The 40,904-nt window shown below is 63.4% G+C and carries 36 protein-coding genes, 1 pseudogene and 1 riboswitch (1 of these 38 cut by a window edge); of the genes and pseudogenes, 16 read left to right on the top strand and 21 right to left on the bottom strand.

The genetic code is table 11. The features are described from left to right. A protein-coding gene (locus NKI15_RS15135; RefSeq protein ID WP_023681576.1) for a GNAT family N-acetyltransferase crosses the window boundary here: on the bottom strand, window positions 1-211 show its 5' portion. The gene continues 365 nt to the left of window position 1, outside the view; the window shows 211 of its 576 coding nt (coding positions 1-211); the start codon lies at window positions 209-211; the stop codon falls past the left edge of the window. Window positions 212-278: 67 nt separating this feature from the next. Here NKI15_RS15135 and NKI15_RS15140 point away from each other — a divergent pair, with 67 nt between their 5' ends. After that, complete coding sequence (locus tag NKI15_RS15140) at window positions 279-1,607, top strand: DNA polymerase IV (protein WP_023681577.1); 1,329 nt, start codon at window positions 279-281, stop codon at window positions 1,605-1,607. Window positions 1,608-1,613: 6 nt separating this feature from the next. Here the strand turns inward: NKI15_RS15140 and NKI15_RS15145 are convergent, their stop codons facing one another. Next, window positions 1,614-2,120: a hypothetical protein gene (locus NKI15_RS15145; protein ID WP_023688308.1), complete on the bottom strand. Its 507-nt coding sequence runs from the start codon at window positions 2,118-2,120 to the stop codon at window positions 1,614-1,616. Between the two features lie 178 nt (window positions 2,121-2,298). On the opposite strand from NKI15_RS15145, the gene NKI15_RS15150 reads away from it, so the two are divergent. Beyond that, on the top strand, window positions 2,299-3,180 hold the full coding sequence (locus tag NKI15_RS15150; protein WP_352514839.1) for a DMT family transporter: 882 nt from the start codon (window positions 2,299-2,301) through the stop codon (window positions 3,178-3,180). A gap of 7 nt (window positions 3,181-3,187) precedes the next feature. Here the strand turns inward: NKI15_RS15150 and NKI15_RS15155 are convergent, their stop codons facing one another. From NKI15_RS15155 to NKI15_RS15170, 4 genes are all read right to left on the bottom strand, one after another. Next, complete coding sequence (locus NKI15_RS15155; protein WP_023725720.1) at window positions 3,188-3,991, bottom strand: potassium channel family protein; 804 nt, start codon at window positions 3,989-3,991, stop codon at window positions 3,188-3,190. A 153-nt stretch (window positions 3,992-4,144) separates the two neighbouring features. Then, on the bottom strand, window positions 4,145-4,543 hold the full coding sequence (locus NKI15_RS15160) for a nuclear transport factor 2 family protein (protein ID WP_023735317.1): 399 nt from the start codon (window positions 4,541-4,543) through the stop codon (window positions 4,145-4,147). Between the two features lie 169 nt (window positions 4,544-4,712). Beyond that, window positions 4,713-8,240: a DNA polymerase III subunit alpha gene (gene dnaE / locus NKI15_RS15165; RefSeq protein ID WP_023744813.1), complete on the bottom strand. Its 3,528-nt coding sequence runs from the start codon at window positions 8,238-8,240 to the stop codon at window positions 4,713-4,715. A gap of 262 nt (window positions 8,241-8,502) precedes the next feature. Continuing rightward, window positions 8,503-10,515 (bottom strand): acetyl-CoA carboxylase biotin carboxylase subunit, encoded by a 2,013-nt coding sequence (locus NKI15_RS15170; protein WP_352514838.1) that lies wholly within the window; start codon window positions 10,513-10,515, stop codon window positions 8,503-8,505. A gap of 238 nt (window positions 10,516-10,753) precedes the next feature. Here NKI15_RS15170 and NKI15_RS15175 point away from each other — a divergent pair, with 238 nt between their 5' ends. The 6 genes from NKI15_RS15175 to NKI15_RS15200 all read left to right on the top strand — a co-directional run bounded on the left by NKI15_RS15175 (window position 10,754) and on the right by NKI15_RS15200 (window position 15,631). Then, window positions 10,754-11,881 (top strand): S-(hydroxymethyl)glutathione dehydrogenase/class III alcohol dehydrogenase, encoded by a 1,128-nt coding sequence (locus tag NKI15_RS15175; protein WP_023681583.1) that lies wholly within the window; start codon window positions 10,754-10,756, stop codon window positions 11,879-11,881. 122 nt (window positions 11,882-12,003) lie between these two features. After that, on the top strand, window positions 12,004-12,573 hold the full coding sequence (gfa, locus tag NKI15_RS15180; protein ID WP_023714246.1) for an S-(hydroxymethyl)glutathione synthase: 570 nt from the start codon (window positions 12,004-12,006) through the stop codon (window positions 12,571-12,573). 64 nt (window positions 12,574-12,637) lie between these two features. Further along, window positions 12,638-13,111: a YaiI/YqxD family protein gene (locus NKI15_RS15185; protein ID WP_023695438.1), complete on the top strand. Its 474-nt coding sequence runs from the start codon at window positions 12,638-12,640 to the stop codon at window positions 13,109-13,111. Window positions 13,112-13,132: 21 nt separating this feature from the next. After that, window positions 13,133-13,825 (top strand): DUF1345 domain-containing protein, encoded by a 693-nt coding sequence (locus NKI15_RS15190; protein ID WP_352514837.1) that lies wholly within the window; start codon window positions 13,133-13,135, stop codon window positions 13,823-13,825. A 152-nt stretch (window positions 13,826-13,977) separates the two neighbouring features. Then, a complete protein-coding gene (locus tag NKI15_RS15195) occupies window positions 13,978-14,838 on the top strand; it encodes a cytochrome b/b6 domain-containing protein (protein WP_352514836.1) in 861 nt (286 codons plus the stop codon). A gap of 1 nt (window position 14,839) precedes the next feature. Further along, complete coding sequence (locus NKI15_RS15200; RefSeq protein WP_352514835.1) at window positions 14,840-15,631, top strand: molybdopterin-binding protein; 792 nt, start codon at window positions 14,840-14,842, stop codon at window positions 15,629-15,631. Between the two features lie 152 nt (window positions 15,632-15,783). Here NKI15_RS15200 and NKI15_RS15205 read toward each other — a convergent pair whose 3' ends face one another. Continuing rightward, window positions 15,784-16,785, bottom strand: coding sequence for a hypothetical protein (locus NKI15_RS15205; protein ID WP_352886283.1), 1,002 nt, complete (start codon window positions 16,783-16,785; stop codon window positions 15,784-15,786). Between the two features lie 198 nt (window positions 16,786-16,983). Next, window positions 16,984-17,070, top strand: a riboswitch (glycine riboswitch). Window positions 17,071-17,219: 149 nt separating this feature from the next. Between NKI15_RS15205 and gcvT the strand changes: the two genes are divergently transcribed. The 3 genes from gcvT to gcvP are packed head-to-tail and all read left to right on the top strand — an operon-like array spanning window position 17,220 to window position 21,523. Continuing rightward, window positions 17,220-18,320 (top strand): glycine cleavage system aminomethyltransferase GcvT, encoded by a 1,101-nt coding sequence (gene gcvT, locus NKI15_RS15210; RefSeq protein ID WP_352886285.1) that lies wholly within the window; start codon window positions 17,220-17,222, stop codon window positions 18,318-18,320. Between the two features lie 6 nt (window positions 18,321-18,326). After that, the gene (gene gcvH, locus NKI15_RS15215) at window positions 18,327-18,695 is read left to right on the top strand and encodes a glycine cleavage system protein GcvH (protein WP_023688297.1); all 369 of its coding nucleotides are present in this window, start codon (window positions 18,327-18,329) and stop codon (window positions 18,693-18,695) included. 17 nt (window positions 18,696-18,712) lie between these two features. Beyond that, a complete protein-coding gene (gene gcvP, locus NKI15_RS15220) occupies window positions 18,713-21,523 on the top strand; it encodes an aminomethyl-transferring glycine dehydrogenase (protein ID WP_352886288.1) in 2,811 nt (936 codons plus the stop codon). A gap of 12 nt (window positions 21,524-21,535) precedes the next feature. On the opposite strand, the gene NKI15_RS15225 is transcribed toward gcvP, so the two are convergent. The 11 genes from NKI15_RS15225 to cpaB form a co-directional block, all read right to left on the bottom strand. Then, window positions 21,536-22,024 carry a GGDEF domain-containing protein gene (locus NKI15_RS15225; RefSeq protein WP_352886290.1) on the bottom strand — a complete coding sequence of 163 codons (489 nt, stop codon included), beginning with the start codon at window positions 22,022-22,024 and terminating at the stop codon, window positions 21,536-21,538. Window positions 22,025-22,032: 8 nt separating this feature from the next. After that, window positions 22,033-22,704 (bottom strand): hypothetical protein, encoded by a 672-nt coding sequence (locus NKI15_RS15230; RefSeq protein WP_352886292.1) that lies wholly within the window; start codon window positions 22,702-22,704, stop codon window positions 22,033-22,035. Window positions 22,705-22,846: 142 nt separating this feature from the next. Beyond that, window positions 22,847-23,317: a hypothetical protein gene (locus NKI15_RS15235; RefSeq protein ID WP_023681594.1), complete on the bottom strand. Its 471-nt coding sequence runs from the start codon at window positions 23,315-23,317 to the stop codon at window positions 22,847-22,849. A 132-nt stretch (window positions 23,318-23,449) separates the two neighbouring features. After that, window positions 23,450-24,280 (bottom strand): PA3715 family protein, encoded by an 831-nt coding sequence (locus NKI15_RS15240; protein WP_031193122.1) that lies wholly within the window; start codon window positions 24,278-24,280, stop codon window positions 23,450-23,452. A gap of 131 nt (window positions 24,281-24,411) precedes the next feature. Next, window positions 24,412-25,377 carry a type II secretion system F family protein gene (locus NKI15_RS15245; protein ID WP_023681595.1) on the bottom strand — a complete coding sequence of 322 codons (966 nt, stop codon included), beginning with the start codon at window positions 25,375-25,377 and terminating at the stop codon, window positions 24,412-24,414. A gap of 1 nt (window position 25,378) precedes the next feature. Beyond that, the gene (locus NKI15_RS15250; protein ID WP_352886296.1) at window positions 25,379-26,344 is read right to left on the bottom strand and encodes a type II secretion system F family protein; all 966 of its coding nucleotides are present in this window, start codon (window positions 26,342-26,344) and stop codon (window positions 25,379-25,381) included. Window positions 26,345-26,348: 4 nt separating this feature from the next. Beyond that, the gene (locus NKI15_RS15255) at window positions 26,349-27,770 is read right to left on the bottom strand and encodes a TadA family conjugal transfer-associated ATPase (RefSeq protein WP_023667600.1); all 1,422 of its coding nucleotides are present in this window, start codon (window positions 27,768-27,770) and stop codon (window positions 26,349-26,351) included. Further along, the gene (locus NKI15_RS15260) at window positions 27,767-28,981 is read right to left on the bottom strand and encodes a CpaE/TadZ family protein (RefSeq protein WP_023667601.1); all 1,215 of its coding nucleotides are present in this window, start codon (window positions 28,979-28,981) and stop codon (window positions 27,767-27,769) included. The genes NKI15_RS15255 and NKI15_RS15260 overlap by 4 nt, the downstream gene beginning before the upstream one ends. 44 nt (window positions 28,982-29,025) lie before the next feature. Next, window positions 29,026-29,292 (bottom strand): hypothetical protein, encoded by a 267-nt coding sequence (locus NKI15_RS15265; RefSeq protein WP_023667602.1) that lies wholly within the window; start codon window positions 29,290-29,292, stop codon window positions 29,026-29,028. Between the two features lie 4 nt (window positions 29,293-29,296). Beyond that, a complete protein-coding gene (locus NKI15_RS15270; protein ID WP_502898702.1) occupies window positions 29,297-30,742 on the bottom strand; it encodes a type II and III secretion system protein family protein in 1,446 nt (481 codons plus the stop codon). A gap of 33 nt (window positions 30,743-30,775) precedes the next feature. Then, window positions 30,776-31,681, bottom strand: a complete 906-nt coding sequence (cpaB, locus tag NKI15_RS15275; protein WP_352886298.1) for a Flp pilus assembly protein CpaB — start codon at window positions 31,679-31,681, stop codon at window positions 30,776-30,778. A gap of 256 nt (window positions 31,682-31,937) precedes the next feature. Between cpaB and parE the strand changes: the two genes are divergently transcribed. Further along, window positions 31,938-33,992 carry a DNA topoisomerase IV subunit B gene (gene parE, locus NKI15_RS15280; protein WP_023691142.1) on the top strand — a complete coding sequence of 685 codons (2,055 nt, stop codon included), beginning with the start codon at window positions 31,938-31,940 and terminating at the stop codon, window positions 33,990-33,992. Between the two features lie 102 nt (window positions 33,993-34,094). Further along, complete coding sequence (locus NKI15_RS15285; protein ID WP_023708461.1) at window positions 34,095-36,164, top strand: FUSC family protein; 2,070 nt, start codon at window positions 34,095-34,097, stop codon at window positions 36,162-36,164. Between the two features lie 4 nt (window positions 36,165-36,168). Here NKI15_RS15285 and NKI15_RS15290 read toward each other — a convergent pair whose 3' ends face one another. After that, a complete protein-coding gene (locus NKI15_RS15290; protein ID WP_023704529.1) occupies window positions 36,169-37,290 on the bottom strand; it encodes a DUF2336 domain-containing protein in 1,122 nt (373 codons plus the stop codon). An 80-nt stretch (window positions 37,291-37,370) separates the two neighbouring features. Here NKI15_RS15290 and NKI15_RS15295 point away from each other — a divergent pair, with 80 nt between their 5' ends. Together NKI15_RS15295 and NKI15_RS15300 are read left to right on the top strand one after the other, a co-directional pair. Beyond that, complete coding sequence (locus tag NKI15_RS15295) at window positions 37,371-37,955, top strand: MaoC family dehydratase (protein WP_488505109.1); 585 nt, start codon at window positions 37,371-37,373, stop codon at window positions 37,953-37,955. Beyond that, window positions 37,955-38,830: an HpcH/HpaI aldolase/citrate lyase family protein gene (locus NKI15_RS15300; RefSeq protein WP_023704527.1), complete on the top strand. Its 876-nt coding sequence runs from the start codon at window positions 37,955-37,957 to the stop codon at window positions 38,828-38,830. Before NKI15_RS15295 ends, NKI15_RS15300 begins: the two co-directional genes overlap by 1 nt. On the opposite strand, the gene NKI15_RS15305 is transcribed toward NKI15_RS15300, so the two are convergent. Both NKI15_RS15305 and NKI15_RS15310 read right to left on the bottom strand, forming a co-directional pair. After that, window positions 38,827-40,095, bottom strand: coding sequence for a CASTOR/POLLUX-related putative ion channel (locus NKI15_RS15305; RefSeq protein WP_245261157.1), 1,269 nt, complete (start codon window positions 40,093-40,095; stop codon window positions 38,827-38,829). The two genes, NKI15_RS15300 and NKI15_RS15305, sit on opposite strands and share 4 nt — an antisense overlap. A 12-nt stretch (window positions 40,096-40,107) precedes the next feature. Next, window positions 40,108-40,728 (bottom strand): hypothetical protein, encoded by a 621-nt coding sequence (locus NKI15_RS15310; RefSeq protein ID WP_245261150.1) that lies wholly within the window; start codon window positions 40,726-40,728, stop codon window positions 40,108-40,110. Between the two features lie 19 nt (window positions 40,729-40,747). Here NKI15_RS15310 and NKI15_RS15315 point away from each other — a divergent pair. Then, window positions 40,748-40,904: pseudogene (locus NKI15_RS15315) on the top strand (transposase); the annotation flags it as partial.

The following is a 40,904-nucleotide window of genomic DNA, read 5'->3' on the forward strand; positions in this document are numbered from 1 at the left end:
CGTCCTCGAAGGCCAAAAGCCCCGGCGGCGGCCCGGCCTCGATACGCGCCTTGATATGATCCTTGTTGCGCTGCTTGTCGCTGGCCCGTCGGACCGCCGGCGCCATCCGGAAATGCGTGCACCAGCAGCCGTAACAGGCGCCCTGCTTGCCGAAAAGATCCTCGAAATCCGCCCATAGGTCAGGCGCCAGCGGCGCTATGGTGGTGCTCATGAGTTCTCTCCCGGCTAACCGCTTGTGGCGGCTTCCGTCCTGACGTACCATTGCATCTGTTCTCTTTATGTTCGCAGCGATGGCGGCCCCTGTCAACAATCCCGAGCACGGTTTTTGCCGCGACTGCCTGACCTTTCAGCGCAGCGATACCAGGCGCTGTGAGCGTTGCGGCAGCCCTCGACTCACCCGCCATCCCGAGCTCTACCAGCTGCATCTGGCGCATATCGATTGCGACGCCTTCTATGCGGCGATCGAAAAGCGCGACAATCCGGCGCTGAAGGACAAGCCGCTGATCATCGGCGGCGGCAAGCGCGGCGTCGTTTCCACCGCCTGCTACATCGCCCGCATCCAGGGGGTGCGCTCGGCAATGCCGATGTTCAAGGCGCTCGAAGCCTGTCCGGAAGCGGTCGTCATCCCGCCCAATATGGAGAAATACGTCCGCGTCGGCCGCGATGTCCGCGCCTTGATGCAGGCGCTCACGCCGCTGGTCGAACCGCTCTCCATCGATGAGGCGTTTCTCGACCTTGCCGGCACCGAGCGCCTGCACGGCATGCCGCCGGCGGTGGTGCTGGCGCGCTTTGCGCAGACCGTCGAAAAGGAAATCGGCATCACCGTTTCGGCCGGCCTTTCCTACTGCAAGTTCCTGGCCAAGGTTGCCTCCGATTTCCGCAAGCCGCGCGGCTTTTCGGTGATCGGCGAAGCCGAGGCGCTGGGTTTCCTGGCCGAACAGCCAGTGACGTTGATCTGGGGCGTCGGCAAGGCTTTTGCCGCAACGCTCGAACGCGACGGCATCCGCAGCATCGCCCAGTTGCAGCGCATGGAGCGCGCCGATCTTATGCGCCGCTATGGCGTGATGGGCACCCGGCTCTACCATCTCTCGCGCGGCCAGGACGACCGCCGTGTCGATCCCGACCAGGATGCGAAAAGTGTGTCGGCCGAAACCACTTTCGACACCGACATAGCTGAAATGGGCGAACTGGTTCCAGTGCTGAGGGGATTGTCGGAAAAGGTCTCGGCGCGGCTGAAGAAGTCAGGCATTGCCGGGCGCACCGTGGTGCTGAAGCTGAAGACGCAGGATTTCAAGCTGCGTACCCGCAACCGCCAGCTCGGCGACCCGACCCGGCTGGCCGACCGCATTTTCCAGACCGGGCTCGAGCTGTTGCGCAAGGAGGCGGACGGGACAAAGTACCGGCTGCTCGGCATCGGTGTCAGCGATCTCTCGGATGACGAGAAGGCCGATCCGCCCGATCTCGTCGACGTCGGCTCGCGCAAGCGCGCCATGGCCGAAAGCGCCATCGATACGCTGCGCGACAAGTTCGGCAAGAAGGCGGTGGAAACCGGCTACACCTTCGGTAAAGGCCGCAACGCCAACCCGCCGGAGCCGATCGAGGAGTGAGACGGCTTAGATACGCTTGAGATCGATGCGGCTCGTCACCACGTTCTTGCCGGTTTTCGGATCGACGTCGGTAACGGTCAACCGCATTCCGTCGCCGCTGGTTTTCTCCACCGTCAACCGCGCCTTGCGATCGCCATTGACCTCCGCCGCCCAGCGAATGCCGAGACTGATCGCGTTCCCGGAACGGCTGCCGGCGAGCTGTGCCGGCCCGGTGCGCGACCCGACATAGACGCCAGTATACTTCGCCCCGCGGGCCTTCAGATTGGCGCTGATGGCGCGCGTCACCACGACAAGACCACGGCAATTGCCGTCAAGCGACAATGAACTCGAGGTCGCGTCGGAATTGAAGGTGCAGGACACATTCACCGTCGGTGCGTCGGTGGTGACCTTGACTGTCCCCTTGCCGGAGAAATTCCCTTGCAAGGAGCTGAGAAAATTCGCCTCGTCGGCATCGGCCGTGGCGCTTGCAGTTAGCAGGCAGCCGGCTAGCAGAAACCGCGCGAATGATTTCATCGGAATCTCTCCCCCGTTGATGTTGAAGAAACGATGCGTCCAGCAATTGGCCAATACCGGGAACCAACGCCTGCCGTTGCGTCAGGTTCCACTTCCAGCATGGCTGCAACGGGTCTGGCCCAGTCGAATGCGTCGCCTAACGGTTGCGATAGAAGTCCCGGCTTGCGACATAGCGCCTATGGCACCTTCCCCATCGATCCCCAAAGCCGCGTTCTGGATGGCGCTGTCGATCGCCTCGTTTCTGGCGATGTCAGTCGCCGGCCGCGCAACCACCGCCGAGCTCAACGTCTTCCAGGTGCTGGAACTGCGCTCGGTGATCGGCTTCTTCATCCTGTTGCCGCTGGTGATGATGAGCGGCGGATTCGCTGCAATGCGCACGCAGCGCCCGTTGGCCCATATCGCTCGCAATGTCATCCACTATACGGGCCAGGCCGCATGGCTCTATGCGCTGACGCTGATCCCGCTTGCGGTGCTCATATCGATCGAATTCACCACGCCGATCTGGACCGCGATCCTGGCGGTGACCTTTCTTGGCGAAAGGCTCTCCCGCCCAAAAATTGCGGCGGTCGTGCTTGGCCTGATCGGCGTGGTGGTCATCGTTCGCCCCGGCGTCGGCTCCATGGATCCGGGTCACCTCGTCGTTCTCGGCGCGGCCGTGTGCTTTGGCGTATCGGTGGTGTTGGTCAAGTCGCTGACCCGCACGGACAGCGTCGTGCGCATCATCTTCTGGATGCTGATCATCCAGTCGGTGGTCGGCCTGATCCCGGCGCTTTACGAATGGCGCAACCCACCGCTCGAACTCTGGCCATGGATCCTGCTGATTGCCTTCACCGGCATGTCGTCGCATTTCTGCATGGCGCGCGCCCTCACCTATGCCGACGCTACGGTGATTTCACCGATGGATTTCCTGCGCGTGCCGCTGTCGGCGCTGATCGGCTGGCTGCTCTACAGCGAACAGATCGACATCTTTACAGCCGGCGGCGCCCTGCTGATCCTGATGGGCAACCTGCTCAACCTGCAGCGCAAGGCCCCGCAGCCGGCCGAGGTCGCGGCCTCGTAGCGGTCGGTCAATTCCCCTCATCTGGTATGTTGAGAAGATGCCCGCAGGCCTTGCAGTGCACGGCGTCCGGCTCGTGCCGTTGCAGTCCGCACTGCGGACAGGGAAAGAACACTTTGGCGGGTCGAAAAATCGCCGTCGCCAGTCTGACGAACAGCGAGATGCCGATGATCATGGTGGCGATCGCGGTCAGCTTGCCGGCGATCCCCGGCAGCACGATGTCGCCGAAACCGGTCGTCGTCACCGTGGCAACGGTGAAATACAGCGCATCAATGTAGTTTTCGAGGCCGGCGCCGGTGCGGAAGAAGAAGGTGTAGACGAAGCCGGTGATGACGAACAGGAACGTCAACAGGTTGATGACCGCGTGGCTCGCCTCGCGCCAGGGCCTTAAGCCACGCATTTCGAAATGCCGCCACAGCGACCCGCTGCGCGACAGCGACCATAGCCGCAGGATGCGCAGGAACGCCAGATTTGCCAACGCCGTCGGCATCAGCAGCGTCAAAAGGATGAAGACATCGACCCAGGATGTCGGCTGTTTCATCAGCCGCAGCATGTCGTTGGAGGCTAACAGCCGGGCAATCAGGTCGGCGGCGACCAGCGCCGCGACGGTATAGTCGAGCCACAGGAATGACGGCTTGTCCTGGAGCACCGGCGTGGCAACGAAGAAGGCGATGATGGCGAGGTCGATGATGACCGCCACCAGTTGAAACCGGAACGCCGCCGGCGTGCGTCCGTGATAGAGCTTGCGCAGCCTGTCACGCAGCCGCGCCATCGCTGAGCTTTGCTGCAATCCGTCCTTCTCGGCTGCTTTCATCACCAAGTGCGTAACGGTCCCAGCCGGGGTCGTCTAGAGCATGATACCAAAAAGTGGGTGCCGGTTTGCGGAAAAGATCATGCTCCAACAAAGGGTTAGATCATGATGAGATTTCAACCAAATCTCATCATCATCTAGTGGCCCCGGTAATCGTCAGCCCTCCACCACCTTGCCGTCCGGCCCGACGAGGCGCCAGGCCGAGGCGGTGTCGTAGACGAACCGCTCCTCCGCAATCCGGTCACCACGCCAGCGCTGCAGGGCCACCTCTTCCAGCCGGCGCACGGTGCCGGCCTTGTCGACACGGTCGAAGGTCCAGCGGATGGCGACATTGTCGCCATCGACCAGGAATGTCTGGACAGGATGGGTGTGCATCTTCTCGATCCGGTCGAGTGCTGCCTGTTCATGCGCCATCAGTGTTTCCTTGCCCCGCCGCGGGACGCCAAGATTTTCCTGCATGGTGGCATCGTCATGGTAGAAGTCGGCGATCGCCTTGACATGGCTGCCTTCGACCACCGCCTTGAGGAAGGCTTCGACGCGTTCGCGGCTGGGCATGATTGTGCGTTCCTGTGACGTTTCTGCTCTACGCATGTGGTTCAAAGGAAGGTCAGTTCAACCACGCCCCGCACGCTGGCCCTATCGGCTGCAATGTCAGGCCCAGAGCATCTTTAGGCCGTCATGCACTGGCCGACGTCGATGCGACTGCCGTGTATATCAGCGCAGCCTAGACGAGCTCGACTTCCACCACACCCGGCACCGCGCGCATCGCAGACGCGATCTGCGGCGAGATGCGGTAGCGATTGGGCAATTCGATCTCGATCTCACCTTGCCCGGCTTCCTTGATCAGCACGAAGCTGACCTGGCCCTCGCCCTTTACCGCCAGTTGGCCGGCCAGCATGCCGATCGGAGCCGCATCGCGCACGAAGATGCGCAGCGCCTTCTGGATACGGCTGGCCTCATCCTCCAGCGACTGCACCGTCTGGATGCGCAGATTGACCCCTTCGGGCCTATCCTCGGCCGAAACGGTGATCACCACCGAACGTCCGGGCTCGAGCAGATCGCGATACTGCGCCAACCCTTCCGAAAACAGCACGGCTTCATATTGGCCAGATGTGTCGGAAAAGGCGATGACGCCCATCTTATTGCCGGTTCGGGTCTTGCGCTCCTGCTTGGTGGTGACGGTGCCGGCGAGCCGGCCCGCGGCGGCACCGCGTTTGACCGCAGCCGAGAACTCGCCCCAGTTTTGCACGCGCATCTTCTGCAGGGCCGCCTTGTACTCGTCGAGCGGATGCGCCGAGAGATAGAAGCCGACGACCTGGAATTCACGGTGCAGCCGGTCGGCGGCAAGCCAAGGATCGGTCTGCGGCAAATTGAGCGCCTGCTGCTGCGCGCCGAGCGACGCGCCGAAAATGTCGTGCTGGCCCGAAATGGCATTCTGCTGCGCCAGCGAAGCCAGCCCCATCATCCGTTCGACGCCGGCCATCATCTGGGCGCGGTCGTGGCCGAAGCAGTCGAGCGCGCCGGCCATGATCAGGCTTTCGAAGACGCGCTTGCCGACGATCTTGGGATCGACCCTTTCACAGAAATCGGCGAGATTCTTGAACGGCTTTTCGCCGCGCATGGCGACGATGTGCTCGACCGCAGCGTCGCCGACGCCCTTGAGGGCCGCCAGCGAATAGTAAATGCGGTTCTCGCCGACCTCGAAATTGCGGAAGCTGGTCATCACTGACGGCGCCACCACCTCGATGCCGAGACGCAGCGCATCCTGGCGGAAATCGGCGAGTTTGTCGGTATTGCCCATGTCGAGCGTCATCGACGCCGCCAGGAACTCGACGGGGTAATGCGCCTTGAGATAGGCGGTCTGGTAGGACACGACGGCGTAGGCGGCCGCGTGCGATTTGTTGAAGCCGTAGTCGGCGAACTTGGCCAGAAGGTCGAAGATGAAGTCGGCCTGCGGCTTGCCGACGCCGCGTTCGACCGCACCGGTGACGAAACGCTCGCGCTGCTTGTCCATTTCGGCGCGGATCTTCTTGCCCATCGCGCGACGCAGCAGATCGGCTTCGCCGAGCGAATAGCCCGACAGTTCCTGCGCGATCTGCATCACCTGTTCCTGGTAGACGATGACGCCTTGCGTCTCCTTCACCAGATGGTCGATTTTGGGATGGATCGAGGCCATCTCCTCCTCGCCATGTTTTCTGGCATTGTAGGTCGGGATGTTCTCCATCGGGCCGGGACGGTAGAGCGCCACCAGCGCGATGATGTCCTCGATGCAGTCGGGCCGCATGCCGATCAGCGCCTTGCGCATGCCGGCACTTTCCACCTGGAACACACCGACCACTTCGCCGCGCGACAGCATGGCGTAGGTTTCAGGATCGTCGAGCGGGATCGTCGCCAGATCGATCTCGATGCCGCGCCGGCGGATCAGCTTCACCGCCGTCTCCAGCACCGTCAGCGTCTTCAGGCCGAGGAAGTCGAATTTTACCAGCCCGGCCTGCTCGACATATTTCATGTTGAACTGGGTGACCGGCATGTCGGAGCGCGGATCGCGGTACATCGGCACCAGTTCCGACAAGGGCCGGTCGCCGATGACGATGCCGGCGGCGTGCGTCGAAGCGTGGCGGTAGAGCCCTTCCAGCTTTTGCGCCATATCGAGCAGCGTCTGCACGATTGGCTCCTTCTCCGCCTCCTCGGCAAAGCGCGGCTCGTTGGCGATGGCATCCGCCAGCTTGACCGGATTGGCGGGGTTCTGCGGCACCATTTTGGAGAGCTTGTCGACTTGGCCGTAAGGCATTTGCAGCACGCGGCCGACGTCGCGCAGCACCGCGCGCGCCTGCAGCGTACCGAAGGTGATGATCTGCCCAACCTGGTCGCGGCCATATTTCTGCTGGACGTAGCGGATGACCTCTTCGCGCCGGTCCTGGCAGAAGTCGATGTCGAAGTCGGGCATCGACACGCGGTCGGGGTTGAGGAAGCGCTCGAACAGCAGCGAGAAGCGCAGCGGATCGATGTCGGTGATGGTCGTGGAATAAGCGACCAGCGATCCGGCGCCCGAACCACGGCCCGGCCCGACCGGAATGCCTTGCGCCTTGGCCCATTTGATGAAGTCGGCGACGATCAGGAAATAGCCGGGAAACTTCATCTTCTCGATGATGGAGAGTTCGAAATCGAGCCGCTCGCGGTATTGTTCGACCGTGTAGCCGGAAGTGGGCCCATGCGCAGCCAGCCGCGCCTCCAGCCCCTCATGCGCCTGCCGGCGTAGCTCATCGGCCTCCGCTTTCAGCGCCACCTCATTGTCGGCGACATCGCCGCCGGTAAAGCGTGGCAGGATCGGATTGCGGGTCTTGGGATAATAGGAACAGCGCAGCGCGATCTCGACGGTGTTGTCGATCGCTTCCGGCAGGTCGGCGAACAGCCGCGCCATATCCGCCTGGCTGCGCAGGAAATTGTCCGAAGTCAGCCGGCGACGGTTGTCGGCGGCAACCACCGAACCCTCGGCAATGGCGATCAGAGCATCATGCGCGTCATAGTCGTCGCGGGCGGCGAAGAACGCCTCATTCGTGGCGACCAGCGGCAGATCATGGATATAGGCAAGGTCGACCGATGATTTCTCGATAGCGCGGTCATAACCGGAAACACGGTCCAGCTCGACATAGAGCCGGTCGCCGAACAGCGCCTTGAGTGCCAGAAGCCGCGTCTCGGCAAGATCTCGGCGATCCTCCTTCAGCGCCCGGCCGATCGGGCCGCGCGGCCCGCCGCTGAGGCAGATCAGGCCATCGCAATGGCCTTCCAGCATTGCTGACGTCAGATGCACGGGCTCGCCCGGCGGCGTCTCCAGATAGACCTGGCTGACCAGCCTGACGAGGTTGCTATAGCCAACCTCGGTGGCGGCGAGCAGCACCACGGCGTGCATCTCCGGACCATGGCGGCGGCGGTCGCGCTGCGCGTCGCTGGTCTCGCCGGAAAAGGCGAGATCGATCTGGCAACCGATAATCGGCTGGATGCCTTCCTTCACCGCCTTCTGGGCAAATTCCAGCGCGCCGAACAGATTGTTTGTGTCGGTGACTGCGATTGCCGGGCACTCGTCCTTGACGGCATGACCGACAACGGCGGCGACCTGCAAGGCGCCCTCGAGCAGCGAATACGCCGAATGCACGCGCAGATGGATGAACGGCCGCGCCGGCGCCTCCGGGCGCGCAGCAGCGAGCGCTGCTTCGCGCCTCAGGGGATCGCGTGGAAGTTTGTCATCCGCCATGATGTTTCAAATTGCTCGAAGGGCTTTGAGTCGATGGAGATGTATTGTCCCGGACCGGGCGATGCCAGTCCAGCACAAATGACCACCGACCACAGGCTTCCGTACCCAGCCGCACGGCTCAGAGATTGTTTCTGAAATTCGCTCTGGCGAGTCATATGATGGTGGTTTCGAGAACCGGAGCGCAGCGGCCATTGGTCCGTGAGCACGGGAAGCGCAGAAACCGCCTTCAGATGGCCGCCGGAGTAGAATTTCCAAACAATCTCTAGGCGAACTCCATGATCACCGCATCCACAGCCAGGCTGTCACCCGGCTTGGCGTTGAGCTTCGACACGACAAGATCGCGGTCGGCGCGCAGCACGTTTTCCATCTTCATCGCCTCGACCACGGCCAGCGTCTCGCCGGCCTTGACCTCCTGCCCCTCGGCAACCGCGATCGACACGACCAGGCCCGGCATCGGGCAAAGCAGCATCTTGGACGTGTCCGGCGCCACCTTCTCCGGCATCAGCCTTTCCAGTTCAGCCGTGCGCGGCAGCATGGCGCGTGCCCTCACCGACATGCCTTTCCAGGCAATGCGCAGGCCGTTCGGCGCCGGCCTGATCTGCGCCGTGACCTTGCGGGCACCGACAGTGCCGCGCCAGATGAGGTCGCCCGGCCGCCAGTCGGACGCCACCGTCAGCGCTTTGCCGCCATCGACCGACAGATCGATTTCCATCGGAATGGAGATCATGCCCTCGATGATCGAAGCCTGGAGATAGTCGTCGCCGAGCTTCACCACCCAATCGCGCTTGAGTGCGCCCGAATGCGGCGCCAGCCGCCCGCCCAGCCGGTCGAGCCGGTCGCGGCGCAGAAGCTCGACCGCGGTGGCGATCGCCGCCAGCACTGCCTTTTCATCGCCATTGGGCACGATCGGCGCGAAGCCGTCAGGATATTCCTCGGCGATGAAGCCCGTCGATATCCGCCCCTCGCGCCAGCGCGGATGCTGCATCAGCGCCGCCAGGAATGGAATGTTGTGCTCGATGCCGTCGACGACGAAACTGTCCAGCGCTTCCGACATGGCGTCGATTGCCGCCAGCCGTGTCGGCGCCCATGTGCAGAGTTTTGCCACCATCGGGTCATAGAACATCGAAATCTCGGAACCTTCGGTGACGCCGGTGTCGTTGCGGATGACGATGTCGCCGAACGTGCCCTCCTCTGGCGGCCGGTAGCGCGTCAAACGGCCGATCGAGGGCAGGAAATTGCGATAGGGATCCTCGGCATAGAGCCGGCTTTCCACCGCCCAGCCGTTCAGCTTGACGTCGCTCTGCTCGATCGCCAGCTTCTCGCCGGCGGCGACACGGATCATCTGCTCGACTAGGTCGATGCCGGTAACAAGCTCCGTCACCGGATGCTCGACCTGCAATCGTGTATTCATTTCAAGGAAATAGAAGTTCTTTTCAGCATCGACGATGAACTCGACGGTGCCGGCGCTCTGGTAGTCGACCGCCTTGGCCAGCGCCACGGCCTGCTCGCCCATGGCCTTGCGCGTCCTGGCATCGAGGAATGGCGACGGCGCCTCTTCCGCAACCTTCTGGTTCCGGCGCTGGATCGAGCATTCGCGCTCGCCGAGATAGAGGGCGGTGCCATGCGCGTCGGCCAGCACCTGGATTTCGATATGACGCGGATCGACGACGAACTTTTCGATGAAGACTCGGTCGTCGCCGAACGAGCTTTTCGCCTCCGAGCGCGCCCGGTCGAAGCCGTCGCGCACTTCCGACTGGCTCCAGGCAATGCGCATGCCTTTACCGCCGCCGCCGGCCGAGGCCTTGATCATCACGGGATAACCGATCTCGCCGGCGATCTTTTCGGCATGGTCGGCATTTTCGATGACACCAAGCCAGCCGGGAACCGTCGACACCTCAGCGGCCTTGGCGAACTTCTTCGATTCGATCTTGTCGCCCATCGCCTTGATAGCCTTGGGTTTCGGACCGATGAAGACAATGCCCTCAGCCTCAAGCGCTTCGCAGAAGGCGGCCCGCTCCGACAGAAAACCGTAGCCGGGATGCACGGCCTGCGCGCCCGTCTCCTTGCAGGCAGCGATGATCTTTTCAGGCAGAAGATAGCTTTGCGCGGCAGGCGATGGCCCGATATGCACGGCTTCGTCGGCCATTTCGACATGCACGGCGTCGCGATCGGCGTCGGAATAGACCGCTACGGTGGCAATCCCCATCCTGCGCGCCGTCTTGATGACGCGGCAAGCAATCTCGCCGCGATTGGCGATCAGGATTTTCGTGAACATCGAAGGCGTTTCCTCGGGTCTTTCGTCTTTCTTATGGGCTTCGGCAGCCGGGCTCAAGCATTGCCGGCAGCGCACCCATCAAGACACTCCCTCCCCGCCAGGCCCGTGCCGAGAGGCGAAGGTTGGGCTCGCCGACGACTGGGCCAAGATTTGCGCCATATTTGGTCGCCAAATCGGGTTGAAACAGTATAAAAACCCTGAAAGCCTGAAGACCAATCGCCTTGGGAGGAATTGCCTGATGAAAACCCGCGCCGCTGTCGCTGTCGCCGCCGGAAAGCCGTTGGAAATCATGGAGGTCGACCTCGACGGACCGCGCGAAGGCGAGGTGCTGGTCGAGATCAAGGCGACCGGCATTTGCCACACCGACGAGTTCACTTTGTCGGGCGCCGATCCCGAAGGCCTGTTTCCGGCAATCCTCGGCCATGAAGGCGCTGGCGTTGTCGTCGATGTCGGCAAGGGCGTCACCTCGGTCAAGAAGGGCGACCACGTCATCCCGCTCTACACGCCGGAATGCCGGCAGTGCCCATCCTGCCTGTCGCGCAAGACCAATTTGTGCACCGCCATCCGCGCCACGCAGGGCCAAGGCTTGATGCCCGATGGCTCCTCGCGCTTCTCGATCGGCAAGGACAAGATCTTCCACTATATGGGCTGCTCGACCTTCTCCAATTTCACCGTTTTGCCCGAGATCGCCGTCGCCAAGGTCAACCCGGACGCGCCCTTCGACAAGATCTGCTACATCGGCTGCGGCGTCACCACCGGCATCGGCGCGGTCATCAACACCGCGAAGGTCGAGCAAGGCGCGACTGCTGTCGTCTTTGGTCTCGGTGGCATCGGCCTCAACGTCATCCAGGGCCTGAAGCTCGCCGGCGCCGACATGATCATCGGTGTCGACCTCAACAACGACAAGAAGGCATGGGGCGAGCGCTTCGGCATGACGCATTTCGTCAACCCGAAGGAGATCGACGGCGACATCGTTCCTCACCTCGTCAACTTGACCAAGCGCGGCGCCGACCAGATCGGCGGCGCCGACTACACATTCGACTGCACCGGCAACACCAAGGTGATGCGCCAGGCGCTGGAAGCCTCGCATCGCGGCTGGGGCAAGTCGGTCGTCATCGGCGTGGCCGGCGCCGGCCAGGAGATTTCGACCCGGCCGTTCCAGCTGGTCACCGGCCGCACCTGGATGGGCACCGCCTTCGGCGGCGCTCGCGGCCGCACCGACGTGCCGAAAATCGTCGACTGGTACATGGACGGCAAGATCCAGATCGACCCGATGATCACCCATTTGCTGAAGCTGGAGGACATTAACAAGGGTTTTGATCTCATGCATGAGGGCAAGTCGATCAGGAGCGTCGTCGTTTACTAAATGCGATCAGCAAAAGTGGCGCCCGGTTTTGCGTCCGATCGCACACCAAACGGAGGAAGAACAAGCCGCCGACCGAAGGGCCAGCGACTGAAGTTGCACAGGTTCAACAAGGGAGGAAGACAATGCCTGAGAAACTGCATCCGAAAATCGACAATGGCCTGCCGAAGGAAAGCGCAAGCTTTGCCGGCGGCACGCTGGTCTGCGCCTGCACCAGCAAGCCGGTGAAGGTGACGGTCAAGGGCCAGATCGCCCACAACCACGCCTGCGGCTGCACCAAATGCTGGAAACCGGACGGCGCGGTGTTCTCGGTCGTGGCGGTCGCCGGCACGGGCGACGTCACCGTCACCGAGAATGCCGACAAGCTGAAGGTGGTCGATCCGGCAGCGTTGATCCAGCGCCATGCCTGCACCGGTTGCGGCGTCCACATGCACGGACCGGTCGAGCGCGACCATCCGTTCAAGGGTCTGTCCTTCATCCATCCCGAGCGCTTCCAGGAAGACGGCTGGTCACCGCCGGGCTTCACCGCTTTCGTTTCGTCGATCATCGAATCCGGTGTCGACCCCAAGCGCATGGACGGCATCCGCGGCCAGTTGAAGTCGATGGGCCTCGAGCCCTATGACTGTCTCAATCCCGGCCTGATGGATTACATAGCCACCTGGACGGCGAAGAAGTCGGGCGCGCTGCCGGCCTGACGGTACGAGATTTCTGGCATGGGGCCGGGTAACATGCCGGCCCCATGTCCGTTTTGGAGAGATAATGCCCGCACCCGCCATCTACGTCGACGCCGACGCCTGCCCGGTGAAAGCCGAGGTCGAGAAGGTCGCCGAGCGCCATGGCGTGGTCGTCACCTACGTCTCCAATGGCGGGCTGCGTCCGTCGCGCGATCCGATGATTCGCAACGTCGTCGTCTCTAAAAGCGCCGATGCCGCTGACGATTGGATCGTCGAGAACGCAAAACCCAACGACATCGTGATCACCGCCGACATCCCGCTTGCCGCTCGCACCGTGGCGCTCGGCGCGCATGTGCTTGGGCCAACCGGCCGGCCGTTCACGCCGGAGACCATCGGCATGGCGGTTGCAATGCGCGATTTGAAGCAGCATCTGCGCGAAACCGGCGAGAGCAAGGGCTACAATGCCAGCTTTGCGCCACAGGATCGCTCGCGTTTCCTGGGTGAGCTCGACCGTATCTTGCGGCGGGCTCTGAAATCCGTCACACCCGACCAGACGTGAAGCATCATCCGAGGTCGGGCTATGGCCGACACATCGCCGAATAACCCCTTGCAGCGGCACAAGCAGTTCTTTGTGTCGCTAGCCGTCGGTCTGGTCGTATTTGCCGCGGTATTGCCTTTGATTGGATCGCTCCCCGTCTCCACGCGGCTTGCCTATTCGATCTCGATTGCCGCCGATTCTTTCTTCGTCGTCTTCATCGCGCTCGTCATCGCCAAGATGCCGCTGCTGTCCGGCCGCTATCTCAGCAAGAACGCGCGCGAACTGGACCTCCCAGTGCTGGGCATCTTTGCCATCACGCTCGGCATCGTCGCCATGGCCATCGTCCTGCTGTTCCTTCTGATCAATCACAAGGATCGCGACCCCATCGAACTCGGCTTCGCCATGCTGTCGATCCCGCTTGGCTGGTTCACCATCCATGCCATGGCCGCCCTCCACTATGCGCATGTCTACTGGATGGACGGCGACGCGATCGATACCGAAACCAAGAAGAAGATACCGGTCGGCGGCCTCGATTTTCCCGGCAGCAAACGGCCGGACGGTTGGGACTTTCTCTATTTCGCGACGGTGATCGGCATGACCGCGCAGACCGCCGACACCGCGATCACGACCTCGCATATGCGCCGCGTGGTGCTTGTCCATTCGATCCTGTCGTTCTTCTTCAACGCCGTCATCGTCGCCGCCGTCGTCAATCTCGCGGTGAGCCTCGGCAATTGAGTATCCGTGCCCGCGATAAACCCGTGCCCGTAATAAAAACGTGATCGCATGAAACATCGGTTTCGATAGCGACGTATTGGGAGGACAAGGACGAGCGTGGCCATCCCAGGATCGCGCAGCCGGAAGGCGAGGAAAAGATGGAAACCATTGCCATGAGTCAGCCCGGCGCAGGCGCCAATGCCGCCTCACCGAAGGATACGACGCTGATCTACCGGCAATCGCGCTGGACCCGCCTGACGCACTGGCTGTGGGCGATCTCGCTGTTCTTCATGCTTTTGTCCGGCCTGCAGATCTTCAATGCCCGGCCGCAGCTCTACGTCGGCAAACAGTCCGGCTTCGAATACAACAACACCGTCTTTGCCATCGGCGCCGAAAACACCGCCACCGGCCCGCGCGGCTATACCGAAATCTTCGGCCATCGCTTCGACACCACAGGCGTGCTCGGCTGGTCGGGCCCGGCCGGGCAGCAGACGTCGCGTGCCTTCCCGTCCTGGGCGACCATCCCGTCCTACTACGATCTCGGCACCGCCCGCATCGTCCACTTCTTTTTCGCGTGGATACTGACCACCACACTGGTCGTCTGGCTCGTCGCCAGCGTCATAAACGGCCACCTGCGCCACGACCTGACGCCGCGCCTGGACGATCTCAAGCGGCTGCCCCGGGACATTGTCGACCACGCCAAGCTGAGGTTCCACCACACGCGCCAATACAACACTCTGCAGAAAATGGCGTATGGCGGCGTGCTGTTTGCGCTGTTGCCATTGATGATCATCACCGGCCTTGCCATGTCGCCGAGCATGAACTCGGTGCTGCCCTGGCTCAACGAACTGCTCGGCGGAAGGCAGACGGCGCGCACCATCCATTTCACGGTGATGGTGCTGCTGGTCGGCTTTTTCATCGTCCATATGATGATGATCCTCGCCGCCGGCCCGATCAACGAACTGCGCTCGATCATCACCGGCTGGTACCGCTCCGATCCGCCAAGGCATGGCGACACCGAGAGGAGTGCGTGAGATGGCCAAATTCCAGATCAGCCGCCGAAAGTTCCTAACGGGCGCCGGCCTCGGCGTTTCCGGCATCATGTTGTCGGGCTGCGATGCCTTCGACAGCCAGCTCGGCATGGGTGATGGCCTGCGCAGTTTCCTCGAAAACGCCAATGGCCTGACCTACCGCGCGCAACGCTGGCTTGCCGGCCGCGATGCTCTGGCGCCGGAATTCACCGAGGCCGACATCCGCCAGCCGCAGCGGCCGAACGGCGTCACCGCGCCCGAGGATGACACCTACAAGGGCCTGCTCGCCAACAATTTCGCCGACTGGCGGCTGGAGGTAACGGGCCTGGTCGAAAAGCCGCTGTCGCTCAGCCGCGAGCAGTTGGAGAACATGCCGAGCCGCACCCAGATCACCCGCCACGACTGTGTCGAAGGCTGGAGTTGCATCGCCAAATGGACCGGCACCCCGCTGTCGCTGGTGCTCGACCAGGCTGTGGTCAAGCCGCAGGCCCGCTATGTCATGTTCTACTGCCTCGACACGATCGATCGCAGCCTCTCCGGGGAAATCAAATATTATGGCACCATCGACCTGATCGATGCTCGCCACCCGCAGACGATCCTGGCCTACGGCCTCAACGGCAAGCCGCTGCCGGTCGAGAACGGCGCGCCGCTGCGCGTGCGCGTCGAACGACAGCTCGGCTACAAGATGCCGAAGTATCTCTACAAGATCGAGCTCGTCGACAGTTTTGCCAATACCGGCGGCGGCCGCGGCGGCTATTGGGAAGACAATGGCTATGACTGGTATGGCGGGATTTGATAGGCCTCGCATTCTGACCGAGCACGATCTGACTCCGACCGAACCGAGCTTGCCTGAGGAAGCCGGTTTCGAGCGAGTGGCCGAACTTGGCGATTGGCCTGAAGACACTCCAATATCGTCCTCTGCAAAACGGTCGCAGAAAACGGCGCGGCTTAAGCAACCTTGTCGAGCAGCGGCTTGAGCGCCGGATGTATCTCGGGCGAGGCGAGTTTGATCAGCGTCAGCAGCGCGCGTTCATTGTCACGCAGCGGGCGGTCGGTGCCGATGCGATCGGCCAGCCATTTCGCCTCGCTGGCGTCGATCGTCTCGGCGCGGCGCGCGAGTGCCTCGGCGGCACGGTTCTTCGACTCCCATTCGGCCTCGATATCGCCGGGCGAACGATAGGCTTCCATGATGCCGGCCAGTCCGCCCGACACCATGCGGCTGAAGAAGCCACCACCTTCGGGCTCGGCCTGGTCCAAGAAACTGTCACGACGCAGCGCCACATCGCGCGTCGGCGCTTCGTAGCCGGCCGAACACATGACGAAATTGGCGAGCGCGTTGACGAACAGGTCGTTCCAGGACGGGTCGTTGTGGGCCGCTGCGGTCTGCTCGTTGATCTGGAACAGCACCTCGGCCTCAACCCGTGTGATGGCAATGTTACCGTCCCCGCCATAGGCATGGAGAATGCGGCGCAACAGATCGACCTCGGCCTTGGCGACCAGTCCGGGAACCAGCGCGCCGCCGAGCATCAGTGGTCCCTTGCCGTCGAGCACCGCGTTGGCGACCTGCTCGAGCGCATAGGCGGAGAGCCGGCCGGGGGATGATTTCGCCCTTTCCAGCACATGCACCAGCAGCTCCAGTTCGGTCACACTGTCGACCATTCCGTCGCGCGAGATGGTCTGTATCAGCCAACCGGCATTGTCTTCAGAGATATAGCCTGCCGGCTTTTCCTGGTGGACGATGTAGTCGGTAACGGCCTCGACGAAGAACTCAGGCCATTGCGGGCATTTGTCCGTCGCTGTCGCATCGAGCGCGAACAGCGCTTCAGCCTCGCCGCGCGTCACCACGCCGTCGGCGAACACTTCGCGACGCAGCATGACGACATCTTCCGCCGTGATGCGGTCCTTCGAGGCCAGCCCCGCCACCGGCGCGCTGCCGATCCGTTCGCCCATCTGTCAATCCCCATCCGCCGTGCCCAACGCAATTGCCGGCCAAACTATCAGCCCAGAATATCGGCATTGTCTTGAAAAACCGGCAAACGGCGTGGTTAGCGAGGACTGTAAAGACGACGCGCTTTACGGTCTCTGGCAGGTGACAAGGTGTCGCCGACAAGCTATGGATGGCGCGTCGAGGGCTCAAGTTTTGAGTCCTACCTGTTTGCGGGAGAGAGCAGCGCGAGCTGCCGCCGAAGGGGAAATCGCCCGAAATCTCTCAGGCAAAAGAACCGTAGACGGGAAAGACACTCTGGAAAGTCGGGGCTTGCCCCCGCGCCGAAGGTGTAAGCGTCGCCGACAGAGTTCCGGTTGCGCGAGTCTCTCAGGCTTCAGACAGAGGGGCACGGACTGGTCGCCAGCAGCGGCCGATTGCGTGCGACTCTGGAGATGACATGACGGGCGACGACACCAAACACCTTCCTCTCGAAGATCTGCACACCGCCGCCGGCGCACGCTTTGGCGCCTTTGCGGGCTGGTCGATGCCGCTGACCTATCCGGCCGGCGTGATGAAGGAGCACCTTCACACCCGCGAACATGCCGGCCTGTTCGACATTTCGCATATGAAGCTGTTCGCTGTCAGCGAACCGGGCGCTGCGGCACTGCTCAACCGCGCCAGTCCGCTCGATGCCGGCGCGCTTGAGATTTCACAGTCCAAATATACTTTCTTCCTCAACGAGGCCGCCGGGATCATCGACGATCTGATCGTCACCCGGCTCGGCGCCGAGCGCTTCATGGTGGTCGCCAATGCCGGGAATGCGGTCGAGGACGAGAAGCATTTGCGTGCGCTGGCCGGGGACTTCGACGTCAAAGTCGATGCGCTCGACCGCGTCTTCCTGGCGATCCAGGGGCCGGAAGCCTGGGCTGCCTTGTCCCGCGCCGGCATCGAGACCGGCTCACTCTTGTTCATGCATGGCATCGAGCCGAAGCAAAACTGGTTCATGAGCCGCTCCGGCTACACCGGCGAGGACGGCTTCGAGATCGGCCTGCCGGAGGCGGATGCGCGCGCTCTGGTCACGAAACTGCTCGAGGACGAGCGTGTGTTGTGGATCGGTCTTGCTGCCCGCGACTCGCTGCGGTTGGAGGCCGGCCTGTGCCTGCACGGCCAGGACATCACGCCGGAGATCGATCCGGCCAGTGCCGGTCTGATGTGGGCGATCCCCAAAGATCTCCGCGCCAGCGGATCCTTCATCGGCGCTGACGCGTTGCGCTCGATCCTGGAGAGAGGACCGTCGCAAAAGCGCGTCGGCCTGAAGCCGGACGGCCGCCAGCCGGTGCGCGCCGGCGCTGCCCTGTTCCACGCCGACGGCAATCCGGCCGGCCTCGTCACTTCAGGCGGCTTCGGCCCGTCGGCCGGCCATCCCGTCGCCATGGGCTATGTGTCAACGGCCTTGGCCAACCCGGGCACGAAACTGTTCGCCGACGTTCGCGGGACGAAAATCCCGGTCGATATCAGTTCCGTGCCCTTCACTCCTCATCGCTACCGCAAAGGATAAATCCCGATGGCAAAGACCTATTTCACACAAGACCACGAATGGCTGAGCGTCGAGGGAGGCATCGCCACCGTCGGGATAACCGACTATGCGCAGGAACAGCTTGGCGATCTCGTCTTCGTCGAGCTGCCTCAAATCGGCACGAAGCTCAGCAAGGGCGATACCGCCGTGGTCGTCGAATCCGTCAAGGCGGCCTCCGATGTTTATGCGCCGGTTGATGGCGAGATCACCGACGCCAACGGCGCGCTGTCCTCGGACCCGTCGCTGGTCAACTCCGCTGCGACCGGCGACGGCTGGCTGTGGAAGATGAAGCTCGCCGACGAAGGCCAACTCGCAGGCCTCATGGATGAGGCCGCCTACAAAGCCCATATCGGTTGATATCAGGACCTATTGCCATGAGCGCAGCACTTACCCCCTTCTCGGCCCGCCACATCGGTCCTGATGTAAACGATGTCAGAGCCATGCTTGCCGTGATCGGCGTTCCCTCTGTCGAGACGCTGATCAGCCAGGCTGTGCCGCAGTCGATCCGCCTCGATCTGCCGCTGACCCTTCCCGCGCCGGCGAGCGAAGCCGAAGCGCTGGCCGAATTGTCGGCGATCATGGCAAAAAACACGGTGCTGAAGAGCTTCATCGGCGCCGGCTATCACGGCGTCCACGTGCCGCCGGTCATCCAGCGCAACCTGTTCGAGAACCCGGCCTGGTACACCGCCTATACGCCCTACCAGGCCGAGATCAGCCAGGGCCGCCTGGAAATGCTGTTCAACTTCCAGACCCTGGTCACCGAATTGACCGGCCTGCCGGTGGCTTCGGCTTCCCTGCTCGACGAAGCGACGGCGGTGGCCGAAGCGGTCGGCATCGCGCTGCGCCATCATCGCGACAAGCGCACCAAGGTAGCGCTGGCCGGCACGCCGCATCCGCAGACGCTGGACGTCGTGCGCACCCGCGCCGAGCCGCTCGGCATCGAGATCGATGGCGAGACCATCGACGACAACACCGCCGCCCTGCTGGTCTCCTGGCCGGACACGTTTGGCGTCTATGGCGACCACAAGGCGGCGATCGAGAAGGCTCGCGCCACCGGCGCCGTGGTCGTCTTCATCGCCGATCCGCTTGCGCTCACGCTGACCGAAGCGCCGGCCAGGCTTGGCGCCGACATCGCCGTCGGCCCGATGCAGCGCTTTGGCGTGCCGATGGGCTTTGGCGGCCCGCACGCCGCCTATTGCGCCGTCTCCGACAAGCTGACCCGGCTGATGCCCGGCCGCCTCGTCGGCCAGTCGATCGACAGCAAGGGCCGTCCCGGCTATCGCCTCGCCCTGCAGACGCGCGAACAGCATATCCGCCGCGACAAGGCGACCTCCAACATCTGCACCGCGCAGGCGCTGCTTGCCAACATGGCGACCGCATACGCGATCTGGCACGGGCCTACTGGTTTGCAGGCGATCGCAGCCCGAATTCATGAGCTCGCCAACGGCCTCGCAGCAGGCCTGAAAACCGCTGGTGTTTCCGTGCTCGGCTCAAGCCGTTTCGACACGGTGACGGCCGAAGTGAAGGGCAAGGCAGATTCGATCGCCGCTGCCGCTGAAAAAGGTGGCCGGCTGCTGCGCGTCATCGATGCCGACCGCATCAGCATCGCCTTCGACGAAACCTCGACCGAGGCGGATCTCGAGGCTATCGCCGCCCTGTTCGGCGCCAAGTCCGGCGCTACTGAGGCCGGCGCGATGCCCGGCAAGCCGCGCGGCAAGGAGTTTCTGACCCAGCCGGTTTTCCGCGAAAACCACTCCGAGACCGACATGATGCGCCTGCTGCGCAGGCTAGCCGACAAGGATTTGGCGCTCGACCGCACCATGATCCCGTTGGGCTCCTGCACCATGAAGCTCAACGCGGCGGCCGAAATGACGCCGGTCAGCTGGCCTGAAGTCGCCAACCTGCATCCCTTTGCGCCGGCCAGCCATTCGGCCGGCTATCGCGCCATGGTCGGCGAGCTGGAAGGCTGGCTGGCGCAGATCACCGGCTTCGACGCCGTCAGCCTGCAGCCCAATGCCGGCAGCCAAGGCGAATATGCCGGCCTGCTCGCCATCCGCGCCTATCACCGTTCGCGTGGCGAAGGCCATCGCACCATCTGCCTGATCCCCCAGTCCGCGCATGGCACCAATCCCGCGAGTGCGGCGATGGCCGGCATGAGCGTCGTCGTCGTGCGCTGTCTGGAGGACGGCAATATCGACATGGACGATATGCGAGCCAAGGCCAACGAGCATTCCAAGAATCTCGCAGCTCTGATGTTCACCTATCCCTCGACGCACGGCGTCTACGAGGAAGGCGCGCGCCACCTGTGCGCTCTCATCCACGAGCATGGCGGCCAGGTCTATTTCGACGGCGCCAACCTTAACGCGCTGGTCGCGCTGGCGCGGCCCGCCGATATCGGCGCCGATGTCTGCCACATGAACCTGCACAAGACCTTCTGCATCCCGCATGGCGGCGGCGGTCCGGGCGTCGGTCCGATCGGCGTCAGGGCGCATCTGAAACCCCATCTGCCGGGTCATGTCACCGAAGGTTCGGCGCATGCCGTGTCGGCCGCACCGTTCGGCAGCGCTTCCATCCTGCCGATCACCTGGATGTACATCCGCATGATGGGCGCCGCCGGCCTGAAGCAGGCGACGGAGACGGCGATCATCTCGGCCAATTATGTGGCGACGCGGCTCGCGCCGCACTTCCCGCTTCTCTACAAGGGCAGGCACGATCGCATCGCGCATGAATGCATCCTCGACACGCGCGTGCTCAAGGAGAGCGCCGGCATCAGCGTCGACGATATCGCCAAGCGGCTGATCGACTACGGTTTTCACGCGCCGACCATGTCGTTCCCTGTCGCCGGCACGCTGATGGTCGAGCCGACCGAATCCGAGCCCAAGCGCGAACTCGACCGGTTCTGCGAGGCGATGATCGCTATCGCCGGCGAGGCAGCGAAAGTGGCGAAGGGCGAATGGCCGCTCGAGGACAACCCGCTGGTCAATGCCCCGCACACGGCGGCCGAAACCCTTGCCGGCCAGTGGACTCACCCCTATTCGCGGCTGGAAGCGGCCTACCCCGCCGGCGATGTCGACAAAGCGGCCAAATACTGGCCGCCGGTCTCGCGCATCGACAATGTCGCCGGCGACCGCAACCTCGTCTGCTCCTGCCCGCCGCTGTCGGAATATCTCGGCGCCGCCGAATGACACTCTGGCCTGTCAGGCTGAACGCAAGGCCGGCCCATCGGCCTTGCTTACCCGGTTCAGCACAAGCACGCGGTTCCGCCCCGCGTGCTTGGCCGCGTAAAGCGCTTTGTCGGCCTCGGCCAGGACGTCCTCGAGGCTGCTGCCGTCTTCCTTGCCAAAGCCGATGCCGCCGCTGACGCTGCTGCGCAACGGCCCGCGCGGCGTCGGCACCACTTCCGTGCCGAAAGCGACGCCGATCTTGCTGGCGAGGTCATGGGCCTTGTCTTGCGGCATCCGCGACATGACCAGCGCGAACTCCTCGCCGCCCAGCCGAAAGGCGTCGACGCCAACCCGATCATATTTCTTGATGATTGCCGCGAAGCGGCACAGGACCCGGTCGCCGACCGGATGGCCGTAGACATCGTTGGTCCGTTTGAAATGATCGAGGTCGAACATGGCGATCGACATGAACGGACCGAAGACGCGCTCGCCATAGAGCGAGTTCAAGGCACGCCGGTTCATCAGCCCGGTCAACGGTCGGTCAGAGTCTCGGCCTTCAGTTCGATCTGTGCCTGAAGATGATGCAGCGACAGCGTCAGCGCGCCGAGAGCCGTCATGCAGGCGACCGCCACGACCGAATTCAACCGCTCGGCCCAATTGTCGGGTGCGACGCCGAGCACCCACTGGCCCTTAACCAGAAGCACGGCGCCGCAGAGCCCGAAGGATACGCCGCAGACGCCGCTTAGCGCCGAAACGACCAGCAGAATGCCGCGATCCTGACCGCCCTTGATCCAGAACATCACCCCGATCGAGGCGAGCAGCACTGTTACCGTCGTATAGGTGAGGATGAAGCCGACACCATCGAAACCGAGATAGGTCACGCCGGCGCAGACAGCCATCGCAAGCAGGGCCGGCAGGACAGCGCGACTGTAGTTGCGCACACCGAGATATTGCATGGCCGAAAGTGAAAGCGCCAGGAAACCGAGGCTGAGCAGCGCCAACGCTGCCTGACAAAGCAACGGAGTGGGCTCCCTCGTGTAGCGCCAGAAGACGATGACGTGGGCGACAAGGACGAGAATGCCGCACGCCACGGTCAGCACGAAGCGTGCACGCGGCGCCGTGAACCAGATCACAAACATGGTGACGCTCAGGCATGTGCCCGACAGCGCAGCCGCAAGCAATAGCGAACTGAAATCCAGCATGGATGAGCGGCAACCTTTGGGATCTTCGATTTGTGGCGCATCATAGGCATGCAACCGGCCGGAGATACCGTTTTCGGCCGGTTTTCAAAGCAACCTACCGACAGGGTTTACAAAGCGTCGACTGCCGTCCCCGCGAAGAGTCTCAGCCCTTGTTGAGCAGCGCTAGATTGGCGTTGATCACGCTCGGGTCGGCCATTCCGGCCCTTGCTTCCATGAGCAGCGCCCTCGCCTTCTTCTTGTTGCCGCGCAGCAGCTGCGAATAGCCCATATTGTTGACAATCTGCGGCTTGCGCCCGGCAACCTTCAAAAGCTGGTCGTAGGCGCGGTCGGCGAAGTCGAAGCGGCCGAGTTCGTCATAGGAGGCGGCAAGCCCCATCCATCCCTCGGCACTGTCGGCCTTCAGTTCCACGGCCTTGCGGAAATGCTGTTCGGCAAGGCCGTAATTGGCCTCGCGGAACTGCGCCTTGCCTTGCGCAAGGTCGGAGGTGCTGACGTCTTTTGCCACCGGTTGGATCGACGTGGTCTTGGTCTTATCGACGTTCTCAGTCGTACAGCCGCTGACCATCAAGACGGCCGCTAGCGCGGCCATTGCCGTGAAAATTCTGTGACGCATGCCCCTGGCCCCAATCGCCCGATTTACCGGGTCGTTCTTCAGGAGGCAGACTACAACAGGGCAATTAAACTTCAGTGCTGAAACGCCCCTAAAATTTGGTTTCGGGCACACCAGCCATTAACCAGCCGAGGGCTAGTCCGGCTCCATCGACTTGAGCCCCGCCGGAAACTGATAGCGGCTGCCGTCATAGCGCAGCCGGTAGGTTCGTTTCATGGACCTTCCGGGATGGGACTGGCACTCGCCATTCTTGTCGACAGACGGATTGTCGGTGTCCAACCGCTCGAACACTGTGATGTCGTGATAGCCGTGATGTCTCGCCGGGCTCATCGCCAGGCTGACCCGGCTGGATTGAAAGGATCCTGCGCAATTGGTGTCGCCTTCGCCGCCAAAGCCGGCCACGATGATGCCGTCGAGCACCAGGCGCAGATCACCGCCGTCAAGGGCATAGAGCCGCAGGTCGGTTTCGCTGAAGGGATTGGGCCGCGAATGGCTCGCCATTTGGATGCGCAGGCCAAAGCCGGTGACACCGGGCGCCAGGCCATAGCGGCCGGTATCGAATTCGACCTTGTTGATGGCGATGGCATCATCGGTCATCAGCCCGGGCTGGAGCAGGCGCTGGCGCACCTGCCGGGTCTTCCTGTCGACGACCAGAAGGTCGACATCGCCGACATGCCCGTCGTCGCTGGATTGGCTGCTGTCGATGAGCGGCACCGCGACCAGCAACAGATCGTCATGGGCAGGCCATATCTTGCAGACGAGGCCAAACGGCGTATCCGGGAGCGTCACGGCGATGCTGGTATGGGGTTCGAGCGTGAACGAGGCGCCGTCTGCGCTCTTTTGGGCCCTGGGATAGGCCTGTTGCACCAGGGCGGCAGCATCGCCGCAATCGTCGGCCGCGGCCGAGGCCGGCGACAGACTGGTGGCGGCCAGGCCGAGGAAAGCGGTGCACAAGACTATTCGCATGGACGGCTCACTCATTTTGCTTTGCGGATTTTGCCGAAGGAGAGCGACCGAACCGGCCGGGTTTCGACATCCAGATGAAGCGTAGTTGGAGTGAGTAACCGCAAGAAGCCGCCGGGCAATCCCCTAGGTATCTACTGAACCGCCGTCATTTTGACGATGATCGGGATGACGGCGATCATCAGCACCACCGGCAGGATGCACACCACCACCGGCACCGACATCTTGGCCGGCAAGGCATGTGCCTTCTCCTCGGCCAGCGACATGCGCTTGTGGCGCATTTCGTCGGAGAACACGCGCAGCGCCCCGGCAAGGCTGGTGCCGAGTTCCTTCGACTGCTGCAAAAGCGTGGCGAAGGAGCGCACCTCGTCCAAGCTGAGGCGGTCGGCGAGCGCCTTCAAGGCATCGTCGAGGCTGCGGCCGGCCCTGAGTTCCAGCGACACCAGCTGCAGGTTTTGGCTCAGCGACGGATAGGTCTTGGCCAGTTCCTTCGAGACCCGCTCGATGCCTGCCTCCATGCTCATGCCCGCATCGGAGCAGACGATCATCAAATCCATGAAGTCGGGAAAGCCGTTGCGGTATTCGCGCATCTTTTCCCGCACCTTCTGGCTGAGCACCAGGCCGGGCACGAAATAGCCGGCGGCTCCCGACAGGATGATGAAGGTCCAGCGGCTGGTCGCGGTGGAATCGGCGCTGCCCATCCAATGGTTGACCAGGAACGCGCCGATCGTTGCGCCCACCAGGCAGGCGAAGCGGATCAGGAAGAATGTGCCGATCGCGCGCGGCTCCATATAGCCCGCCTGGATCAGCTTCATACGCAACCGGGCGACATTTTCCGGATCGCTCTTGGCGTAGAATTCCTGCGCCCGCTTCACCGCCTTCTCGCGCACGACGCTCTGGTTCTTCTTCGGCGCCGCCTCGGCCTGTTGGGGAGTCTTGCTGTCGTCGATCTTGAGCCGGCGCTTGAGATCGTTGCGGTCGCCTTTGGCTACCACGAGCGGCCATGCCACCGCGCTGCCACCCAACACCAGCAGCAGCGCGGCTACCGGCATCAGCGACGTCGGCGCCAGCGATGCAAGAAACTGGATCATCTGCTCCATCTCAGAACCGGAAGTTCGACATCTTGAACATGATGATGTTGCCCAGCATCAGCCATGTCACGGAACCGCCCAGCAGATACCACGTCTTCGGTACATCCCAGACGCTCTGATAGAATTGCGGCATCATCACCATAATGGTGGCGAACAGCAGTGCCGGCACCGCCGTCAGGATATAGGCCGACATACGACCCTCAGTCGAAATGGCGCGCACCTTGCGGCGCAGCTTGCCGCGTTCGCGGATCGTCGTCGACAGCCCGTCGAGGATCTCGCGCAGATTGCCGCCCGAACTCGTCTGGATGGAAACCGCGGTGACGAACAGCGGCAGATCCTCCTGGCCGACGCGGTCGAACAGTGAATTCAGCGCCGAAACCAGGTCGGAACCATAAGTCACCTCGTCGGAGATAACGCCGAATTCGGTGCCGATCGGATCGGACATCTCGCGCGACACCATCGAGATCGCCACCGGAACCGGATGCCCGGCCTTCAAGCCGCGCGTGATCAATTCCAGCGCCTCCGGCAACTGCACGCCGAAACGCTTCACCCGCCGGGCACGCTTGGAACGCAGCACAATTACCGGCAGCAGCGCTGTCAGCACCACAAACAGCAAAATGGCGAGCAACAGCGGCAGCCCGTACCAGAGCGCGACGAGCATCATCGCCAGCGCCACGCCCGTCGTCATCGTCAGGAATTTCGGCAACGGCATCACCATGCCAGACTGCGTGCGCAGCGCGCGAAAACGGGCGGGCGAGAAGAATGACGTGCCGGAATCGAGGCCGCGTTCCTTGCGCAGCTGAATCAGCACCTGTTCCTGGCTGATCTTGTTTTCCTGCAGCTTCATGCGCCGGTTGATGGCCAGGCGCTTGTCGCTGCGGCCGGCATAGAGCAGATAGCAGCCTTCGGCGATCATGATGCCGGTCAGCGCTGCCGCGGCATAAACGACATAGATCGGGCTGAAATTCTCGAACACCCGGCTACTCCTGCGGCCGGCCGGGTTCGAAATATTTGCCGGGGAATTCAATGCCCATATTGCGCAGGTCCTCGAGGAAACGCGGGCGAATGCCGGTCGCCTCGTAGTGACCGAGGATCTTGCCGTCGGCCTCCATGCCAGTGCGCACGAAGCGGAATATCTCCTGCATCTGGATGACGTCCCCTTCCATGCCGGTCACCTCGGCGACGCTGGTCACCTTGCGCTTGCCGTCCGACAGTCGCGTAAGCTGGACGATAAGGTCGAGCGCGCTGGCGATCTGACTGCGGATCGACTGCACCGTCATCGGCATGCCGGTCATGCCCAGCATCTGCTCGAGGCGTGAAATGGCGTCGCGCGGCGTGTTGGCGTGGATGGTCGCCATCGAGCCTTCATGTCCGGTGTTCATCGCCTGCAGCATGTCGAAGGCCTCCTCGCCGCGGCACTCGCCGAGGATGACGCGGTCGGGGCGCATGCGCAGCGCGTTCTTGACCAGGTCGCGCTGCTTCAGCTCGCCATGACCTTCGATGTTGGCGGGGCGCGTTTCCATGCGCGCGACATGCGGCTGCTGCAGCTGCAGTTCGGCCGCGTCCTCGATGGTGATCAGCCGTTCGTCTTCCGGAATGAAGGCCGACAATGCGTTGAGCATCGTCGTCTTGCCGGTGCCGGTGCCGCCCGAGATGATGGTCGTCTTGCGGGCGTGGACTGCAGCCGCCAGCACCTCGGCCATGTTCTGGGTGATGGCGCCGAACTCGACCAGCTTGTGCAGGCCGAGCTTGTTCTTTGAAAACTTGCGGATCGACACCAGCGGCCCGTCGACGGCGACCGGGCGAATGGCGGCGTTGAAGCGCGAGCCGTCGAGCATGCGGGCATCGACCATCGGCTGCGATTCGTCGACCCGGCGGCCGACGGCGGCGACGATCTTGTTGACGATGCGCAACAGGTGCGCCTCGTCCTTGAACGGGATATGGACCTGCTGCAGCTTGCCCCGTTTTTCAACGAAGCAGTTCTGGTGGCCGTTGATCAGGATGTCGTTGATGTCGGGGTCCTTGAGCAGCGGTTCCAGCGGGCCGAGGCCGACCATCTCATCGACGATGTCATCGACCAGCGCTTCAAGTTCGACGGTGTTGATCGCCATACGCTCCTGGCGGGTCTTTTCCGACACGAACTCCTGCACCTGCCGGCGCATCTCATCCTTGGGCAGGCGCTCCAGCGCGACCAGGTTGATTTCCTCGAGCAGCAGCCGGTGGATGCGCACGCGGGCATCGAGCACCTTGTTGGCGCTTTTTCCCGGTGTTGTCTCCGGCTTCGGCGGCAAGGCCTTGCGGTTCGTCGGGATGACCACGGCGTGATGCGCGACCGGCGCCGCCTCGGCCGGCTTCAGCGCGCGGACGTCACGGTTCTGCAGGGTCGAGAAGCGGCTGGTCATCCGGCTTTCCTCTTCAGGAGGCCCCTGCCGATGCCGAACAGCGAGCGCGATTTCTCCGGCGTCACCACGGCTTCTTCCGGCAGGATGATCCTCTTCAGATCGTTGACGACATTGGCGTTCGGGTCGATCTCATGCAGCGGCACGCCGCGGTCGACTGCTTCACGCACAAGCCGGTAATTGTTGGAGATGCCGCCGACGAAATGCTCGCCCAGGATTTCCTGGACATCCGCCTGCTTGATGCCGTTGTCGAACATCTTCTGCTCGAAACGGTTGACGATCACGTTCGGCTTCACTTCCTTGCCTGCCGTCTCGTAGACCGCCTGGATCAGCCGCTGCGTATGGCGCAGGCATGGCACCGTCATTTCAGCGACGATGTAGAGCTTGTTGGAGCCGAGCAGCACCGTCTCCGTCCACGGAAACCAGGTGCGCGGCATGTCGATGACGACGTTGTCGAAATAGGCCGAGACGAGATCGAGCATGCGCACCACGACATCGGTCTTGAACGAGCGCATTTCCGACGGATGCGTTGGCGCCGCCAGCACGCAGAGCCCGCTCGCATGCTTGGACAGCATCACGTCCAGCAGCTGACGGTCGAGGCGCTCGGGCTGGTTCTCGATTTCGGTGATGTCGAAGCGCGGCTCGAGGTCGAGATATTCGGCGCAGGCGCCTTGCTGGAAGTTGAGGTCGACCACGCAGGTCGACGCGCCGCGCGTCACCGAATGATGCAGCTGGAAGGCGGTCTGCAGCGCCAGCGTCGTGGTGCCGACGCCGCCGGCGGCCGGCATGAAGGTATAGATCTGCGACTCGGTGTTTTCCTCGCGCCCCGGCCCTTGCAGCGCGCGCACGACCGACCGCACCAGATCGGCGGTGGTGATCGGCTTGACCAGGAAATCGGCGACCTGGAGCTGCACCAGGATACGCACTGCGGCTGCGTTGAATTCCTGGGTGACGACGACCACCGGAACGCGGCCTTCAAGCCGGCGCATGATGCGCTGCAGCGACTCGATCTCTTCCAGCTTTGCCGCATCCATGTCGACGATGAGCGCGCCGAAATCGGCTTCCTGGACCTCGCCGCGCAGTTCGGTAATGTTCTTCTCGACGGTCGAAAGCTGGATCACCTCCGAGGCCGCGAACGCGGTGCGCGTATCCTGCGCAAAGGTCCGGTCGCTGGACACCAGCAGGATCTTCTTGGTCTTGATGCCGCTTGCCATTTTGTCAGCCTGTCAGGTCATTCCCGGTCAAATCACCGGGCAAATCAATCGGTTGTCGCTGTCGGTTGCACGGCCTTGGCAGCAGCAGCCTGGTCGGCGGCGTTGACTGCCGCCTCACTGCGCTGCGCCGGCACCAGCAGCCTGGTGTTCTGGACGCCGTATTTCCAGGGATCGACCATCTGCATGGCCGTATTGGCGGCCTGTGCGTTGCCGGCGGCAATCGTCGGTCCCTCGGAGCGGACATAGTCGTCGCTGGTGCAGCCGCCGGCGAGGCCGGCGATCAGCAGGGCGATGCATGATTCCACGCGCATGGCTTCAATCCTTCGGCAGGTCGAGGAAATGCCCGACGGTGGTGACCGCGGCCGGCTGTGCCGTACTGCCGCTGGCCATTGCCACTGCACGATTGGCTTCGGACGATTTCACTTCCTCGGTGTTGTTGAGGAAATAGTCGACATTGCTGGCCGGCTGCGTGCCGTCGGTCGGCTCGAGCAGCTTCTTCGACGGATCGACCGGCTTGACCAGATAGGGGGTGACGATGATCACCAGATCGGTCTCGCGCCGCTGATAGGATTTGGAGGAGAACAGCGAGCCGAGCACCGGCAGCTTGCCGAGGCCGGGAAGACGCGATGTGGTAATGTCGTTCTGTGACTGCAGCAGGCCGGCGATCATGAAGCTCTGGCCATTCTTCAGGTCGACGGATGTTTTGGCGCGGCGCACGATAAAGCCCGGGACCGAGATATTGCCGATATTGTAGGAGGCCGAAGCGTCGATCGAGGACACTTCCGGCGCGATGTCGAGGCTCACCAGCCCGTCCTTGAGAACCGTCGGCGTGAAGTCGAGGCTGACGCCGTATTTCTTGTAGCTGACGGAAATCTTGCCATTGTCCTCGGAGACCGGGATCGGGAACTCGCCGCCGGCGAGGAAGCTTGCCGTCTGGCCCGAGCGGGCGATCAGGTTCGGCTCGGCCAGCCGCCTGGCGAGACCACGTTCCTCCAGCGCCTTGATGGCGACGTCGATCGACAGGCCGTTGGACAGCAGCCGGCCGATGATCTCGCCATTGCCGGCTCCCGGCACCGAGCCCGGCTCGAGGGTGACGTCGCGCCCGCCAATGCCGTAAGCGAAATTGGCGCTGTATTTGGCGCCGAGATCCTGTCCGGCCTGGCGATTGATCTCGACGAAGCGGACGTTGAGCTGAACCTGCTGCGAGGACGAGATGTTGACCGAATTGATCACTTCTTCATTGCCGGAGAAGCGGCTGGCGATCTTGCTTGCCTTCTCGGCGGCGACCGCGTCATCGGCCTCGCCCGACAGCACGACGCGGCCATTGGCCGAGCCGACCTTGATCTTGGCGTCCGGCACGCTGGCGCGAATGGTGCTGGCCAGCTGGTCGGTGTCCAGCGTCACCTCGATGTCGACGGTGCCGACCAGCTGCTTGTTCTCGTCGAACAGCGCGATGCCGGTGGTGCCGAGATTGTTGCCCAGCACATAGAAGGATTTGTCGGTCAGCGGATTGACGTTGGCGATCTCCGGATCGCCGATGACGATCTGGTAGAAGGCGGCATTGGTCATGACCGTCTTCGGCTTGCCCTTGGCTACCTTGATCGACGCATTCGTTGTCGACGAGACATGGACGATATCGTTGTCGGCCTTGGCTGGCGCACTGAGGCCGAGCATTGCGGCCGCGGCGAGGCAAGCCCCCACCGCAAGCGCCCGCATTGTGCGCAGCCCTTTCGTCGTCTGAAATGCATGAAGTCCCGACATCTGTCCCGTCCTTCGCCCGGTCCCCACCGGCAGTTATTGCTGGTCCCGCGCAGGAACCTGGTATTCTTCGACCTGCGTGCCGCGCGTCACGATGATCGTCTTGAATTTCGGCTTCTCAGGCTCCTTGGTCGCGGCAGTGAACAGCGCGCCGGCAGCGGCCTGGACGCCGGAGGCGACCGATCCGCCGAAGGACGAGATGGTGGTGACGCCGTCCTTGGCGGCACCACCGTCGGCGGCCGAGCGGAGCGACAGCGACAAGGTGCCGACGGTGCGGGCAAGCGCCACTTTCTGCGCGCCTTCGGTCGTCACCTCGATGGTCACGGAATTGGCGATCTGCGGCGTGGTCTGGCGCTCGTCGGCGCCCTGTCCGACGGTCAGCACCTTGGCGTCGGAGACGACGATCTCGGAGGTAACGGTCGATCCGGCAGCGCCCTGCGCGTTCTTGGCCACTTCCTGGATTTCGCCCGCATCGCGTGTCAGCACCACGTCGACCCGGTCGCCCGGCATGACGAAGCCGCCGACGCCGGCGATCTCGTCGGTGCGGATTGTCACCGCCCGCATGCCGGGCGTCATCATGTTGGACAGCGTCGCGCGGCCGTTCGGCCCCGACAATTTGCTGATCAGCACCGGCTCGTTGATCTCGATCGGCGACAATACCACGCGGCTGCCTTCGGCGAGCAATGCATTGACTGTGGTGAACGCGCCCTGCGGCACCGAATCCTCGGACCATGGGATTTCGCTGAGCTGCGCCCGGTCAAGCTCCATGCCGTAACGCAGCGGCGCGTTGGCCACCACGATGGTCTTGAATACGACCTTGGGGACGGCGGGCGCCGGGATCGACGCCGTTTTCTCTTCGGCATCGGCCTTGGCCTGGCTTTTCATCCAGAAATCCGCGGCAAAGATTGAAATCGCGCCGAAGACGGCAGCGATGCCAATCATCGTTATGGCCTTGCCCCTCACAACCAACCCCTGACTCTCGTGGTCTTTTGTTTTGTTGGGGCGACGCTAGGCCGCTTTGTTAAAGATTCAGGAATCCCAGCGGCTCCGCACGGACCTATTTCCGCCGGCTTGGTTATCGAAAGGTTTTAGGATAAGAAGGGGTTAATCCCCGAACGTAACAGGAACTTCCGTCGCTTGGCGCCGAAAAGCGTGGCAGTATCGACGGGTGATTCGCGGCACGGATTCTATGGTAGGCATGGACGACAACAACGATCTTTTCGGCAATCTGGAAAAGCAGCCCCAACCGGCTCGGACACCTTCGCGCCCGGCCGACCCGCTGGTGCAGGCCACGAAGCGTCCTGCCGCGACCAAGGACGGCAGCGAGGGCTATAGCGCCGCCGACATCGAGGTGCTGGAGGGGCTGGAGCCGGTGCGGCGCCGTCCCGGCATGTATATTGGCGGCACCGACGACAAGGCGATGCACCATCTGTTTGCCGAGGTCATCGATAATTCGATGGACGAGGCGGTCGCCGGCCATGCCACCTTCATCGATGTCGAGCTGTCGGCCGACGGATTTCTGACCGTCACCGACAATGGCCGCGGCATTCCGGTCGATCCGCATCCGAAATTCAAGAAACCGGCGCTCGAAGTCATCATGACGACGCTGCATTCGGGCGGCAAGTTCGATAGCAAGGTCTATGAGACCTCCGGCGGTCTGCACGGTGTCGGCGTCTCGGTCGTCAATGCGCTGTCGGACCATCTCGAAGTCGAGGTCGCGCGCGGTCGCCAGCTTTACCGCCAAAGGTTCTCGCGCGGCGTTCCGGTGAGCGGGCTGGAGCAGCTCGGCGAAGTGCACAACCGGCGCGGCACCAAAATCCGCTTCCATCCCGACGAGCAGATTTTCGGCAAGGGCGCCGCCTTCGAGCCGGCGCGGCTCTATCGCATGACCCGCTCGAAAGCCTATCTGTTCGGCGGCGTCGAGATCCGCTGGAGCTGCGACCCATCGCTGATCAAGGAAAAGGACCAGACGCCGGCCAAGGCGGAGTTCCATTTCCCCGGCGGCTTGAAGGACTATCTCAAGGCATCGCTCGGCGATGATTTCCAGGTGACCCGCGAAATCTTCGCCGGCAAGAGCGAGAAGCAGGGCGGCCACGGTTCGCTGGAATGGGCGGTGACCTGGTTCGGCGGTGACGGCTTCGTCAACTCCTACTGCAACACCATCCCGACCGGCGAAGGCGGCACGCATGAGGCCGGCTTTCGCAATGTGCTGACGCGCGGGCTTCGGGCCTATGCCGACCTGGTCGGCAACAAGCGCGCCTCGATCGTCACCTCCGAAGACGTGATGATCTCGGCGGCAGGCATGCTGTCGGTGTTTATTCGCGAGCCGGAATTCGTCGGCCAGACCAAGGACAGGCTGGCAACGATCGAAGCCATTCGCATTGTCGAGACCGCCATCCGCGATCCCTTCGACCACTGGCTGGCCGACAATCCGCAGGAAGCCTCCAAGCTGCTGGAATGGGTGATTGCGCGCGCCGACGAGCGGGTGCGCCGGCGCCAGGAAAAGGAGGTGTCGCGCAAGAGCGCGGTGCGCAAGCTGCGCCTTCCCGGCAAGCTCGCCGACTGCACGCAGAACGCCGCCGCGGGCGCCGAACTGTTCATCGTCGAAGGCGACTCGGCCGGCGGCTCGGCCAAGCAGGCGCGCGACCGCGCCAGCCAGGCGGTGCTGCCGCTGCGCGGAAAAATCCTCAACGTCGCCAGCGCCGGCAACGACAAGCTCGCCGCCAACCAGCAGATTTCGGACCTGATTCAGGCGCTCGGCTGCGGCACGCGCTCGAAATACCGCGACGAGGATTTGCGCTACGACCGCGTGATCATCATGACCGACGCCGACGTCGACGGCGCTCACATAGCCTCGCTGCTGATCACCTTCTTCTACCAGGAAATGCCGAACCTGGTGAATGGCGGCCATCTCTATCTGGCGGTGCCGCCGCTCTATTCGATCCGGCAAGGCGGCAAGGTTGCCTATGCCAGGGACGATGCGCACAAGGACGAGCTGTTGCGCACCGAATTCACCGGCCGCGCCAAGGTCGAGATCGGCCGCTTCAAGGGCCTGGGCGAGATGATGGCCGCGCAGCTCAAGGAAACCACCATGGACCCGAGGAAGCGCACGCTGCTCAGGGTCGATGTCATCGACGCCGTGGCGGCGACCAAGGATGCTGTCGACGCGCTGATGGGCACCAAGCCGGAAGCCCGCTTCCGCTTCATCCAGGAACGCGCCGAATTCGCCGCGACGGAAGTGCTGGATATCTGAGCGCCGGCCAACTCTTCGTTTTGACGCAGTTCCGGGCGGAAAACCGTTTCACACTTTTCCTGGAACTGCTCTAGCCTGCGCTTCCGATACGGAGACCAGCTTGTGATCCGGGCGCGGCTGAAGAGCTACTTCGAAACTAGTTTGGCGGGCCTGACGCAGCCGACGCGCTCGGATTGGATTTTCGCCCTGCGCACGGTTTCGGCCGGTCTGATCGCGCTTCTCGCTGCTTACGCGCTAAAACTCGACCACCCGCAATGGGCGATGATGACGGTCTTCATCGTCGCCCAGCCGGTCGCCGGCATGGTGCTGGCGAAAGGTTTTTACCGGCTGCTCGGCACGCTGGCCGGTGGACTTGCGGCGATCGGCATCACCTCGGTTTTCGGCACCAATCCCTGGCTGCTGGTCACGGCGCTATCCGTCTGGATTGGGCTGTGCACGCTGGTTTCGTCGCTGCTGCGCAATCCGGAAGCCTATGGCGCCGCACTTGCCGGCTATACCGCGATGATCATTGGGCTGCCGGCTTTCGGCCAGCCGCACGTGGTCGTCGATCTCGCTGTCGCGCGCTGCGCCGAGATCGTGCTCGGCATCGTCTGCGCCGGCCTGACCAGCCGGCTGATCCTGCCCAAGCTGGCCGCTGACGCCATCATCTCCAGGCTGAAGCGCAGCATCCTCGACCTTGCAACCTATGCAGGCGGCGCTTTTTCCGGTGGCGACCCGGCGACGCTGGCCGGCCTGCACCGCAAGCTGATCACCGACGCCCAGATGCTGGCCGAGATGCGCGCCTATGCCCGGCTCGAAGCACCGAGCTTCGCCACCCGCGCCCATCCGGTCCGGCTAACCATCGGTCAGCTTCTCTCGGCGCTGTCGGCGGCGCGCGCGCTGCATTCGCATGCCGCGCCGAAAAACGCAGCGCTCATTCCGGTACGCTCCGAACTGCAGTCGATGGTCAGCGAGCTGGCAGCGACGCCCGAGGCGCTGGACGACACGTCGCCCTGGGTGACGCGGCTCGACGCGATTGCCGGCAAGGCCCGGCAAATGCCCGACGCCTCGACCGATCAGGGCGACGACAGGGTCGGCACCATAACCCGCCTCACCATCGCCGCCGATTTCGCCGAAGCCTTCAAGCAGGTGCTGCGCGGCCTCGACGCCCTGCGCGCACCGGTGACGGGCCCCAGCCGGAGCAACAGGCAGCTGCCTGCGCTGGTGGTGCACCGCGATTATCCCGGGGCTTCGCGCAATGCCATACGCGCCGGCCTTGCCACGTTGGCGGTCGCCGCCTTCTGGCTGACGACGAAATGGTCCGACGCGGCCGGCACCGTCATCCTCGTTGCCGTCGTCTCCAGTCTTTTCGCCGCGCGGCCTGACCCGGTGCGGGTGTCCTGGGGCTTCTTCAAGGGAACGCTGCTGGCTTTGCCCTTTGCCTTCCTTGTCGGCCAGGTCGCGCTGCCTGCTTTGCCCGGCTTCGGCTGGTTCACGCTGTTTGTCGTGCCGATCCTGGTACCGACGGCGCTGGGCATGGCCAATCCGCGCACCGTCGGCGTGGCGACGGCGTTTGCAATCAATTTCCTCGCCTTCCTCAGCCCGCATCAGGCGATGACCTATGCCCCAGGCCCGTTCTTCGCCGGCTCGGCGTCGGTGCTGGTCGGCATCCTGCTGGCCATCGGCGTCTTCATCGTGGTGCTGCCGGTCGATCCATGGCGCGCGGCCAACCGCATCGTGCGCGCCATGCGCGAGGATCTGGCGCGGCTGTGTCTGCACGAGCGGGTACCGCGGCGTTCGGCCTTCGAGAGCCTGGCCTATGACCGCATCAACCAGCTGATGCCGCTCTTGCAGAATGCCGGCAGGAAAGGCGATGCGATCCTGGGCGGCGGGGTCGCCGCCGTTACCGTCGGCCTCGAAATCCTGCGCCTGCGCGCCGCGCAGCAGAGGCCGTCCACTCCTACCGACACCGCGCTCTCGATCGCCAATTTCCTGCGCGGCCTCGCGCGTGAACTGCTCTTTCGCGCACCAGGCGAGCCCCAGACGGCGACCATCACTGTGGCCCGGCAATATGCAGCCGGCCTCTCAGAGCGCAGCGGTAGTGCCGACACGCTGCAGATCGCAGCCTCGCTGCGCATCATCGCCGCCGCGATCGAGGATTTCCCGGATTTCTTCACCAGGGACCGTGGCTAGGGCGTCAGGCCGCGGCTATCGCCAGCGCATGCCCGCGCGCGTTTTCCCGCAGCGCGTCGAGATGGATCGACTTGACCAGGCCGGCGAGATCGCCCTCGGTGGCATGACCGCCGAGCTCCTTCAGCATCAGCCAGCTGACCTCCTGCACGCCGGCGAGGCGCTTGCCGTTGGCGACTTCGCGCCAGATTTTGAGCGCGCGCAGGATGATGCCATGGGTGGAAGCGGCAAGGCCGGCGCCGCGGAACAGCGCCTGCAACGCAACGTCCTGGCCGCCTGCGAGCAAGGCCCGCACCCGCTGCTCCGACTGCTGGCTGAGCGCAACCAGGGCCGAGCCGAAAAAGTCGACCTTGCCGTGGGCAATGGCACGGATGATGAAACTTGCGGTCAGGTCGCCGCGCAGGCGCAGATGTTCGATAAGTGCCGCATGTTCCTCCGCGCGCGTGCCTTCGACCAGCCGCACCGAAGCCTTGACGCAAGCATCGCGCGTGACGCGCTCGGCTCTGGCCGCCCCCATCAGCGCCATCACCAGCGGCGAAGCCTTCAGCGTTTCGCCGAGCTTGACCAGTAGCATGTGCCGGCAGTCGGCCGGCAGCCGCACATCCGTGACCATTGCCTCGCGCAAATGAGCGATATGGCCATGCCGCTCGGCGATGCGGCGGAAGGAGAGCGAGGCTATGTCGGCGCCGTCATTGGCGAGCAGCGCCGCACACGCTTCCGGTTCGCCGATCTCGGCGATCGCCGCGGCAACCGCCATCGAAACGACCGGCCGGTCGGCGATCAGTTTTTGCGTCGCCTTGTGCCCGGCCGCGACGCGGTCGATCAGGTCGGCGTCCGTCAGCAGCGGGGAGCGCGCCAGCACCAGGGCTGCCACTTCCGGCTGATCGGAGGCAAGCGCGCTGATGATCTGCAGCGGCGCGTGATGGCTCATCGACAGCGCTTCGGCCATAGCCAGCCGCACCTTCGACGAGGCGTCGTCGAGCAGCAGCGTCAGCGCCGCTTCGGCCGCGCAACGGTCTTCGAAAGGCAGGTCGGAATTGACGTAGGCGCGGGCCAGCGCGCTTGCCGCCGCGGCGCGCTCCGAAACTCTCGCGGTGTAGATCCATTTGAGAAAATGCGAGACAACCATACTGCCTGCTACGCCCCTTGCCGGAAAGCTTCCGGCCCCAGGAATGACCCTAGGCAGAAATGGTTTACGAACGGTTCACCATGTTTGTTAATGCATGTCGCTCGAAAGTGGCCCCGGTTTCGAGGCAACCACATGCATCAAAACAAAGACTTAAAACTTGCGGGTGGCATGGGCAGCGCCTATCAACCGTCAGGCAGCGGAGGAGAAAAACGATGCCCGGGCTTTATCTCGAAGAGTTCGTCGTCGGACATGTCTTTCGGCACACGCTGCGCAAGACCGTCACCGAAAGCGATAACATGCTGTTCTCGGTGATGACGCTGAACCCGCAGCCGCTGCACATCGACTTCGACTTCGCCGCCAAGAGCGAATGGGGCAGACCGCTGGTCAATTCGCTGTTCACGCTCGGCCTGATGATCGGCATTTCCGTCAATGACATCACCGTCGGCACCACAATTGCCAATCTCGGCATGAAGGAGACGGTGTTTCCGCACCCGGTCTTCCATGGCGACACCATCCGTGTCGAAACGACTGTGATCTCGGTCAGGGAATCGAAATCCAAGCCGGACCGCGGCATCGTCGAGTTCGAGCATCGCGCCTACAATCAGAACGATGTGCTCGTCGCCAAATGCACGCGCCAGGCGATGATGATGAAAAAGGCGGCCTGATGCGCTCGCTGCTGTTTGTGCCCGGCGATTCCGAAAAGAAGCTGGACAAAGGCTTTGGCGCCGGCGCCGACGTGGTCATCGTCGACCTTGAGGATTCCGTGGCGCCACAAAACAAGCCGTCGGCACGCGACATCGCGGCACGCTTTATCGGCGGCAACCGGCAGCAGACAAGCTCCGCCATCTATATCCGCGTCAACGATCTCTCGACCGGGTTGACCGACGACGATCTGGCCGCCCTGGTTCCGGTCAAACCCGACGGCATCATGCTGCCGAAGTCGAACAGCGGCCAGGATGTCCAGCAGCTATCCGTAAAGCTCCGCGTACATGAGGCCGAAAACGGATTGCCGGATGGCGCGATCAAGATCCTGCCGATCATTACCGAGACCGCTGCTGGGTTGCTGGCCGCCGCGACCTATGCCGGGGCAAGCGCCCGGCTTGCCGGCCTCACCTGGGGTGCCGAAGATCTGTCCGCGGCGATCGGTGCGCGGGCTGCGCGCGACGACAACGGTCGATACACCGATGTCTTCCGCCTTGCCCGCACCATGACCATCCTCGCCGCCGGCGCAGCCGAAGTCGCGGCGATCGACACGGTCTTCCCTGCCTTTCGCGACATGGCCGCCTTCGAAGCCGAATGCACGGAGGCCGAGCGTGACGGCTTTACCGGCAAGATGGCAATCCATCCGGCGCAAGTGCCGGTCATCAACGCCGCCTTCACGCCATCGGCGGAGGCAGTGCAACGCTCGCAGGCCATCGTCGCGGCCTTCGAGGCGGCCGGAAATCCCGGCGTGGTCGGCATTGACGGCAAGATGTATGACCGGCCGCATCTCAGGCTCGCCGAACGGCTTCTGGCTCGCGCCAAGGCAGCCGGGGTTTAGTCCCGCGCCAGCACGATGACCCGGTCCTCCGGCAGGTAGGCCAGCGCTTGCGACTTCAACGGGTTGACGGTGACGCCGCCCAGAGCCCGCTCATCATTCTGCGCAGCGCGAACGCGCCTATGCCCGATGGCGATCTCGCCGCGCAGACGCGCCGATTCCGCGATCGTCCAGAACGTCACCGGATGGTCGATGGCGACATAGTCGCCGACCGGACGCATGTAGATTTCGGAGCCCTCCTCGTCGAGCAGATCATCGAAGATCGCGGCGAGATGCTGGTTCTCCGATGCCTGCGCCAGCATCAGGCTGACCAGCCGGTTGCTGACGACGAAATCATCGGCCTTAGTCACCGCCGCCAGCTCGCGGTTGCGCACGTCGATCATCTCGCTGACGATCGAGATGTGCGTGCCGGCATCGTCTGCGATTTTGCGCAGATGCAGCAGCGTCACCAGCGTGCGCGTATCGGCGGGCTGCGCTGCCATGGTCTCGCTGTAGCCAAGGACGAGCACGTGGTCGTAGGAAGGCACGTCCAGGCTTGCCAGTGCTGTGCTGCTCGACGTGTCGGTGATGCGGCAGGAAACCGACAGATTGTCGCCGACGACCGGCAGGCCGGCAACTTCCTGCTCGAGGCCTGGCGTATCGGCGGCGATGGTCAGGATCGAACCCGGCGCGACGTAGCGCGACAGTTCATAGGTGATGATCGGACCGCGCCGGTTCCAGCCAAGGATCAGCGTGCGCTCCGGCTTCGCCTCGACAAGCTGATGGCGAAGGATTGCCGCGGTATCGATCTTGGCCCCCGCGCCTCCCAGCTTGATAGCGGCATCGTCCTCGGCAATGATGATGGCGCGCATGTCCTTGCCGATCACCAGATCCGACGGCGGGTTGAGATTGACGCGCCCGGTTTGGTCGCAGAGCCCGATCAGCGTGCAATGCTCATACGCCATCACCGCCTCGCCGAAGGTCTTGCCGGTGAGATCAGGCTGCTCGGTCGTGTAGATTTCGCAGCCGTCGAAATCGAGCAGTTCCGAATAGACGCCGCTGAGACCCGACTGCCGGCTCGAATGCACGACGATGCGCGAGATCAGCTGGTCGGCCAGCACAAGCTGCACCTCGGCCCCGCCGACGACGCGGGCGACCTCGGCGTTCTTGCCGTCGCGGATCTCGGCGGCGATGTTGTAGGCCGCCGTGCGCCGGTTCGGGTCGTTGGCCAGCGCGAGCACTGTCTTGATGACCTGCGAATCCGGGTCGTCGCCCTCCGGCGACAGCACGATGATCGAGCGCTAGGTCTGCGGGTTGACGATGGCCAGATCGTAGAGGTCGGTCGGGTCGCCGCTGCGGCAGATGATGCGCGTATTGCCCAGTCTGCCGACTTTGGCGGCGATCTCGTCCTCCATCGCCACCTTGTCCATATTGGCCATGACGACAATGCGCGGATGGCGGCGGCTGGCATTGGCAATGACGAGTTCGGAGATGACGTCGAAGACCGACGGCGACCAGTTGAGGATGATGGTGTGGTCGCTCTCCAGCACCCGCGAACGGCCCTTGCGCAATTCATCGAGCTTGCTGTCGACGCCGGCGCTGAGCACGCCGATGAGGGCCGACACGACGAAGATGCCGGCGAGCGTGACAAAGAGCATGACGAGACGAAAGGCCCAGCCGGTGTCGCCGCCCATCGTGCCGGAATCGAGCGTGCGCATCAGCGATTCCCAGAACGCTTCGAAGAAGTTCAGCGGTTCGCCGCCCTCCGGCGCGATGCGGGTCACCGCAAGGAAAGCCGCGGCGGCGATGATGATCAGCAGCGAAGCGACGGCGAGCCAGCCGATCAGCGCGATCGGCCCGGCCGCCATGCTCTTGTCAAACCCATAGCGCAGCCGGGTTCGCAGCGAGTCTCGTTTCTTCATGTCGCCGGCGACCCCCGCGCGCGGCCTCAAGGGCGTCGAGTTGGTTGTGTCCGACGATCACGCCGGCCTGGTGGCAGCGACCGGCGAGGTGATCCCCGAAGCCGCCTGGCAACGCTGCTACGTGCACTTCCTCAGGAACGCGCTCGATCATCTGCCGAGGAAGCACGGCGACGACT

The sequence above is a fragment of the Mesorhizobium sp. M0862 genome (genome assembly GCF_040319795.1).
Taxonomy (GTDB): Bacteria; Pseudomonadota; Alphaproteobacteria; order Rhizobiales; family Rhizobiaceae; genus Mesorhizobium.

What these genes read in the sequence shown, in the direction of transcription:
- NKI15_RS15255 (WP_023667600.1), bottom strand. Translation starts at nt 27,770, where the DNA reads ATGACCAGCCGCTTCTCGACCCTGCAGAACCGTGACGTCCGCGCGCTG.
- NKI15_RS15200 (WP_352514835.1), top strand. Translation starts at nt 14,840, where the DNA reads ATGGCCAAATTCCAGATCAGCCGCCGAAAGTTCCTAACGGGCGCCGGC.
- NKI15_RS15245 (WP_023681595.1), bottom strand. Translation starts at nt 25,377, where the DNA reads ATGGAGCAGATGATCCAGTTTCTTGCATCGCTGGCGCCGACGTCGCTG.
- gcvT (WP_352886285.1), top strand. Translation starts at nt 17,220, where the DNA reads ATGACGGGCGACGACACCAAACACCTTCCTCTCGAAGATCTGCACACC.
- NKI15_RS15160 (WP_023735317.1), bottom strand. Translation starts at nt 4,543, where the DNA reads ATGCCCAGCCGCGAACGCGTCGAAGCCTTCCTCAAGGCGGTGGTCGAA.
- NKI15_RS15150 (WP_352514839.1), top strand. Translation starts at nt 2,299, where the DNA reads ATGGCACCTTCCCCATCGATCCCCAAAGCCGCGTTCTGGATGGCGCTG.
- NKI15_RS15290 (WP_023704529.1), bottom strand. Translation starts at nt 37,290, where the DNA reads ATGGTTGTCTCGCATTTTCTCAAATGGATCTACACCGCGAGAGTTTCG.
- NKI15_RS15140 (WP_023681577.1), top strand. Translation starts at nt 279, where the DNA reads ATGTTCGCAGCGATGGCGGCCCCTGTCAACAATCCCGAGCACGGTTTT.
- gcvP (WP_352886288.1), top strand. Translation starts at nt 18,713, where the DNA reads ATGAGCGCAGCACTTACCCCCTTCTCGGCCCGCCACATCGGTCCTGAT.
- NKI15_RS15205 (WP_352886283.1), bottom strand. Translation starts at nt 16,785, where the DNA reads ATGGGCGAACGGATCGGCAGCGCGCCGGTGGCGGGGCTGGCCTCGAAG.
- NKI15_RS15170 (WP_352514838.1), bottom strand. Translation starts at nt 10,515, where the DNA reads ATGTTCACGAAAATCCTGATCGCCAATCGCGGCGAGATTGCTTGCCGC.
- NKI15_RS15225 (WP_352886290.1), bottom strand. Translation starts at nt 22,024, where the DNA reads ATGAACCGGCGTGCCTTGAACTCGCTCTATGGCGAGCGCGTCTTCGGT.
- parE (WP_023691142.1), top strand. Translation starts at nt 31,938, where the DNA reads ATGGACGACAACAACGATCTTTTCGGCAATCTGGAAAAGCAGCCCCAA.
- NKI15_RS15270 (WP_502898702.1), bottom strand. Translation starts at nt 30,742, where the DNA reads ATGTCGGGACTTCATGCATTTCAGACGACGAAAGGGCTGCGCACAATG.
- NKI15_RS15300 (WP_023704527.1), top strand. Translation starts at nt 37,955, where the DNA reads ATGCGCTCGCTGCTGTTTGTGCCCGGCGATTCCGAAAAGAAGCTGGAC.
- NKI15_RS15155 (WP_023725720.1), bottom strand. Translation starts at nt 3,991, where the DNA reads ATGAAAGCAGCCGAGAAGGACGGATTGCAGCAAAGCTCAGCGATGGCG.
- NKI15_RS15260 (WP_023667601.1), bottom strand. Translation starts at nt 28,981, where the DNA reads ATGGCAAGCGGCATCAAGACCAAGAAGATCCTGCTGGTGTCCAGCGAC.
- NKI15_RS15145 (WP_023688308.1), bottom strand. Translation starts at nt 2,120, where the DNA reads ATGAAATCATTCGCGCGGTTTCTGCTAGCCGGCTGCCTGCTAACTGCA.
- NKI15_RS15240 (WP_031193122.1), bottom strand. Translation starts at nt 24,280, where the DNA reads ATGCGAATAGTCTTGTGCACCGCTTTCCTCGGCCTGGCCGCCACCAGT.
- gfa (WP_023714246.1), top strand. Translation starts at nt 12,004, where the DNA reads ATGCCTGAGAAACTGCATCCGAAAATCGACAATGGCCTGCCGAAGGAA.
- cpaB (WP_352886298.1), bottom strand. Translation starts at nt 31,681, where the DNA reads ATGATTGGCATCGCTGCCGTCTTCGGCGCGATTTCAATCTTTGCCGCG.
- NKI15_RS15230 (WP_352886292.1), bottom strand. Translation starts at nt 22,704, where the DNA reads ATGCTGGATTTCAGTTCGCTATTGCTTGCGGCTGCGCTGTCGGGCACA.
- dnaE (WP_023744813.1), bottom strand. Translation starts at nt 8,240, where the DNA reads ATGGCGGATGACAAACTTCCACGCGATCCCCTGAGGCGCGAAGCAGCG.
- NKI15_RS15295 (WP_488505109.1), top strand. Translation starts at nt 37,371, where the DNA reads ATGTTTGTTAATGCATGTCGCTCGAAAGTGGCCCCGGTTTCGAGGCAA.
- NKI15_RS15175 (WP_023681583.1), top strand. Translation starts at nt 10,754, where the DNA reads ATGAAAACCCGCGCCGCTGTCGCTGTCGCCGCCGGAAAGCCGTTGGAA.
- NKI15_RS15310 (WP_245261150.1), bottom strand. Translation starts at nt 40,728, where the DNA reads ATGAAGAAACGAGACTCGCTGCGAACCCGGCTGCGCTATGGGTTTGAC.
- NKI15_RS15195 (WP_352514836.1), top strand. Translation starts at nt 13,978, where the DNA reads ATGAGTCAGCCCGGCGCAGGCGCCAATGCCGCCTCACCGAAGGATACG.
- NKI15_RS15190 (WP_352514837.1), top strand. Translation starts at nt 13,133, where the DNA reads ATGGCCGACACATCGCCGAATAACCCCTTGCAGCGGCACAAGCAGTTC.
- gcvH (WP_023688297.1), top strand. Translation starts at nt 18,327, where the DNA reads ATGGCAAAGACCTATTTCACACAAGACCACGAATGGCTGAGCGTCGAG.
- NKI15_RS15235 (WP_023681594.1), bottom strand. Translation starts at nt 23,317, where the DNA reads ATGCGTCACAGAATTTTCACGGCAATGGCCGCGCTAGCGGCCGTCTTG.
- NKI15_RS15265 (WP_023667602.1), bottom strand. Translation starts at nt 29,292, where the DNA reads ATGCGCGTGGAATCATGCATCGCCCTGCTGATCGCCGGCCTCGCCGGC.
- NKI15_RS15185 (WP_023695438.1), top strand. Translation starts at nt 12,638, where the DNA reads ATGCCCGCACCCGCCATCTACGTCGACGCCGACGCCTGCCCGGTGAAA.